Raw genomic sequence first — 56,911 nt, forward strand, 5'->3', positions numbered from 1 at the left:
GGCGGCCTCGCGGGCGGAAACTCCGCGGCAGGCGTCACCGGCCGCCCCGGCGCAGACGGCTTCGCCCGCCTGACCTGGTAGCCCGGGAGCGGGCCCGGCGCGGACGGCCGCCGGGAAGATCGTCGTTCGTGTCATGATCTGCGGTCCGACCGCAGATCATGACACGAAACAGCGATCATGGCCCGTAGCCGGCCGACCGGCCGACCGGCCGACCGACCGACCAGCCGGGAAGGCGGCTGCGGCGGGGGAGGTGGCGGGGTCAGACGGCGCGCAGGTGGCGGCGGGGGGTGGCGTTCGCGGTATCACCGAGGGCGGCGGCGAGGTCGTCGCGGGCTCGGGCGACCCGGGACCGGATGGTGCCGACCGGGCAGCCGATCACCTCGGCGGCCTCGACATACGACAGGCCCAGCACCTGCGTGGCGACGAACGCCTCGCGCCGGTCGGGGTCCAGCCCGGCGATCAGACGGTTCAGCAGGATCTGCTCGTCGAAGCGACCGGCGGTGCCGGCCGAGACGGAGTCGGCCACGGCGGCCCAGTCGGCCAGGTCCGCCGAACGCGGGCGGCGGGCCAGCACGCGCAGGTGGTCGACGACGGTGTGCCGGGCGATGGCCAGCAGCCAGGTGCGGGCCGAGGAGCGGCCCTCGAACCCGGGCAGGGCGCGCATCGCCCGCAGGTAGGTGTCCTGCGCGAGGTCGTCGGCGTCGGCGGGGCCGGCCAGGTGCGCCACGAAGCGGATCACGTCGCGCTGGGTCGCCGCCACGAACGCCTCGACGGCGGCGCGGTCGCCGCCACGGGCCGTCAGGGCCAGCGCCGTGATGCGCTCGTCGTCACCGCCGTAGGACATGCCCGGTAGCGTATCGTTCGCCGCCCGTCGATGCGATCCCCCCGGTGTGCGACAGCGCCGCAGGTCACAGCAAGGTCCGGGAACCAATCCGGGAGTACGCGCGACAATGTGTCTCATGGGAGTGGGCATGGGGTGCAACGAGGCGCGTGAACTGCTGTCGGCCCGCCTGGACGGGGCTGATGAGCCGGGCGAGCGCGACGCGGTCGACGCGCACGTGGCAGGCTGCGCCGATTGCGCAGACTGGTGGCAGCGGGCGGAGTCGGTGACCCGGCTGGCGCGTACCGCCGCGGCGCTGCCGGTGCCGGGGCTCAGTGCGCAGGCGCTGGCCGCCGTGCTGGCCGCCGCGCCCGCGCCACCCGCCCGGCGGGCCCGCTTCGACGTCGCCGCCTGGCTGCGGCGGGCGCTGCTGGCCGTCGGGGTGGGCCAGTTCCTGCTGGGCGTGGCGCAGATCAGCAGCCTCGCCGCGGCGGAGCGGCACGCGCACAGCGCGGTCGGGTCGGTGTCGTCGGGGCACCTGTGGCACGAGTCGGCTGCCTGGAACGTGGCGATCGGCGCGGCCCTGGCCTGGCTGGCCTGGCGGCGTACCCGGCCGGCGGCGCTGCTGCCGGTGATGACCGCGTTCGTGATCGTGCTCAGCCTGCTCACCGCCAACGACGCGCTGGCCGACCGGGTCGAGGCGGGCCGGGTCATGTCCCACGGCCTGGTGCTGCTCGGGTACGGCCTGCTGCTGGCGCTCAACCATCCGCGCCTGCGCGGCGACGGACCGTCCGACCGTGCCGCCCGCCCCGGCGGAACCTGGTCGATCCGCCGCGGCGACGACGGGGACGGCCCGCTCGCGCCGGTGTACCCGTTCCCCGTGCGGGTCGCCGTCACCCGGAAGGTGACCGTCGAGCAGCGCCGCGCAGCCTGATTGTCGGACCCGTCCGGTAGACGTCGGGTTGACGTCAACCTCGCTTGAGGTTCTACGGTGACGACGGCGGCGCACCCCGCCCGCACCGGTCCGTACGGGAAGGCACAGCTCGATGAGCATGGAAATGGCGGCGTGGAATTCTCTCTACCACGCCATGAACGCCCAGGACGAGCGCCGTCCGTTCTCGCGCGTGACGCTGCGGCGCATCCTCGGGTTCGCCCGGCCGCACCGGCGGCAACTGCTGGCCTTCCTCGCGCTGAGCGTGGTCGGCGCGGTGCTCGCGGTCGCCACGCCCGTGCTGGCCGGCCGGGTTATCGACACGATCACGAACGGCGGCCCGGAGTCCACCGTGGTGTGGCTCGCAGTGATCATCGCCGGGCTGGCGCTGGCCGAGGCCGGACTGGGCCTGGCCACCCGCTGGCTGTCGGCGACCATCGGGGAGGGGCTGATCCTCGACCTGCGCACCGCGGTCTTCGACCACGTGCAGCGGATGCCGGTCGCCTTCTTCACCCGCACCCGCACCGGCGCGCTGGTGAGCCGATTGAACAACGACGTGATCGGCGCGCAGCGGGCGTTCAGCGACACCCTGTCCGGGGTGGTGTCGAACCTGGTCATGCTGGTGCTGACGCTGGTCGTCATGATCCAGCTGTCCTGGCAGATCACGCTGCTGGCGCTGGTGCTGCTGCCGGTGTTCGTGCTGCCCGCCCGGCGCATGGGCAACAAGCTGGCCCGTCTGGAGCGTGAGGCCGCCGAGCACAACGCCACCATGAGCACGAACATGACCGAGCGCTTCTCCGCGCCCGGCGCGACGTTGATCAAGCTGTTCGGGCAGCCCGAACGCGAGTCGGCCGAGTTCGCGGCGCGGGCCCGGCGGGTACGCGACATCGGTGTGCGTACCGCGATGGTGCAGTGGGTCTTCTTCACCGCCCTGATGCTGGTCTCGTCGCTCGCGCTCGCGCTCGTCTACGGCCTGGGCGGGGTGTTCGCGCTGCGCGGCACGCTGGACGAGGGCTCGGTGGTGGCGCTGGCGCTGCTGCTGGCCCGCCTATACGCCCCGCTGACCTCGCTGGCCAGCGCCCGGGTCGAGGTGATGAGCGCCCTGGTCAGCTTCGAGCGGGTGTTCGAGATCCTGGACCTCAAGCCGCTGATCGCCGAGCCCGAGCAGCCGCAACGCATCCCGGACGGCCCGGTGTCGGTGCAGTTCGACGGTGTGGGCTTCGGCTACCCGTCGGCGGACAAGGTGTCGCTGGCCTCGCTGGAGGAGGTCGCCGTGCTCGACACCCGCGGCGGCGCACAGGTGCTGCACGACGTGTCGTTCACCGCGGAGCCGGGCCAGCTCGTGGCGCTGGTCGGCTCGTCCGGGGCGGGCAAGTCGACCATCGCGCAGCTGCTGCCCCGGCTGTACGACACCGACAGCGGCACGGTCCGGCTGGCCGGGGTCGACGTGCGCGACCTGGACGCCAAGACGATCCGGCAGACGCTGGGCATGGTCACCCAGGACGGCCACCTGTTCCACGAGTCGGTGCGCGCCAACCTGCTGCTGGCCCGCCCGGAGGCGACCGAGGAGGAGCTGTGGGACGCGCTGCGCCGGGCCCGGCTCGCCGACCTGGTCTCCGAGCTGCCCGACGGGCTGGACACGGTCGTCGGCGAGCGCGGCTACCGGCTGTCCGGCGGGGAGCGGCAGCGGCTGACCATCGCCCGGGTGCTGCTGGCCCGGCCGAAGGTCGTCGTGCTGGACGAGGCGACGGCGCACCTGGACTCGACGTCGGAGGCGGCGGTGCAGGAGGCGCTGGGTGAGGCGCTGGCCGGGCGCACCTCGGTGGTCATCGCGCACCGGCTGTCGACGGTCCGCCAGGCCGACCAGATCCTGGTGATCGAGGCCGGGCGGGTCGTCGAGCGCGGCACGCACCCCGACCTGCTGGCCCGCGACGGGCGTTACGCCGAGCTGTACCGCACCCAGTTCGACCAGCCGGTCGGCAGCGCGGCCTGAGCGCACGGAACCGGGCGCCCCGCGAGGGTGCCCGGTTCCGGGTGTATTCCGTTCCTGTAGCGAACCTGGAGGAAATCTCTGGTCCCCGCCGTAATGTAGCGTCAAACGTCGATGTATGACGTGACGACGCGGTGGCCTGGTGGAGGGATTCCCATGCGGTACACAGGAGCGTGGCTGGTTCGTGGCGCGGGCGTGCTCGCCGGTGCGGTCGCATTGGTGGCGGGCCTGCTGCCGGCGGTTCCGGCGGCAGCGGCGAACGTGGGCTTCAAGGCGGGCACGCTCAACATCTACAACGGACTCACGCAGGCCCAGTTCACGCAGGACCTCAACCTGATCGCGGGCAAGGCCGACCTGATCGGCCTCAACGAGGTCGGCAACCGCAAGGACTTCCTGCAGGGCTGGGCCGCCGACAACGGCTGGTGGCTGTACTCGCCGGGCAGCGTCAACCAGGCAGGCGAGGCGCTGATCGCGAAGAAGAGCATGTTCGACGTGCTGGACAAGGGTTCGATCTTCATCTGCGACACCAACGGTGCGGGGGAGGTTCCGCCCGCGCGGTACAACAACTGGGTCAAGTACCGGCACAAGGCGAGCGGGCGCAGCGTGATCCACATCAACGCGCACGCCGTGGCCGGGATCGACGACAACGGACGGCCGGAGGACCTGCCCCGCACCGACTGTGCGGAGAAGCAGTTCCAGGCGCTCAAGAACCTCGCCACCCAGAAGAAGGACGAGGGCCAGGTCATCGTCAGCGGCGACCTTAACGTCGACTTCAGCGCCGACCGGGCGTACGGGTACGCCAAGTTCCCGTGGAAGGTGTTCGAGGCCAATGAGCTGCCGAACCTGCGCTCCAACTTCAACCTGTACGGGGAGAAGGGCACCGGCACGCACGGCAACCGGCACATCGACTACATCTACTTCTGGAAGCGGCTGCCGGACTACCAGCTCATGTGGATGACCGGCTACGACATCGTGACCGGCACGAACTCCGACCACAACGGCGTCGTCGCGACCTTCTCCATCGAGCTGTAGCCGAGACAACGCCGGGCTGCGTCAGGAAGGGCACCTTCACATCGCATAGCGATGTGAAGGTGCCCTTCCTTTCATTCGCGGAGGGCGCGGAGGAGGCCGTGGCGGTGGAGGGACCAGGTCAGGCGGCGGGCGGTGCGGTGGCGGGCGAGCAGCACCAGGACCTGGCGGGCCAGTGACCAGCGGCGGTTCTCGGCGCCGTCCTCGGCCGCGCGCAGGACGAGCTCGCGTACCTGCGGGGTCTCCAGGGCGTCGCGGAGCTGGGTGCGTACGCGGGGGTCGTTGAGGGCCGAGGCGATCGCGACGGCCAGGGCGGGGCGCTCGGGCAGGCCCTCGGCGACGGCCGCGGCGAGCTGGAGGCGGATGTCGTCCGACTCGACGAGCAGCAGCACCGCCCGGCGGATCTCGGGGGAGTCCAGCGCGGAGCGCAGCAGCTCCATGGCGCGGCGTTCCTGCTCGTGGTCGCGGTCCTCGGTGGACAGTGCCGCCAGCAGTGCGGTCACCTGGTCGAGGTCGATCAGGTGCTGCAGGCCGGCCCGGAACTCCGGCCGCTCCCAGGCGTACAGCAGCGCCCGGATCAGATTGCGGTTCATGCCGACTGATACCCGCCGGTGCCTGGCCCCGAAACCGGTGCCCTGACCAGCGGCGTAACTCCACTTTCGATCGTGGCGACAAAACTTTCTGTTGTCGCATCGGAAAGTATGGACACCTCGATGAAAAGTCCTTAGTGTGTCCGTCACAGCTCCACAATGTTTCGTCGATGTAACCGGCGGCGCGGTTACCCCCCAAACCCACCCCGGCACCAGGCACGACGGCACGCGCCCTGCCTGGCATACCCCCAGTCAGGAAGGGTTGGACGGCAATGTCCAGAATGCATCCACGTAGGCACATGACTCTATGGCGCGCGGCCGCTGCCGCGCTGCTGATGACCGGGCCGGCCCTGACGGCCGTGGTCACCACCGCCGCCCCCGCGGCCGCGCACACCATCGACCCGACCAAGTTCCAGCAGGTCGAGATGGCCCGCGGTGTCGCCGAGATGGGCGAGCCGATGTCGCTGGCCGTGCTGCCGGACCTGTCCGTGCTGCACACCGCCCGCAACGGCACGCTGCGCCGCACCAACGCCGCCGGAACCACGTCCGTGATCGGCACCATCCCCGTGTACCAGCACGACGAGGAGGGCCTGCAGGGCGTCGGCGTCGACCCGGGCTTCGCCACGAACCGCTACATCTACCTCTACTTCGCGCCGCCGCTGTCGACCCCGACCGGCGACGCACCCGCGACCGGCACCAGCTGGACCCAGTGGCAGGGCGTCAACCGGCTGGCCCGGTTCACCCTCAACGCCGACTTCACGGTGAACATGGGCAGCCAGGTCAACGTGCTGGACGTGCCCGCCGACCGGGGCCTGTGCTGCCACGTCGGCGGTGACATCGACTTCGACGCCGCGGGCAACCTCTACCTGTCCACCGGCGACGACTCGAACCCGTTCTCCTCCGACGGGTACGCGCCGCTGGACGAGCGCACCGACCGCAACCCGGCCTACGACGCGCAGCGCTCGGCGGGCAACACCAACGACCTGCGCGGCAAGATCCTGCGGATCAAGGTGAACGCCAACGGGTCGTACTCGATCCCGTCGGGCAACCTGTTCGCGCCCGGCACGGCGCAGACCCGGTCCGAGATCTACGCGATGGGCTTCCGCAACCCGTTCCGGATGAGTGTCGACAAGGCTACCGGCGTCGTGTACGTCGGCGACTACGGTCCGGACGCGGGCACCACCAACGCCAACCGGGGCCCCAGCGGCCAGGTCGAGTTCAACCGGATCACCTCGGCCGGCAACTACGGCTGGCCGTACTGCACCGGTGCGAACACCAGCACCGAGACCTACAACGAGTGGAACTTCGCGACCGCGTCCACCGGGCCGAAGTTCAACTGCACCGGCGGCCCGACGAACAACTCGTTCCGCAACACGGGCCTGTCCACGCTGCCCCCGGCCCGCGCGGCCTGGATCAAGTACGGCGGTGACAGCGGCACGCCGACCGAGTTCGGCGGCGGCTCCGAGTCCCCGATGGGCGGCCCGGTCTACCGGTACAACGCCTCGTCGACCTCGACCGTGAAGTTCCCGCAGGACATGGACGGGCAGTTCTTCGCCACCGAGTTCGGCCGCGGCTGGATCAAGCCGATCCACGTCAACGCCGACGGCTCCCGCGGCACGATCGACGCGTTCCCGTGGACCGGCAAGCAGGTCATGGACTCGGCGTTCGGGCCCGACGGCGCGCTGTACGTGCTCGACTACGGCACCGGCTACTTCAACGGCGACGCCAACTCGGCGCTGTACCGCTTCGAGTACATCGGCACCGGCAACCGCGCCCCGATCGCCAACGCCGGCGCCACCCCGACGGCGGGGGCTGCCCCGCTGGTGGTGCAGTTCTCGTCGGCCGGGTCGTCCGATCCGGAGGGCGGCGCGCTGACCTACTCGTGGGCGTTCGGCGACGGCACGACCTCGACGGCGGCCAACCCGAGCAAGACGTACACGACCAACGGCACGTACACCGCGACGCTGACGGTGCGCGACCCGCAGGGCGCCACCGGCGGCGACTCGGTCGTCATCACGGTCGGCAACACCCCGCCCGCGGTGACCATCAACAGCCCCGGCAACGGCCAGCTGTTCGCCTTCGGCGACACGGTCAGCTACTCGCTGACGGTGACCGACCCGGGCGACGGCACGATCGACTGCGCGCGGGTGAAGCTGACCTACGTGCTCGGCCACGACCAGCACGGACACCAGATCACCTCGAAGAACGGCTGCTCGGGCACCATCACCATCCCGGTCGACGGCGAGCACGACGACGCCGCCAACATCTTCGCGATCTTCGACGCGGAGTACACCGACAACCAGGGCCTGACCACGCACACGCAGCACACGCTGCAGCCCCGGCACCGGCAGGCCGAGCACTTCGGCACCTCGTCGGGCATCAACACGTTCACCAAGGCCACCGCCGAGGGCGGCAAGACCGTCGGTGACATCAACAACGGGGACTGGATCTCGTTCACGCCGTACCGGCTGAGCAACGCCACCAACTTCACTGCCCGGGTGTCTTCCGGCGGCGTCGGCGGCACGCTGCAGATCCGGTCCGGGTCGGCCACCGGCGCCGTGCTCGGCTCGGCCACCGTCCCGGTGACCGGCGGCTGGGAGACGTTCGCGACGGTCAGCGGCACCATCACCGGTGCGCCGAACAGCACCACGCCGCTGTTCCTGACCTTCAGCGGCGGCGCCGGGGCGCTGTTCGACCTGGACTCGTTCACGTTCACCACGGCCGCGGGCGTCGGCCCGATCAAGGGCCTGGCGGGCAAGTGCCTGGATGTGCGCAGCGGGGCCACGGCCGACGGCACGCAGATCCAGATCTACACCTGCAACGGCACCGGTTCGCAGACCTGGACGCGTAACGGCCAGACCCTGCGGGCATTCGGCAAGTGCCTGGACATCGCCGGTGGCGCGAGCGCCGACGGCACCAAGATCCAGCTCTACACCTGCAACGGCTCGGGCGCGCAGAACTGGACCTACCAGGCGTCCGACCAGACGCTGCGCAACCCGCAGACGGCCAAGTGCCTGGACGTGTCGGGCAACAACTCCGCCGACAGCACCATCGTCCACCTGTGGACGTGCACCGCGAACGCCGCGAACCAGAAGTGGACCCTGCCCTGATCGACCAGGTCCGGGCGGGCAGCCCCGCCCGCCCGGACCGTTTCCGTCCGTGAAAGGAGCACCACCGTGCGAATCCTCCGACCCGTGCTCGGTGCGGCAGCCGCCGCGCTGACCGTGGTGGCCATGACCGCCTGCCCGGCGGCGGCCGCCGACGCCCCGTACGACGTGCTGGTCTTCTCCAAGACCGCCGGCTTCCGGCACGACTCCATCGCCGTGGGCACCCAGGCCATCCGTGACCTGGGCGCGGCCAACAACTTCACCGTCACCGCCACCGAGGACGCGGCCCAGTTCAACGCCGCCAACCTGGCCCAGTACGAGGCCGTGGTGTTCCTCAACACCACCGGTGACGTGCTCGACGCCACCCAGCAGACGGCGTTCGAGAACTACATCCGCTCCGGCAAGGGCTACGTCGGCGTGCACGCCGCCTCCGACACCGAGTACTCCTGGCCCTGGTACGGCAACCTGGTCGGCGCGTGGTTCGCCTCGCACCCGGCGATCCAGCAGGCCAATGTCAAGGTCGAGGACCGCGGTCACGCCGCGACCGGGCACCTGCCGCAGACCTGGACCCGCACCGACGAGTGGTACAACTACCAGACCAACGCCCGGTCCACCGCGAAGGTGCTGGCCACCCTGGACGAGTCGTCGTACAGCGGCGGCGGCATGGGCGCCGACCACCCGCACGCCTGGTGCAAGGCGTACGACGGCGGCCGGTCCTTCTACACCGGCGGCGGCCACACCCAGGCCTCCTACAGCGAGGCCAACTTCCGCAACCACCTGCTCGGCGGCATCCGGTACGCGTCCGGGCGCAGCAAGGCCGACTGCCGCCCCGAGACCGGCTACTCGCCGATCTTCAACGGCTCGACCACGGGCTGGTCGCAGGCCGGTCCCGGCAGCCTAACCAACGCCGACGCCACGCTGACCACGGTCGGCGGCATGGGCCTGTACTGGTACAGCGCCAAGCAGTACACCTCGTACTCGCTCAAGCTGGACTGGAAGCTCACCGGCGACTCCAACTCGGGCGTGTTCATCGGCTTCCCGCCGTCGACCGACCCGTGGTCGGCGGTCAACAACGGCTACGAGATCCAGATCGACGCCACCGACAGCGCCGACCGCACCACCGGCTCGGTGTACACGTTCCAGTCGGCCAACATCGCCGCCCGCGACGCGGCGCTCAACGCGGCAGGCGAGTGGAACACCTACGAGCTGCTGGTCGAGGGCGAGCGGCTGCGCATCTACCTCAACGGCGTGCTGATCAACGACTTCACCAACACCAACCCGGTGCGCAGCCTGGCCGGGCACATCGGCATCCAGAACCACGGGGCGGGCGACACCGCCGCGTTCCGCAACATCCGGATCAAGGAACTGGGCACGCCGCCGGTCGGCGACGTGACCGTGCAGGCCGAGTCGTTCAGCAGCCAGAGCGGCGTGCAGGCGTTCACCAAGGCGGGCGCGAACAACGGCCAGACGCTGGGCTACATCGAGCCGGGCGACTGGGCGGCGTACAACGGCGTCAACGTCGGCGGCGCGACCACCTTCCGGGCGCGCGTCGTGTCCGGCGGGGCCGGTGGCGGCATCCAGGTGCGCACCGGGTCCACCACCGGGCCGATCCTCGGCACGGTCGCGGTGCCCAACACGGGCAGCTGGAGCACGTACGCCAACGTGCAGACCACGCTGACCGGGGTGCCCGCGGGCAACCAGAACGTGTACCTGACCTTCACCGGGACCGGCACCGGCCTGTTCGACGTCGACGACTTCACCTTCGTGAAGACGGCCACGCCGGGCGTCGGGCCGATCAAGGGCCTGGCGGGCAAGTGCCTGGACGTGCGCAGCAGCGGCACCGCCGACGGCACGCAGATCCAGATCTACACCTGCAACAGCTCCACGGCCCAGACCTGGACCCGCAACGGCCAGACGCTGCGGGCGCTGGGCAAGTGCCTGGACATCTCCGGCGGCGGCAGCGCCGACGGGACCAAGATCCAGCTGTGGACCTGCAACGGCTCCGGCGCCCAGAACTGGACTTACCAGTCCTCGGACCAGACGCTGCGCAACCCGCAGTCAGGCAAGTGCCTGGACGTGTCGGGCAACAACTCCGCCGACAGCACCATCGTCCACCTGTGGACGTGCGTCGCGAACGCCGCCAACCAGAAGTGGATCCTGCCGTAACGAGCGGAGCGGCGGGCCGTCACCATGCCTGGCGGCCCGCCGCTCATATCCCGTTGCGGCACCGCGGCTCCGGTGCGATCATCAGCGCCATGATCTCCTTCGTACGAAAGGGCGCGCACGCCCTCGCGGCATGACCGCCCCGCGGCACGAACGTGCCGCCGACTGGAACCGCGCCGCCGCTGTCCGCGATGAATGGCTGGGCTTCGGCACCGCCTGCGGATCGACCGGCCACGCAGCCGCCGAGCAGGCCGTCACGGATCTCTACCGGAGGCTCGGCCGTCCCCGACCCGAGTTCGTGTGGGTCCGTTCTCCGCGGGAAGCCCAACCGCTGGTCCAGCACCTGCCGACGTTGCAGGACCTGCACACCTGGGTGACCCAACCTCCGCCCGGCCGCCGCCCGCCGCTGGCCAGTGACCTGGCCGCGTCGCTGGCCAGGATGCGCGGAGCCATGGACGACAGGATCATCCCGCCGCTGTCCGACCCCAAGCCGCCCAAGCGCGAAAAGGGCCGGCCCTGGCCGAACCAGACCGTGGAAGCAGCGCTGGCGTACGGCATCCCGTTCGTCGACATCGTGCGCCGCCACGTGCGCGACGCCCTCTTCACCTCGCTCGCCGACGGGTTCTACCTGCCCGGCAAGCGGCTGCTGGGCACACCGGGGCCGGTCTGCTGGTACGGCCAGCAGGAGGCGCACTGGATCGCCTACTACGAGGTATGGCGGCGACTCGGTCTGGCGGCCTACGGCTCCGCATTGGACGCCGAACTCGACACCTGGCAGGCGCTCGCCCGCTCGGCCGGCTGGTTCTGGCCCGACGAGACGCGCTGCGTCATCTCCGCCCGCCCGGTCCGCGGCGCCACCTTCGCCGACGGCTGGTCCATCACCCCGTCCCCCGCCACCACAGGCTGACCCGCGCACCCCGACGCGTCCGCCGCCACGGGGGCAGGCGGTCGCGTCCTCCGCGCGGCAGTTTCGGGGAAACTGCGGGAATCGCCGGGTCGGCGGCTGCAGTTTCCCCGAAACTGCAGCCTTCCGGCTACCAGGGTTGGCGGGTCACGCCGGGCAGGTCGGGTACGGCGGAGCGGTTCTCGGCGGCGAGGATGGTCAGCACCTGCACGGCCTCGTCGAGGGTGGCGTATTTGCCGGTCGACGTGGCGTCCTCGGGGTGCGGGGTCTCCAGCCAGAGACCGCCCTGCTCGCGCCGCATCTGCACGACGGACTCCGACGCGCTGACCGCGCACAGCCAGGAATTCGTCCGCGTCGGCAGGCGGCGCAGCGTGTCCAGGACCTCGGGCAGCACCATAGGCACGGCAGGGAACGCCCTCGGGCCGCTCGGCATGCTCTCGAAGGTCACTTCGAGCTGTCCCGGCTCGTCGGGCGTCTGCGGGTCGTCGCCGCCGCGCAGCAGCCGCAGCCCGTCGAAACGGCCCACGCTGCGGCCGTCGTCGCTGACCAGCCGGGATCGCTCCCGGCGCAGTTCCACCGACCGCCCGTTCTGCTCGACGCGCACCGTCACGTCGGCGGGCAGCCAGGGCAGTTCGAGCAGGGCGAGCGCCGTGGCGGTCATCGTCGGCGGGAGATTCAGCCGCCCCTTCGTCACCTGCACCGCGACCTCGGGCTCGGCCGGGTCGTACGGGGCGTACGCGGCCATCCGGCCGTGGCGGCGGCGCGCCCAGCCGACCCGCACGTGGATGCGCTGACCGGCCGACCCGCTCCAGTCGACCTGGAGGCCTTCGGCGCGCAGCGCGGCGGCGACCTCCTCGCCGATCTCCGCGGTCGGCGGCTGCCCGAGCGGGCCGTACGCCAGGTACAGCCCGCCGCCCTCGGCGCAGCGTTCGGCGTCCTGCTGGTGGTAGAACACGTAGCCGCGGGCCGGCATGGCGTCGAGCACCTCGTCGCCGATCTCGGCGACGCCGCAGTTCTGGCAGCAGGCGAAGTCTTCCCGCGCCACGATCCCAGCGGCGTCGAGCGCCCGGAACGCGTCGGTGAGCCGGTCGCTGTCGGTGCGCGCGGGCCAGGTCTGCTGTGCGTCGAGGTGCGCGGCGAAGGCCGGTCCGACGAGCTCCCACGCCAGGGCCTGCAACGCGGCGGGGTCGGCCTCGCCTTCCAGGCATTCCACGGTGTCCTCGACGATCGCGGCGCACGCGCGGTCGCCTCGTGCCACCAGCTTGTTCACGTTGTCGGACGCGATCCGCCGAACTTGCTCACTCTGCACGGGTGGCACCGTAGCAGCGCCTTCCGCCCGCGCGGACCGGCGTCCGGACGGGGTCTTGTCTACACCGTAGACTTAGGTCTACGGTGTAGACATGAGCGCGACTGCAGAACGTCTGGTGGGGATCGCCCGGGAGATCCTGCTCGCCGAAGGCGCTGCCGCCGTGAGCATGCGGCGGGTGGCGACGGCGGCCGGAGTCACCCCGATGACCATCTACCGGCACTTCGCCAACCGCGAGGCACTCCTGTCGACCATCGCCGACGCCAGCTTCGCCGAGATCGCCGCGCGCTGGGCCGCCCGGCCCCCGGCGGCCGGGTTCGACGCGCGGGTGGCCGAACTGCTCGACGACCATCTCGACTTCGCACTCGGCCAGCCGCACCTGTACGACTTCGTGTTCACCGACCCGCGCGAGGGCGCACGCCGCTGGCCGGAGGACTTCCGTGCCGGCGGGTCGCCGTCCATGAACCTCGTCGCCGCAGCCCTGACCACGGGCATCGGCCAGGGCGTGCTGCGGGACCAGGACGTGTGGCCGCTGGCGCTGACCGTCGCCGCTCTGATCCACGGCCTGGTCCAGCTGTTCCGGGGCAGCCGGATCGACCTGCCGGAGCAGGACTTCCGTTCACTGGTACATCAACTCGTCGGAAAGGTGCTCGATGGCAACCGCGCTTGAGATCGTGCCGGAACAGGCTGACAGCGCCCCGGCGAAGGCCGTACGCCGAAGAGGTCTGCTGGTCGCCGCCGCCGTCGCGGTGTCGGCGGCGCTCGTGTGGTTCGGCACCGGGCTCTCCCCGATACCGTGGCTGACCTGGCTGGCCCCGCTGCCGGTGTTCGCCGTCGCGGCCCGGGTGTCGGGGCGGACCGCGCTCGCGGCCGCGTTCCTGGCGTGGACGGCCGGCAGCCTGAACATGTGGACCTACTACGTGGGGACCCTGGAGGTTCCCGCCGGGGTGGTGGGCGGCTTCCTCGTCCTGCAGGCGCTCTCCTTCGCCGCGGTCGTCGGGCTGTTCCGCCTGCTGCTGCGGCAGGGCAGGCCGGTCCTGGCGGCGCTCGCCGCCCCCGCCGCGTGGGCCGGTGCGGAATACGTCGTGTCGCTGTTCTCCCCCGGAGGCTCGTTCTCCGCCATCGGCTACACCCAGGTCGAGGTGCTGCCGGTGATCCAGGTGGTCTCGGTGACGGGCGTCTGGGGCGTCGGCTTCCTGCTGACGGCCCTGCCCGCGCTGGTCGCCGCCGCGCTGGCCGACCGCCCGGCATGGCGTCGCCTGCTGGCGGTGGCCGCAGTGCTCATCGTCGGCACCGCCGGATACGGGCTCGCGCGCCTGGCGCAGACGCCGACCGGACCGGACACGACGGCCGCGCTCGCGGACGTGCGGCAGTCCGAGGACGCGCTGCCGATCGCGTCGGCCGAGGCCCGCCAGGTGCTCCAGACCTATCTGGACCAGGCGCCCCGGGCCGCGGCCGGCGGGGCGTCGGTGCTGGTGCTGCCGGAGAAGGTGTTCAAGGTGACCGAACCGGAACTCGCCGACCTGGGCCGGCGGATCGGCGGCGTGGCCGCGGCCAACCGGATCACGATCGTCGTCGGGCTCACCCTCAAGGACCAGTCCGGCGTGCACAACATCGCGCTGGCGTACGCGGCCGGCAGCGAGGTGCGGTACGACAAGCAGCACCTGGTCACCGGGTGGGAGGACCACATGACCGCGGGGGACCGGCTCGCGTGGCTGCCCGGCTCGCACACGGGCCTGGCGATCTGCAAGGACCTCGACCATCCCGAACTCGGCCGGGCATACGGCAGCCACGGGACGACGGTGCTGCTGGCCCCTGCCCTCGACTTCGAGCGCGACGGTCGGCTGCACAGCCGGATCGCGGTGGTGCGCGGCGTCGAGAACGGCATCAGCGTCATCCGCCCGGCCGGACGCGGCCGCCTGGTCGCCGCGGACTCCCGCGGCCGCCTCGCCGCCGACACGGTCACCGGAACGGGCGTCACCAGCGCGACGGTGTCGGTGCGGTCCGGTTCCGGTGGCACGCCGTACACCCGGTTCGGCGACTGGTTCGCGTGGCTCTGCCTGCTGCTCGTCGCCGGTTGCCTGGTCCGGCTCGCCATCGTGCGTCGCTGACGACAGCCGAAATGGCGCTGTCCGCCTACGCTGCGTCCATGGGGGAAGGGCTGCCGGCGCACAGGTCGCCGATGCGGGAGGTCGTGCTGTCGCTGCCGTTCACGGGGTTGTGGCTGGCCAGGAACAGTCCCGCCCGGCGGGTGCCGAGCCATGGCACGGACCTGATGGGCGAGCGGTACGCCATCGACTTCGTCGGGGTGGACGAGCGCGGCCGCCCCGCCGGACATCGTGACTGGCGGACGCTGCTGGCGACCGAGCCGCCGGAGCGGTTCTTCGGCTACGACCGCCCGATCCTGGCCCCCGCCGACGGGGTCGTCGTGGCGGTCCACGACGGCGAATCCGATCACGAGGCGCGACGGTCGCAGCTGGCGCTGGTGCCGTACCTGCTCGGCCAGGCGGGGCGGCTCCGGCAGGGCGCGGCGGCGATCGCGGGCAACCACGTGGTCATCGAGCTGCGGGGGAGCGGGGCGTTCGCGGCTCTCGTACACCTGCGGTCCGGGTCGCTGCGGGTCGCCGCCGGGGCGCGGGTGACCGCCGGGCAGCAGATCGCGGCCTGCGGCAACTCCGGCAACTCGACCCAGCCGCACGTGCACCTGCAGGTCATGGACAGCGCGGACCTGTCCGTCGCCCGCGGCGTGCCGATGGTGTTCCGGCACTTCCGGGAGCGGCCCGCCGGCGCGGCGCGGTTCCTGATCAGGGAGAGCGGCATGCCGGGCGAGAGCGCGGTCGTCGAACCGCTGCCCGCGGCCTATGTGAATCACTGACGCGGCACCGCAGGAAAGTCAGTGCCATCGATGCGATGACGGGCAACCTGTCGCTCGACGTGTCCATTCTGGTTGCCGCGCAACTACTCATCCTGCTGATCCCGTGGCTGACACTGCAGGTGGTGTACATCGGGCGCATCGACCCGTGCTCTACGGCGAGCAGGCCGTCACCGAGATACGCGCCCGGTTCCTCCTCGCGTTCCTGGCCACGGTCGCGCTGGTGGGGCCACCTGCCCTGGTCGTGGTGGCGGGCCGGTTCGCCGGTCAGGGCCCCGTGCCGGTTCATGGACAGGCGTTCGCCGCTGCCGGGACGGGTGGTCCCGGCAGCGGCTCCCAGGTCACTGCCAGCTGATGTCGCTCGCGCTGTAGAAGCAGTTCACGCCGTCCGCGCCGCTGCCGACGTGGGTGGGTTCGCTGCCCTTCGGGACCCCGTTGAACTTGTCGCAGATGACGGTGCTGTGGCTGGAGTCACCGATGACGGTGATCCGGGTGAACCGGGCGGTGTCACCCCAGTTGATGTTGATGCCGGCGATGACGTCGCCGCTCTTGACCCGCACGTTGTCGATGACCACGTGCCGCTGGTACGACGAGCTGCAGTTGCCGCAGGCCCGGTAGAGCTTGCCGAAGTTCTCCGCGTAGAACCCGCTGATGTGCAGCGTGCCGGGTCCGTTGTGCTGGAAGATCTTGTCCGACGCCGCGCGGGCGCCGCCGCCGATCACGTAGTAGTTCGTGCCGCCGAGGAACGTCGCCGCGTCCTCGCCCACGTCCTCCCACCAGACGTTCTCGATGGTGCAGTTGCCCAGGCAGTGGATGCCGTCACCGGCGGGCGCGCCCAGGATCACGTTCTTGATGGTCGCGCCGGCCGCGAGCTCGAACACGGGGTCCTGGCTCTCGCCCTGGCCGCCGTCGCCGATGCAGCAGTAGCGCTTCATGCCGCCGTCGAAGACACCGCTGACCGGAATGGTGCCGTTGCTGACCGGGGCGCTCCCGCTCGGCGTGGGCCAACCGGTCGGCGGGGGGCTCACGGTCGGCGACGCCGTCGGCGAGGCCGGAGCCGACGGTGAAGCCGACGGCCGCGGGCTGGCCGTCGCCGACGGGGCCGGGGTCGTCGGGGCCGGCGTGCCGCCGGTGGTGACCGCGATGTCGTCGAAGGACCCGCTGCTGTACGAGGTCTGCAGCCCGATGCGCCCGCCGGCGATCGCGGTGCTGGTGGCCGACGCGATCACGGTGCCGTCGACGAGGCCGCGGATGGTGCTGCCGTTGGCCTCGATGCCGAGGGTGTACCAGGTGCCGGTGGCCACGGTGCGGGTGACGCTGCCCAGCACGGTGACCGAGCTGCCGTTGACCGCCTGCAGCTGCACGGAGTTGCCCGGCCGCAGGGACAGCCGGTAGTAGACGGTCGCGCCGGTCGAACGGGCCAGCAGGGAGACGTGGCCGTTGCTGCCGAAGCTCAGCGGCTTGACCCGGGCGGTGACCGTGTAGGCGGTCCAGCTGGTGGAACCGGCGAACTGGCGGGCGTTGTCGGTGCTGGTGTTGCTCTGCTGCACGGCCTTGGTGCCGTCGGTGACGACCGTCCAGGTCCCGCCGGACTTGGACCAGCCGTCGGCCGCGCCGTCCTCGAAGTTGTCGCTGAAGACGGTGGCGGCGAAGGCGTTCTGGCTGAGCGCGACCGCGCCGGTGGTGAGGGCGAGGACGAGCCCCGCGATGAGAGACCACGTTCGTGGTCGGGAACGGGGGAGCGGGCGAGTTGCCACGGGTGCCTCCGGGTCGGGGGACCATGCCGTTGGGCGACGGCACGGGACGTGCGCGGTCCGATGGCGACAGTGCTGATCAGGCACTGGTGGACCGGTGTTTCCAACATTGGAAAGCGCTTCCCGAGTGCTGACCGTAGACCCGAAGTGATCCGCCGTCAACAGGCGGGTTTCCATGTCGCGATGCCGTGCGTCGCTCATCGCGATCCGGGCCGACGGCGCACCGATACGGTGGGCCTGTGACTGATCAAGATCTCAAGCCGTTGTTCGCCGCGGCCGCCGCCAACCTCGTCCACAACGCGCCGCTGGGCGAGGACCGGGTGGTCGACCTCGTCCGGCGGCTGGCCCCGGCGGGTTCCGGCCGGCGGGCACTGGACCTGGGCTGCGGCGGCGGTGAGCTGCTCCTGCGCCTGTGCCAGGCGCACGGCATCGCGGGCGACGGGGTGGAGCGCGATGCCGCGGTCGCCGACCGTGCCCGCTCCCGGGCCGCGGACCTGGGCCTCGACCAGGTCACCATCCACACCGCCGACGCGACCGCCTGGACGCAGCCCGCCGACGTCGTCGTCAACGTCGGCGGCAGCCACATCTGGGGCGGGACCGAGCAGGCGCTCGCCGCGCTGCACACGCTCACCGCTCCCGGTGGACGGCTGCTGTTCGGGGAGGGTTTCTACCGGGTCGAGCCCACGGCTGAGGTCCGCGAGGCGTTCGGGGACCTGCCCGATCTCGCCGGGCTCGCCCGTGCGGCGGTGGCCGCCGGGTTCCGGCCGCTGCACGTCGCCGCGTCGACCGTCGCCGAGTGGGACGACTTCGAGTCCGACTGGCGGGCCGGGATCGAGCACGTCGGCACGCCGCAGGCCCGTGCCTTCGCCGACCGGCGGCGCGAGGAGTATCTCGGCGGCTACCGGGACGTGCTGGGCTTCGGCTGGCTGATCCTCATGCCCGCCTGAGCTCGGGCTGCGGTCGGCGACCGGCCTGGCCCGCCGAGCCGGCGCGTTCGCGCAGGTAGGTGTCGAGTTCGCCGGCGCCGGCCAGCATCGCGCGGCCGCGTCCGGCGAGCCGGTCCCGCCAGTCCTGCAGGGTCGCCTCGAGCGGGGCCACGCCACCGGCCGCGCGTACCTGCGCCAGCACGGCGGCGATCTGCTCCAGCAGGTATCCCCCGCGCCGGAGCTGGTGCGCCAGCCGGGCGTCGCGTACGTCGGCGGGGGTGTAGACGCGGTAGCCGGTCGCCGGGTCGCGCGGCGGGCGGACCAGCCCGGCCCGCTCCCACTTGCGCAGCGTCGCGGGCTTGACGCCGAGCTGCCGGGCGAGCGGGCCGACGAACACGCCGGTGGACCGGGACCCGGCGGGACCGGTGCCGGCCAGGTCCCGCAGCGCCTGCTCGACGGCGGTGAGGGTGCGCCGGTCCGCGCGCAGTTGCAGGTGGCTCTCGTCGACCAGGGCGAGCGCGTCCTCGACGGCGTCGTCGTTGACCGCGCGCATGATCGCTGTCGCGGTCTGGTGGCCGTGCCCCGGCACCAGGGCCGCGAACGTGCGCAGGGCCTGAGCGTGCAGTCCGGTGTAGACGCGGTATCCGGACGGGGTGCGTGCCGCGGGCGGCAGGATGCCCGCCTGCTCGTAGTTGCGGACCGCCTGGGTGGACAGCCCCTGCCCGCGGGCGAGGTCGACGGGCCGCAGCCGTGCTTCGGTCATGGGGTGCCCGACGTTTGAAGGTTTTGCGCACCGAGATGCGCGTCTACGCGCGCAAAGTTTACACCGTCGGTTCAAAGATAGGGTAGAAGGGACAAACCATCGAAGGGATCAGGCCTGATGACCACCCGTTCCGCCCTGTCCGACGCCGGTTGGGCCTTCACCGAAGACACCGGGCCGGGGCCCGCGATGTCGCGCCTGCTCGCCACGCTGCCCGCCCGGCCGCGGCTGCTCGGCCTCGGCGAGCCCACCCACGGCGAGGAGCTCTTTCTGCGGGTACGCAATCAGCTGTTGCGCCACCTGGTGGAGCACGAGGGCTACCGGTCGGTCGCGTTGGAGAGCGACTGCCTGGCCGGGCTGGCCGTCGACGCGTACGTCGCGGGCGGGCCGGGCTCGCTCGACGACGTGATGGCGCACGGCATCAGCCACGGCTGGGGGGCGTCCGCGGCCAACCGGGAGCTGGTCTCCTGGATGCGGGAGTACAACCAGGGCCGCCCGGACGGCGAGCGGCTGCGCTTCTTCGGGTTCGACGCCCCGACGGAGACGATGTACGCCGCCAGCCCGCGCCGGGCCCTGACCGTGGTGCGCGACCATCTCGCGAGCTGCGTCGATCCGGGGCTGCTGCCCGACGACGCGGCCCTGATCGACGACCTGGTCGGCGACGACGAACGGTGGACCGACCCGGCGGCGGCCATGGACCCGTCCCGGTCGGTCGGTGCGTCACCGGAGGCGGTGCGCCTGCGGCTGCTCGCCGACGACCTGCTCGGCCTGCTGCTGGCACAGACACCGAGTCTGCGTGCCGCCACGTCCGCCGACGACCGGTGGCTGGCGTGGTTGCACGGGCGCACCGCCGCGGGGCTGATGCGCTACCACGCCGGTATGGCCGCCGGCGGCCCGTCGCGGGTCGCCCGGCTCATGATCATGCGCGACGCGATGATGGCCGAGAACCTGCTGGCGATCGTGGCGCGGGAGTCGGATCGGGGCCCGACGCTGGCGTTCGCGCACAACGGGCACCTGCAGCGCGAGGCGGGCCACTGGCAGCTCGGCGAGCACGCCCTGACGTGGTGGAGTGGCGCCGCCATCGCCGAGGCCGAGCTGGGCGACCGGTACGCCTTCGTGGCCACCGCCCTGGGCGCCATTCACCACCGCGGGCTGGGCACACCGGCGGCCGACACGGTCGAGGGCCTGCTGTCGGCCCTGCCGGAGGACCGCCACCTGTTCGCGGGCGGCCGCCTGGCAGCCGCCCTGCGCGACGCCGCACCGGTGGCGCGCACCGACAACACGGTCGAGCACGGCTACTTCCCGCTGAACCCGGCGCACCTGGCCGACGCCGACGGCATCCTCTTCCTCAGGGACGTCCCCGCGGACCAGGGCTGACCGGGCCGGCCGGCGCGGGAGCACGTCCCGCGCCGGCCGGGGCTCACCGCCAGTCCACCGCCGACTCCGCCGCTCGACCACGGCCACGGCGCAGCGCGAGCCCCAGCGCCAGCGCGGTGAACGCGCCGGTCACCGCCAGCCCGGCCCACCACGGCAGCGGGAAATACCCGGCGTACGGCGCGTAATGCATGGTGACCTGCGGGTATTCCGCCAGCGTCTGCAACACGGCGAACCCGGCGGCCGGGGTGATCCGCAGCAGCCAGTCCGCGACGGCGTCGGGCAGCAACGGCACCACCACCAGCAGGTACGGCACCAGGAGCCCGGCCGTCAGCACGGTGACCGCGAGCCAGGCCCGCCGCAGCAGCGCGCCGAGCGCCAAGGCGAGCACGGCCACGAGCGCGAGCAGCACAGCCGTGCCGACGATGACGCGCAGTTCGGCCGGCGGGCCGGCCGAGATGACAGTGGTGCCGCCGTCGCGCAGCATCATCGTGCCGAGCGGCACCGCCACCCCCACGGCGACGAGCGCGCTCGCGAAGACGGCCGCGCCGAGCACCAGCGCCCTGGCCGCCAGCCGCCGTCCGCCGGGCGCAGGTTCGCCGGACGGGCGGGCCGCCGCATACCGGGCTCCCGTCACGATCAGGATGAGCACCGCCACGAACAGGCCGATCAGGGTGTCCTTGGCGGTGCGGCCGCCCTCGGTGCCGACCGGCCCGATATCGCCGGAGCCGGTGACCGTCAGCGTGCCGCCGTCGGTGACCAGCCCGGGTGCGCGGTGGAACTTCTCCCAGTCGGTGTGGCCGAGTTCGCCGACGGTGTCGGCGCTCCACGCGCCGGGTGATACGCCGCCGTCCACGGTGACGTTGTCGAAGGACCCGACGGCCTGGGTGAAGCGCACCTGGCCGATGCTGCCGCCGAGGCCGACGGGCACCAGGGTCAGGTCGCCGGGCGAGGTGGCGAACAGGCCGATCTGCACGGTGGCGGGCAGCCCGCCGAGCCGGGCGGCGCCGACCTGCGACCACTCCGCCCCGTCGGCCGACTCGTAGCCGGTGATCGTGTCGCCGGAGCGGGTCAGCCGCAGCCAGCGCGGCGACTGCGGGGACACCCCGCCGGGGCGGCCGGCCGTGTCGTGGGTGTAGTCGTGCTGCATCCGTACGCCGTGTTTGCCGGTCATCATGAGCGCCGCGTAGGAGGAGCCCTGCCCGAGGCCGTCCTTGATGATGATCCCGGTCTTCGCCCACGGCACCACGCCGGGGACGATCTCGTCGTGGTCCGGCGGCGGGTAGGTGATGGTCCCGGTCATCGAGGTCAGCCGTACCGTGATGGTGCCGTCGCCGGTCAGCGGCCGGTGCGCGAAGGCGAACAGGTCCGACACGGGCGAGCCGTCGGGGCCCAGCGGATCGGTCGGGCAGGGCACCTCCACCGGGCCGTTGCTGCACGAGCTGCGGATGCTCAGCGCGGGCAGGGTGGCCAGGGCGATGACGGCCAGCACCGCCACGAGGAGGGCGGCCATCCGGCCGCGGCCGGACCGGAAACCGGACCACTCGGCCCGCACCAGGGCCCGCAGGCCGGGAGTCGTGCTTTCGTCAGGGGTAAGCATGGTTCCGGTTCTACGGAGCACGCCGTAACACCGGCCGAACCGGCGCTGTCATGCCGCTGTTAGGCCGGCCGGGGCATCCTGGAGATCGGCACACGGCGGGGAGGCGCGGATGAGCAGGTGGCGACGGCCGGGCAGGACGGTGCGGCTGCGGTTCACGCTGCTCTACGCGTCGGTCTTCCTGGCGTCCGGAATCGGGCTGCTGGTCCTCACCAACCTGCTGGCCTCCGCCAAGAACACCCAGGTCGCCCCCGGCCAGTTCCCACCCGCACCGCAGCCCGATCTCACCGCGGCCCAGGAGCAGATCCACGACCTGCAGGCGCGTCTGGCGGACGTCGAGGCGGTGCAGTCGCGGCGGCTGCTGGTCGGATCGCTGATCGCGCTGGTGGTGATGGGCCTGGTCTCGCTGCTGCTGGGCAGGCTGATCTCCGGCCGGGTGCTGCGCCCGCTGCGCACGATCACCGCCGCGACCCGCCGGATCTCCGCGGAGAACCTGCACGAGCGTCTCGCCGTGGACGGGCCCGCCGACGAGGTCAAAGATCTCGCGGACACCGTCGACGGGCTGCTGGCCAGGCTTGAGGCGTCGTTCGCCGCGCAGCGCCGGTTCGTCGCCAACGCCTCGCACGAGCTGCGCACACCGCTGGCCACCATGCGCGCCTCGCTGGATGTCGCCGAGGCCAAGCCCGAACCGGTGCCCGCGCAGACGGCCGTGCTGGCCGGGCGCGTACGCACCGAACTCGACCGGGTGGACCGCCTGCTCGACGGCCTGCTGGCGCTGGCCCGCGCGCAGCACGGCGCGCTTGCCGACCAGGCCCCGGTGGCGCTCGGTGACCTGGCCGGCCAGGCGCTGGCCGCCCGCGCCGCCGACATCCAGGCCAGGCGACTGACCGCCGTCGCCGCCGGCATCGCGCAGCGCGCCTGGACCGAGGGCAACGTGACGCTGCTGGCCCGCATGGCGCAGAACCTCGTCGACAACGCGGTGCTGCACAACCAGGACGGCGGCTGGCTGCGCGTCGCGGTGGCCGCCACCGACGGCATGGTCGAGCTGGTCGTCGAGTCCGGCGGGCCGGCGCTGGAGCAGGCGCAGGTCGATCGGCTCGCGTCGCCGTTCCAGCGCCTCGGCGCGGACCGCGTCGGCTCCGACGACGGCTCCGGTCTCGGGTTGTCGATCGTCGCGGCCGTCGCCGAGGCGCACGGCGGCCGGCTGGAGCTGCGGGCCCGTCCGGCGGGCGGCCTGCGCGCCACGGTGACGCTGCCCCGGGCGCGGCAGGAGGCCGCCGCGTGAGGGTGCTGGTGGTCGAGGACGCCCGCGCGCTCGCCGAGATCGTGGCCGAAGGGCTGCGCGATCAGGGCATGGCCGTGGACGTGGCGCACGACGGGCTGGCCGCCGCGGTCAAGCTCGACGTCAACGTGTACGAGGTGGTCGTCCTCGACCGCGACCTGCCGGGCATCCACGGCGACACGCTCTGCCAGATGATCACCGAGCGGGACGACCGGCCGATGGTGCTGATGCTGACCGCCGCCGTCTCACCCGGGGACCGGGTCAGCGGCCTCACCCTGGGTGCGGACGACTACCTCGGCAAGCCGTTCCACTTCCCGGAGCTGGTGCTGCGCGTACGTGCGCTGGCCCGGAGGCGGCCCGCGGCACGGGCCCGGACCTTGCGCGCGGCGGGCGTCGAACTCGACCCGGTGCGCCGCACCGCCACCCGCGACGGTCGGCGGCTCGACCTGTCGGTGAAAGAGTTCGCCCTGCTGGAAGCACTACTGAAGGCGAGTCCGGCGTTCTTGAGCACCGAAGACCTGCTGGAGCGGGTCTGGGACGAGCACGCCGACCCGTTCACCAACACGGTCACGGTCACGGTGGGCCGCCTGCGCCGCAAGCTCGGCAGCCCACCGGTCATCACGACCACGCCAGGCGTCGGCTACCGCATCGCGGACTCCGTGACCTGAATCCGCGCCCGGTTTCGGACCGCGTCAGAGCCGCAGCTCGCGGCCGGGCCAGCGGGAGCGCAGCCAGCGGTCGTGGCTGGCGACCACGATCGCGCCGGGCCCGGTCCCCAACGCCTCCTCCAGCTCGTCGGCGAGGCGCGGCGACAGGTGGTTCGTCGGCTCGTCGAGCAGCAGGAGTTCCGGCGGGTTTGCCACCAGTAGTGCCAGGGCGAGCCGACGGCGCTGGCCGACGGACAGGTCCCCGACCCGGGTGCCCTGGTCGCGGGGGGCGAGCAGGCCGAGGTCGCCCAGCGGCACGGCCTCCGCGCGGGCGGTGCCCAGCGTCAGCTCGTAGGTCTCGCGGGCGGTGCGGTCGGGCCGCTCGAACACGGTGTCCTGAGCCAGCAGCCCCACGGTCAGCCCGCGTCGCCGGTGCACCTCGCCCGCGGCGTCCAGCCGTCCGGCCAGTACCGCGAGCAGCGTGGACTTGCCCGCGCCGTTGGCTCCGGTGACCAGCAGCCGGTCCGTGGAGGCCAGGTCGAGGCGGTCCAGAGCCAGCCGACCCGGCACCTGCACGTCCCGCAGCGACAGCAGGGTGCCTTCGGCCGTCGTGCCGGCGAGCCGGGCGGCCCGGAACCGCAGCGGCTCCGGGGGCCGCCGCACCTGCTCGCGCTGCAGTTCGTCGAGCCGCCGGGAGGCGTTGCGCACCCGCCGTGAGATCTGGTTCTGCACCCGGCCGGTGGTATGGCCGTAGCCCATCTTCTCGCTGTCGCGTTTGGCGCGTCCCGGCGCGACCTGGTGAGCGGTCACCGAAACGGCCTGGCGCAGCTCGTCGAGCTCCTCCTGTTCCTGCTCGAACCGGCGCTGCCAGCGGGCCCGCTCCGCCTGCTTCTCGGCCTGGTACGCGGTGTAGCCGCCGCCGTAGCGGGTCGGGCCGTCCACCGCCGGGTCGAGGTCGATCAGGTCGGTGCACACGGCGTCGAGGAACGCCCGGTCGTGGCTGGCCACCACGACCACCCCGGGCAGGCCGCGCAGCTGCTCCTCCAGGAACGCCGCCGCGACGTCGTCGAGGTGGTTGGTCGGTTCGTCGAGCAGCAGCGCCGAGGGACGCCGGGCCAGCAGCGCAGCCAGCGCCAGCCGTCCGCGCTGCCCGCCGGACAGCGACCCCAGCACCCGCTCGTGCGGGAGGCCGCCCAGGCCGAGCCCGGCCAGGACGATCTCCGCGCGCCGGTCGGCGTCCCAGGCCTCGTGCTCCTGGGCGCGGTCCAGCCGCTCGCCGTACGCGGCGAGCAGGGCCGGGTAGCCGTCGGAGTCCGGGTCGACGGCGGCGAGCTCCGCGGTGAGCCGGTCGAGTTCGGCCAGGTCCGTGCGGGCCTCGCGCAGGGCGTCGTCGATCACGTCGGCGATCGTCGCGGCGGCGTCGAACGGCATCTCCTGGTGCAGGTAGCCCAGGTCGCCGGGGCGGATGACGGTGCCGGAGTCGGGCTCGTCGGCACCGGCCAGCAGCCGCAGCAGGGTGGATTTGCCGACGCCGTTCTCCCCGATCAGCCCGATCCGGTGACCGGGGGACGCGGTGAGGGAGACGCCGTCGAGCACCCGGCGCGTGCCGAGGGTGCGGACGAGATCATGGGCAAGCAGGGCGGAATAGGACATGGAACACCACCGACAAGATCGACTCTTCCGCCCGCCGGGCAGTGCCTCGGTCGCGGGCGCGGGAAGGTGTCAGTGGCTCACATCGCCGTCGACGTTACGTCGGAGCGTGGGCGACCCGCAACCGGTATAGGAAGCGGTCGCAGATGACCGCAGGTCGCGGGCGGTGACGCCAGCGGGAGAGCCATGAGGGCGGTGACTGCCCTAGACTGCGCTGCCATGGACGCTCAGCTCGCCGACCCCCTGCTCGGCTCGCTCGTCGACGGGCGCTTGCGCATCCGCGGCCTCGTGGCCCGCGGTGGCATGACGTCGGTCTATGCCGCGGTGGACGAGCGGCTGGGCAGGACCGTCGCGGTCAAGATGATCCACCCGCCGCAGCCGCGCCGGGGCCAGGCCGCGGCCTTCCACACGGGCCGGTTCGCCGAGGAGGCGACAGGGCTGGCCCGGCTGACGCACCCGAACGTGGCCGCGTTCTACGGCCAGGGCGTGCACGACGGCGTGCCATATCTGGTGACCGAGTTCGTGCGCGGTCGCACGCTGCGCGACATCCTCGACGAGCGGCGCCGGCTCGCCCCCGCCGAGGCGCTCGCGGTGATCGAGCAGGTGCTGGCCGCGCTGGCCGCCGCGCACCGCACCGGGCTGGTGCACCGCTCGGTCAAGCCGGAGAACATCATGGTGGCCGAGGCCCCCGGCGGCGGCCACGACCTGGCCGAAGCGGTGGTCAAGGTGACCGACCTCGGGCTCGCCGACGCCGTCGAGGCAGGTGGGGCGGAGCCGTCGATCAGCGCAGCCTACGTCGCGCCGGAGTTCGTGTCCGACGGCCACGTCGATCCGCGCGGGGATGTGTACGGCGCCGGGATCGTGCTTTTCGAGCTGCTCACCGGCCGCGCGCCGTTCCAGGGCGAGCGGCCCGTCGAGGTGGCCTGGCAGCACGTCGAGCGCGACGTGCCGCCGCCCTCGCAGGTCGTGGGCGGGCTGCCACCGGTGCTCGACGACCTCGTCGCGTCCGCGACCCGCCGCGCCCCCGGCGCCCGGTTCATGGACGCCGGCGCGATGCTGACCGCGGTGCAGTCGGCCCGCCACGGCCTGTCCTCCGCGACCACGCGGATGCGTCAGGTGGGGCAGGAGACCATGATCGTCAGCCAGGTGCCGGCTGCCACGGACCGCCCGTCCTGGGCCCGGCTGCGTGACGAGCCGGCCGAGCCGCGCACCCGCACCGCGGCGGCGTCGGCTCCCTCGCTCGCGGGTCTGCTGGAGCAGGCCAAGCAGCAGTACACGCGGCTGATGGGCGATCCGCGCGGGCGGATCGCGCTGATGGCGGGCGCGGCCGTGCTGGCGCTGCTCGTGGTGTTCGGCGGCTACTACCTGGCCTTCGGCCGCTACGACACGACGCCGCAGCTGGTGAACCTCACCAAGGAGGAGGCCGAGGCCACGCTGCGTGGCGCGGGCCTGCAGGTCGTCTACGCCGAGCCGCTGTTCCGCGAGGAGGTCCCCAAGGACGTGGTCCTGGTGCAGGACCCGGCGGCGGGCGCCGACGTGGTGAGCGGCGGCACGGTGACGCTGACGCTGTCCGCGGGCCCCGAGCGTTACCTGGTGCCGGACGTGTCCGGCAAGCCATGGGACCAGGCCGTCGCGGACCTGCAGGCCGAGCCGCTGAAGCTGAAGCCGGTGAAGGCCGCCGACAAGTACAGCGACCTCGTGCCGAAGGGCTCGGTCCTGGACACCGTGCCCAAGGCGGGCGAGGAGGTCAAGATCGGCGCTGAGATCAAGGTGACGCTGAGCAAAGGCCGTGCGCCGGTGACCGTGCCGTCGGTCGAGGGCAAGTTGCTGACCGAGGCGAGGTCGATCCTGGAGGGCCTGGGGCTGCGGGTCGAAGTCGAGCAGGTCGACTCGGACAAGCCGTTCGACACCGTGGTCAAGCAGAACCCGGGGCTGGGCACCGGGGTCGAGCGCAACGCCGTGGTCAAACTGCAGGTGAGCAAGAACCCGCAGGGCGGTGTCATGCCCGAGGTGGGCAACTGGAACTGCCAGGACGCGGAGAACCACCTCACCGCGATGGGCCTGCGGGTCGACGTGCGCGGGGTCCGCGGGGACAAGAGCCAGTACCGGGTGGAACGGCAGTTCCCGGGGGCGGGCTTCCCGCTCCAGCCGAACCAGCGCGTCGTGATCCGCTGCGAGGAGCGGCGCTGACCGCGGTTCGGGCCTGAGCCCGTCAAGAAGGGCACCTTCTGCTACGCCTGGCGTGGAGAAGGTGCCCTTTGTCTTGTGTGCTGGGTGCGGTGCGGCGCAGGTCACACGGTTGTCAAGGGGCCGTCAAGAAAGCCGGGGCGGCCGTAGCGACGGCGTCAAGAGCGCGTACGCGAGGTGTTTTCGGGGTTTGGATGGAGCCCGTTCCGCCTCCCGGTGGTTCGCCGGGCGGAAACAATAACGGCAAATCCCCGCAAACAACGCACTGATGAAGGAGGCAGACGGTGGCTGACCTGGCTTACGTGCTGCTCACGGTGGGTCTGTTCGCAGCGCTCGCGCTCGTCGTACGAGGAGTGGAGCGACTGTGACCGCCAACCTGGTCGGCTTGGTGCTCGCCGTAGTCCTGGCGATCTTCCTGGTCTTCGCCCTGCTGTTCCCCGAGAAGTTCTGACGATCGAAGAGAGCTGTCCTCAGATGAGCACGACAACCGCGGGAGCGATCTTCGTTCTCTCGCTCATCGCCGCGCTGGCGGTCGCGTACCGCTACCTCGGTGACTACATGTTCCGCGTGGTCGACGGGGAGCGCCACAGCCGCGTCGAGCGCGGCGTCTACCGGGTGCTCGGCGTCGACCCGGGCGCGGAGCAGTCCTGGGGGGTGTACGCCCGCAGCGTCCTGGCGTTCTCGCTGATCTCGATCCTGGGCCTGTTCGCCTTCCTGCGCCTGCAGGACCTGATCTTCAAGGTGCCGGACTTCGCGACCCCGATCAACGAGCGCGTCTTCCCGCACCTGGCCTGGAACACCGCGGTCAGCTTCGTGACCAACACGAACTGGCAGGCCTACTCCGGCGAGGCTGCGATGACGCACTTCGTGCAGATGGCCGGTCTGGCGGTGCAGAACTTCGTCTCCGCGGCGGTCGGCATCGCGGTGGCGGTGGCCCTGGTCCGCGGCTTCGCCCGGCGCAAAAGCGAGCAGCTCGGCAACTTCTGGGTCGACCTGACCCGGATCACGCTGCGCATCCTGCTGCCGCTAGCGGTCGTGGCGGCGGTCGTGCTGGTCGCCGGCGGTGTGGTGCAGAACCTGACCGACGGCACCACGCTGTCCACCCTGACCGGCGCGCAGCAGCACATCACCGGCGGCCCCGTGGCGAGCCAGGAGGCGATCAAGGAGCTCGGCACCAACGGCGGCGGCTTCTACAACGTCAACTCCGCGCACCCGTTCGAGAACCCGACCGCGTGGACGGACTGGCTTGAGGTCTTCCTGCTGCTGGTCATCCCGTTCTCGCTGCCCCGGGTCTTCGGCCGGATGGTCAAGGACAACCGGCAGGGCTACGCGATCCTGGCCGTGATGGGCATCATCGCCGTCGCGAGCATCGTGCTGACCAATGTGTTCGAACTGGGCCACGCCGGCACGGTGCCGCAGGCGCTCGGAGCGGCGCTGGAGGGCAAGGACGTCCGGTTCGGCGTCTCGAACTCGGCGACCTTCGCCGCGGCGACGACCCTGACGTCGACCGGGGCGGTGAACTCGTTCCACGACTCGTACACCGCGCTCGGCGGCATGATGCCGATCGTCAACATGATGCTCGGCGAGGTCGCGCCCGGCGGTGTCGGCTCCGGCCTCTACGGCATGCTCGTCATCGCCGTGATCACGGTGTTCGTCGCCGGTCTCATGGTCGGGCGCACCCCCGAGTACATCGGCAAGAAGATCGGCGCCCGTGAGATCAAGTTCGCGTCGATGTACTTCCTGATCACCCCGGCGCTGGTGCTGATCGGCGTCGCGGCCGCGATGGCCACGGGCAACTGGCAGACCCAGGCCAACGTGGGGCCGCACGGTTTCTCCGAGGTCGTGTACGCGTTCACCTCGGCGGCCAACAACAACGGCTCGGCATTCGCGGGCATCACGGTCAACACGCCGTGGTGGGACACCGCGCTCGGCCTGGCCATGCTGCTCGGCCGCTTCCTGCCGCTCATCTTCGTGCTCGGTCTGGCCGGTTCGCTGGCGCGCCAGAAGGCCGTCCCGGCGTCGGCGGGCACGCTGCCGACCCACCGGCCGCTGTTCGTCGGCATGGTCGTCGGCGTCGTCGTGATCCTGGTGGCCCTGACCTTCCTGCCCGCACTCGCCCTCGGCCCGCTGGCCGAGGGCCTGTGACCCGGCCCGCGAAGAAAACAGACAAGGACAAGAAATGACTGTCACATCAGTGGCAACCCCGAACCCGCGCCGCGAGGCGCGCAAGGTCGGCGGCGGGCTGCTCGACCCGCAGCAGCTGTGGAAGTCGCTGCCCGACGCCGTGCGCAAGCTCAACCCGGCGACGCTGTGGCGCAACCCGGTCATGCTGATCGTCGAGGTCGGCGCGGTGTTCACCACGCTGCTGGCGATCACGCAGCCGTCCTGGTTCTCCTGGGCGATCACGGTCTGGCTCTGGCTGACGGTGGTCTTCGCCAACCTGGCCGAGGCGGTGGCCGAGGGCCGGGGCAAGGCGCAGGCGGCGACGCTGCGCAGCGCGAAGAAGGACACCATGGCCCGGCGGCTCGTCGGCTGGTCCGAGGGCGCCGCGGCGGCGCGGTACCGCGAGGAGTCGGTCGCGGCGTCGGCGCTGGCCCAGGGCGACCTCGTGGTCGTCGAGGCGGGCCAGGTCATCCCGGGTGACGGCGACGTGGTCGAGGGCATCGCCAGCGTCGACGAGTCGGCGATCACCGGCGAGTCGGCCCCGGTCATCCGCGAGTCCGGCGGCGACCGCAGCGCGGTCACCGGCGGCACGAAGGTGCTGTCCGACCGGATCGTCGTGCGGATCACGCAGAAGCCGGGGGAGAGCTTCATCGACCGGATGATCGCGCTGGTCGAGGGCGCGAACCGGCAGAAGACCCCGAACGAGATCGCGCTCAACATCCTGCTCGCCGCGCTGACGATCATCTTTCTGCTGGCCGTGGTCACGCTGCAGCCGATGGCGATCTACGCCAAGAACTGGCAGGGCGCGGCTCCCGACACGGCCTCGTTCGGTCCCGACGGGATCAGTGGCATCGTGCTCGTCTCGCTGCTGGTCTGCCTCATCCCGACCACCATCGGGGCGCTGCTGTCCGCGATCGGCATCGCCGGCATGGACCGGCTGGTGCAACGCAACGTGCTGGCCATGAGCGGCCGTGCCGTCGAGGCCGCGGGTGACGTCAACACCCTGCTGCTGGACAAGACCGGCACGATCACTCTGGGCAACCGCCAGGCGTGGAAGTTCCTGCCCGCCGCAGGGGTCTCCGAGGAGGCGCTCGCCGACGCGGCGCAGCTGTCCAGCCTCGCCGACGAGACGCCCGAGGGGCGCTCGATCGTCGTGCTGGCCAAGGAGCAGTACGGCCTGCGCGCCCGGGAGGAGGGCGTGATGCCGCACGCCGTCTTCATCCCGTTCACCGCGCAGACCCGCATGTCGGGCGTGGACATGACGCAGGACGGTCGGACGAGGCAGGTTCGCAAGGGCGCGTCGTCGGCGGTCATGAAGTGGGTTCGCGACAACGGCGGGCACCCGTCCGACGACGTCGGCCCGGCCGTGGACGCCATCTCGGGTCAGGGCGGCACGCCGCTGGTGGTCGCCGAGCTGGTCACCGGGCAGTCGGCCCGTGCGCTCGGCGTGATCCACCTCAAGGACGTCGTCAAGTCGGGCATGCGCGAGCGGTTCGAGGAGATGCGCCGGATGGGCATCCGCACCGTCATGATCACCGGTGACAACCCGCTGACCGCGAAGGCGATCGCCGACGAGGCCGGGGTGGACGACTTCCTGGCCGAGGCGACGCCGGAGGACAAGCTCGCCCTGATCCGCAAGGAGCAGGAGGGCGGCCGGCTGGTCGCGATGACCGGCGACGGCACCAACGACGCCCCGGCACTGGCCCAGGCAGACGTCGGCGTGGCCATGAACACCGGCACGTCGGCCGCGAAAGAGGCCGGCAACATGGTGGACCTGGACTCCGACCCCACCAAGCTCATCGAGATCGTGGAGATCGGCAAGCAGCTGCTCATCACCCGCGGGGCGCTGACCACGTTCTCCATCGCCAACGACATCGCGAAGTACTTCGCGATCATCCCGGCGATGTTCGCGGTGGTGTACCCGAGCCTGGACGCGCTGAACATCATGCGGCTGTCCAGCCCCGAGTCCGCCATCCTCAGCGCCGTCATCTTCAACGCGCTGGTCATCATCGCGCTGATCCCCCTCGCACTGCGCGGCGTGCGCTACACGCCCAGCAGCGCGAGCAAGCTGCTGACCCGCAACCTGTGGGTCTACGGCCTCGGCGGCATCATCGCGCCCTTCATCGGAATCAAGATCATTGACATGATCATCTCGCTTATCCCAGGGATCTCGTGATGCGCACTCCCCGCTGGATCTCCCAGCACCTCGCCGCCGTCCGCGCGCTGCTCCTCTTCACGGTGCTGCTCGGCCTGCTCTACCCGCTGGCGATAACCGGCGTGGCCCGGATTCCCGGGCTGCGCGACCACGCGAACGGCTCACTGATCGAGGTCAACGGCCAGCCCGTGGGCAGCTCGCTCATCGGCCAGTCGTTCACCGACGCCGACGGCAACCCGGTGCCGAGGTACTTCCAGAGCCGCCCGTCGGCCTCCGGATACGACCCCGACGCCACCGCGGCGAGCAATCTCGGCCCGGAGAGCATCGAGGACACCCTCGGCGACCCGGCCCTCGACCCGGACTCCGCCGACGGCGACGGCAGCAAGCAGGCCCTGCTCACCCAGGTCTGCGCGCGCAGCAAGGCGGTCGGCGAGCTGGAGGGGGTGGACGGCAGCCGGCCGTACTGCACCGCCGACGGCGTCGGCGCGGTCCTGCGGGTCTTCCGCACCGACGGCCTGACCGGCAAGGTCACCCGCGCGGTCAGCGTCAACCAGGCCTGCCCGGCCACCCCGTTCATCGCCACCTACGAAGGCGTGACCGTGGAATGCGGCAGGTTCGGCGAGGACTACCGAAAGGGCGTGCTCGTCCCGGTCCGGGGCAGCGCTCCCGAGCGGTCCGCCGTACCCGCCGACGCGGTCACCGCCAGCGGCAGCTCACTCGACCCGCACATCAGCGTCGACTACGCCAACCTCCAGGCCAAGCGGGTCGCGACGATCCGAGGCGTGCCGCTCGACAGGGTCAACGCGCTGATCGACGAGCACACCGACGGGCGCGCGCTGGGTTTCATGGGCGAACCCGCCGTCAACGTCCTCACGCTGAACCTCGCTCTCGACCGTATGCAGTGAAAGGAAGGGCGCCTTCACCTCGCCATGCGTTGTGGAAGGCGCCCTTCCCGACCTCCGTTCCAGAAGGGAGTGGCGGAAGCGCATGTCGCGTGGGGAACTGCGGATCCATCTGGGCGCCGCACCGGGCGTCGGCAAGACGTACGCCATGCTCGAAGAGGCGCACCGCCGCCGCGAGCGCGGCACCGACGTGGTGGTCGGGTTCGTGGAGACGCACGGCCGCAAGCACACCCTGCACATGATCGGCGACCTGGAGCTGGTGGACCGGCGCACCATCGAGTACCGGGGCGCCACGTTCACCGAGCTGGACGTCGACGCGATCCTGGCCCGCCGGCCCGAGGTCGTCCTGGTCGACGAGCTGGCGCACACCAACGTGCCCGGCTGCCGCAACGCCAAACGCTGGCAGGACGTCGACGAGCTGCTCGACGCGGGCATCCACGTGCTGTCGACGCTGAACATCCAGCACCTGGAGTCGCTCAACGACGTGGTGCACGCCATCACCGGCGTGCCGCAGCGGGAGACCGTGCCCGACGAGGTCGTGCGCCGCGCCGAGCAGGTCGAGCTGATCGACATGACGCCGGAGGCGCTGCGCCGCCGGATGGCGCACGGCAACGTCTACCGGCCGGAGAAGATCGACGCCGCGCTGGGCAACTACTTCCGGGTCGGCAACCTCACCGCGCTGCGCGAGCTGGCCCTGCTGTGGCTGGCCGACAAGGTCGACGAGCAGCTCGACCGGTACCGCGACCAGCACCGGATCGACGCCACCTGGGAAGCGCGGGAGCGGGTCGTCGTCGCGCTGACCGGCGGCCCCGAGGGCGACACCCTGATCCGCCGCGCCGCCCGCATCGCCGACCGCGCTCGCGGCGCCGACCTGCTGGCCGTACACGTGGCCCGCAACGACGGCCTGGCCGGTGCCGACCCGGCGCTGCTGGCCAGGCAGCGCATCCTCGTCGAGAACATGGGCGGCACCTACCACCAGGTCATCGGCACCGACGTGCCCCGGGCGCTGCTGGACTTCGCCCGCGGGGTCAACGCCACCCAGCTGGTGCTCGGCGCCAGCAGGCGGGGCCGCCTCGCGCAGATCCTCGCCCAGGGTGTCGGCGTGTCCACCATCGTGGATTCCGGCACGATCGACGTCCACCTGGTCACCCACGGCGAAGCCGGGCGGGGCAGGTTCGGCCGACCGGTCGGCAGCGCGCTGTCCAGGCACCGCCGCCTGGCCGGGTACGCCCTGGCCGCACTGGGACTTCCCCTGCTCACCCTGGTGCTGCACGGGTTCGGCGACCTCGATCTGGGCACCGACATCGTGCTCTTCCTCGCCGCGGTGGTGGCGGTGGCGCTGGTCGGCGGCATGCGGCCCGCCATCGTCGCCGCGCTGGGCGGCTCGGCGCTGTTGAACTACTTCTTCGTCCCGCCCGTAGGGCGGTGGACCATCACCGACCGGGAGAACCTGCTGGCCCTGGCCGTGTTCACGGTCGTGGCGACCGCGGTGAGCGCGACCGTCGACACCGCCGCCCGGCGCACCCGCGAGGCGGCGCTGGCCGGTGCGGAGGCGCAGACCCTGGCCACCGTCGCGGGTTCGGTGCTGCGCGGCGACCGGCCGCTGACCGCGCTGCTGGAGCGGCTGAAGGAGACGTTCGGCCTGGAGTCGGTGACCCTGCTCGAGGCGCGCGACGGCGCCGGGCACGGCCCGGCGCGCCGCCACGAGGTGGGCTCGTGGCGGGTGGTCGCCACGGTCGGCGGGCAGCCGTGCTTCGCGCCCGGCGAGGCCGACACCGACGTGCCGGTCAGCGAGGACCTGACCCTGGTGCTGCGGGGGCAGCCGCTGGCCGCGGCCGACCGGCGCATCCTGGAGGCGTTCGCGTCGCAGGCGGCGCTGGCGCTGCGCCACGAGCGCCTCGCCGAGCAGGCCGCCGCGGCCCTGCCGCTGGCCGAGGCCGACCGCATGCGGACCGCGCTGCTCGCGGCGGTCAGCCACGATCTGCGTACGCCGCTCGCGTCGGCCAAGGCCGCGGTGGACAGCCTGGCCAGCGACGAGATCGACTTCGACGAGGACGACCGGGTGGAGCTGCTGAGCACCGCCGCCGAGTCGCTGGACCGGCTGCACCGGCTGGTCGAGAACCTGCTCGACATGAGCAGGTTGCAGGCCGGGGTGCTCGGTGTCGTCCCGCGGCCGATGGGTGTGGAGGAGGTCGTTCCGCACGCGCTGGACGAACTCGGCGACAGCGGCCGTGCGGTGCGCATGCGCATCCCCGCCGACCTGCCCGCGGTCGACGCCGACCCGGGGCTGCTGGAGCGGGTGCTGGTCAACGTGATCGGCAACGCGCTGCGCTACAGCCCGCCCGACCGGCCGCCCCTGGTGAAGGCCAGCGCGCACGCGGGTCGGGTGGAGCTGCGCATCGTCGATCACGGTCCGGGTATCCCCGAGGCCGAGTGGGACCGGGTGTTCCTGCCGTTCCAGCGCGCAGGCGACCGCAGCAACGACACCGGGGTCGGGTTGGGGCTGGCGCTGGCCCGCGGCCTGAGCGAGGCCATGGACGGTACGCTCGTGCCGGAGACCACCCTCGGTGGCGGCCTGACCATGGTGCTGTCGCTGCCCGTCGCGCATGCCGGTGCGGCCGCGCCGGCGGTCTCGGCGGGGGAGGGGACCGGAGCGGCATGACGAAGATCCTCATCGTGGACGACGAGCCGCAGATCCTGCGGGCGCTGCGGATCAACCTGCGCGCCCGGGGGTACGACGTGGAGCTGGCCCCCGACGGCGCGAACGCGTTGCGCGCGGCGGGCGCGTACCACCCTGACGTGGTCGTGCTCGACCTCGGCCTGCCCGACATGGACGGCGTCGAGGTGATCCGCGGCCTGCGGGGCTGGTCGGCGGCGCCGATCATCGTGCTGTCCGGGCGCACCGGCAGCGAGGACAAGGTCGAGGCGCTCGACGCCGGCGCCGACGACTATGTCACCAAGCCGTTCGGGGTCGACGAGCTGCTGGCCCGCATCCGTGCGGTGACCCGCAGGCACTCGGCGTCGCCGGACGCGCAGAGTGTCGTGCGTATCGGCCGGCACTCCGTCGACGTCGGCGACCACCAGGTCCGCCCGCTTACCGGCGGTGGTGAGGTGCGGCTGACGCCGACCGAGTGGCACCTGCTCAGCGTGCTGGTGCGCAACCCGGGCAAGCTGGTCAGCCAGCGGCAGCTGCTGCAGGAGGTGTGGGGTCCGCAGTACGCCACCGAGACGAACTACCTGCGCCAGTACATGGCCCAGCTGCGCCGCAAGCTGGAGGACGACGCCGCACACCCGCGCCAGCTGCTCACCGAGCCCGGCATGGGCTACCGGTTCGTGCCGCACGACGAACCGCTGCCGTAGCGCCGTTCCCGGCCCGGAGGCGGGTGCCGGTCGTGATCGGCCGGTGCGTGATCGCGGTAGGGTGCCCACGCCACGACCGCGAAGGGGACACAGTGCTGCATCTACGGGTGATCACACCGCAACGCCAGGCGGCGGCCGTCATCGAGGCGCTGCAGGCCGACGTGGCGGTGACCCACCTCGTCGTGCTGCCGGGGGCGGCCCGGGAACCGGCGGGCGACCTGGTGCTGTGCGACGTGGCCCGGGAGGGCGCCAACGCCGTGCTGGAACGGCTGCGGGAGCTCGGCGTCGAACACGAGGGCGCGATCACCATCGAGGAAGCCGGGGTCACCCTGTCGGACTCGGCGGATCGCGCGGCCGCGCGGACCCCGGGCAAGGGCGTCGACGCGGTGGTGTGGGAGGAGATCGAGCACCGCACCGGCCAGGAGACCCGGCTGTCCATGACGTACCTGGTGCTGCTGGCCGTGGCGACGGTCATCGCGGCCGTGGGCGTGCTGCTCGACCAGCCGATCCTCATCGTCGGCGCGATGGTGGTGGGCCCGGAGTTCGGCCCGCTCGCGGGCCTGTGCGTGGGGCTGGTGCAGGGCCGGTGGACGATGGTCCGCCGCTCGTCGGTGGCGCTGGCCGTCGGCTTCCCGGTGGCCGTGGCGCTGACGGTGCTGGCTACCTGGGCGATGACCGCCGCGGGGCTGGTGGACCGCTCGATGCTGCTGGCCGAGCGGCCGCTGACCGATTTCATCTGGCGGCCCGACGCGCTGTCGTGGGTGGTCGGCTTCCTCGCCGGCATCGCCGGGATGGTGTCGATCACGTCCGCGCGCTCCGGCGCCCTGATCGGGGTGCTGATCTCGGTCACCACGGTGCCCGCCGCGGCCAACGCCGCGGTCGCGGCCGCCTACCGGGTGCCCGACGAGGCATGGGGTTCGGCGCTGCAACTGCTCGTCAACCTGGCCGCGATCATCGTGGCGGGCGTCCTCACGCTAACCGTGCAGCGGCTGTGGTGGCGGGGCGTGCGGCCGCCGGCGCGTCCGGTCGCCGTGGCCCGGCCGCGCCGCCCGGTCCGGCAGGGCGTCAGGACGCCGTAACGCAGGCTTGGCGGTCACCGCCGACACACCGCCGCGGATGCGGGATGATCGCCCTTATGGCACGGGGACAGCTGCGCATCTACCTGGGCGCCGCGCCGGGCGTCGGCAAGACGTACGCCATGCTGGAGGAGGCGCAGCGCCGCCGGGGGCGGGGCACCGACGTCGTCGTGGGCTTCGTGGAGACGCACGGGCGGCAGCACACCGCCGACCTGGTCGGCGGCCTCGAAGTGGTGCCGCGCCGGCAGGTGGAGTATCGCGGGGCCGCCTTCACCGAGCTGGACGTCGACGCCGTGATCGCCCGTGCGCCGCAGGTGGTGCTGGTCGACGAGCTGGCCCACACCAACGTGCCCGGCGGCCGCAACGTCAAACGCTGGCAGGACATCGCCGAGCTGCTCGACGCCGGGATCACCGTGCTGTCCACGGTGAACATCCAGCACCTGGAGTCGCTCAACGACGTGGTCGAGCAGATCACCGGCGTGGCCCAGCGGGAGACCGTGCCCGACCAGGTCGTGCGCCAGGCCGACCAGGTCGAGCTGGTCGACATGACTCCGGAGGCGCTGCGCCGGCGCATGGCCCACGGCAACGTCTACGGCGCGGAGAAGATCGACGCCGCGCTCGGCAACTACTTCCGCGTCGGCAACCTCACCGCGCTGCGCGAGCTGGCGTTGCTCTGGCTGGCCGACAAAGTGGACGACCAGCTGGACCGCTACCGCGCCGACCACGACATCGCCAGGACCTGGGAGACCCGCGAGCGGGTGGTCGTCGCCGTCACCGGCGGCCCCGAGGGCGAGACCCTGATCCGGCGGGCGGCCCGGATCGCGGGCCGCAGCAAGGGCGCCGACCTGCTCGCCCTGCACGTGGCGCGCTCCGACGGGCTGGCCGGGGCCGACCCGGCGCTGCTGGCCAGGCACCGCCTGCTCGTGGAGAGCCTCGGCGGGACGTACCACCAGGTCACCGGCAGTGACATCCCGCGCGCACTGCTCGACTTCGCCCGCGGCGTCAACGCGACCCAGCTCGTGCTCGGCGCGAGCCGCCGCGGCCGGATCGCGCAGCTGTTCTCGCCCGGGGTGGGGGTGACCGCGACCGCGCTGTCCGGTCCGATCGACGTGCACCTGGTGTCGCATGAGCGCAGCGGCCGAGGGAAGCGGCCCGCCTTCGGCGGCGGGATGTCGGCGCTGTCCCCGCGCCGCCGGATGGCGGGGTTCGCGCTGGCCGTGGCCGGGCTGCCGCTGCTGACGCTGGTGCTCTACGCGCTGCGCGACGACCTCACCCTGGCCAGCGACATCCTGCTGTATCTCGCGATGGTGATCGCCGTCGCTCTGGTGGGCGGGCTGTGGCCGGCGCTGCTGGCCGCGGTGGCCGCCTCGGTGCTGCTGAACTTCTTCTTCACCCCGCCCGTGCACACGTTCACCATCTCCGAACAGGAGAACGTGCTGGCCCTGGTCGTGTTCGCCGTGGTCGGCGCGGCGGTCAGCGCCGTGGTCGACCTGGCGGCGCGGCGTACCAGGGAGGCCGCCCGCGCCTCGGCCGACGCGAGCACGCTGGCCACCGTCGCGGGCAGCGTGCTGCGCGGCGCCAGCCCGCTGCGGGCGCTGCTGGACAACCTGCGCGAGACCTTCCAGCTCGACGCGGTCACCGTGCTCGAACGCCGCGGCGACGGGCCGCCCGGCCCCGACTGCCAGGGCGATCCCACCGCGTGGCGGGTCGCCGCGACCGTGGGCGGCGAGCCCTGCTTCACCCCGGCCCAGGGCGACACCGCCGTGCCCGTCGACGAGGAGCTCACCCTGGTGCTGCGCGGCCCGGCCCCGGCGGCGGCCGACCGGCGGATCATCGAGGCCTTCGCGGCCCAGGCGGCGGTGGCGCTGCGCCAGGAACGCCTGGCCGAGGAGGCGGCCCGGGCCAAGCCTCTCGAAGAGGCCGACAAGCTGCGTACGGCGCTGCTCGCCGCGGTCAGCCACGACCTGCGCACCCCGCTGGCCTCGGCGGTCGCCGCGGTGGCCGGGCTGCGCAGCCAGGACGTGGAGTTCAGCGCGGAGGACAAGCGGGAGCTGCTGGCGACCGCGGCCGAGTCGCTGGACCGGCTCACCGGCCTGGTCAGCAACCTGCTGGACATGAGCCGGCTGCAGGCGGGCGTGCTGGGGATGACGGCCGTCGACGTCTGGCTGGACGAGGCCGTCCCGTCGGCACTGGACGAACTGGGTGTGCCCGGGCGGGACGTCCGGGTCCGGATACCCGACGATTTGCCGGCGGTACGGGCCGATCCGGGGCTGCTGCAGCGGGTGGTGGTGAACGTCGTCGGCAACGCGCTGCGGTTCAGCCCGCCGGACCGCCCGCCGCTGGTCACCGCCAGCGAGCACGGTGACCTGGTCGAGCTGCGGGTGATCGACCACGGCCCCGGCATCCCCGAGGGCCAGCGCGACCAGGTGTTCCTGCCGTTCCAGCGGCTCGGCGACCGGGACAACGCGACGGGCGTGGGGCTGGGGCTGGCCCTGTCCCGGGGCCTGGCCGAGGCGATGGGCGGGACGCTGCTGCCGGAGACGACCCCCGGCGGCGGCCTGACCATGGTGCTCAACCTGCCCGCGGTGCCCCCGCCGCCGGGCCTGACCGCGCCGGAGGCCGCAGCCGCGGAGCGCGCGTTCACCGAAGGGCTGCACCGCCCCGTACCGGACGGCGACGACCAGCGCTGAGCAGGGCCGCCCGCCGCTGCGATGGAAACTACAAAATCCTGACGCTCCAGAATCTTCACGAAGTTGTGAAAAGAGCGTACGTTCCGAACTATGACTCACGCGATCTCCGCGACCGGTCTGACCAAGGCGTTCGGGCGCAGCCGCGCCCTTGACGGCTTGGACCTGACCGTCGCCACCGGCGAGGTGCACGGCCTGCTCGGGCCGAACGGCGCCGGGAAATCGACCACCATCCGGGTCCTGCTCGGTTTGCTGCGCGCCGACGCGGGCCAGGTCCAGGTGCTCGGCGGCGACCCCTGGCGCGACGCCGTCGCCCTGCACCGCCGCCTGGCCTACGTGCCGGGCGACGTCAACCTGTGGCCCAACCTCACCGGCGGCGAGGCCGTCGACCTGTTCGGCGACCTGCGCGGCGGCCTCGACCCCGCCCGCCGCAAGGAGCTGGAGGAGCGCTTCCAGCTCGACCCCACCAAACGCTGCCGCACCTACTCCAAGGGCAACCGGCAGAAGGTCGCGCTGGTCGCCGCGTTCTCCTCCGACGTCGAGCTGTTCATCCTCGACGAGCCGACCTCGGGCCTGGACCCGCTGATGGAGGCGGCGTTCCAGCAGACCGTGCGCGAGGTCACCGCCAAGGGCGCCACCGTGCTGCTGTCCAGCCACATCTTCTCCGAGGTCGAGGCGCTGTGCTCGCGGGTGAGCATCATCCGCGAGGGCGTCACCGTCGAGTCCGGCACCCTGTCCGAGCTGCGCCACCTGACCCGGACCACGATCACCGTGGAGGCCGGCGAGCCGCTGACCGGTCTGGACGGGCTGCCCGGCGTGCACGACCTGGAGGCCGACACCACCCGGGCCCGCTTCGACGTCGACGCGACCGCGCTGCCGGCCGTGCTGGCCCACCTCGCCACGTTCGACGTGCGGGCGCTGACCAGCCAGCCGCCGACGCTGGAGGAGCTGTTCATGCGCCACTACGGCAAGGAACCGGCCCCGGCCGAGGTGTCGCGGTGAGCGCGTACGCGGGCACCGGCCGGCTGGTCCGCCTCGCCGCCCGGCGGGACCGGATCCAGCTGCCCATCTGGATCCTCGCCTCCGCCGCGATGATGTCGGCCGGCACCAGCGCCGTGGCCAGTGAGTTCCCGACGGAGGAGTCGCGTATCACCGCGCTGCAGGGCGCGGGGTCCAGCCCGGCCGTGCTGGTGATGCGCGGCGTGCCGGTCGGCTCCGACCTGGGCGCGCTGGTCAACTTCCGCAACCTCGCCTCGATCCTGGTGGTCGTCGCGCTGATGAGCACCTTCGCGGTGGTCCGGCATACCCGGCAGAACGAGGAGAACGGCCGTGCCGAGCTGATCGGGGCCGGGGCGGTGGGCCGGCATGCCCCGCTCACCGCCGCGCTGGTCCTGGTCTTCGCCGCCAACGTGCTGTTCGGCGCGGCGATGACCGGCACCATCCTCGCGGGCGGCCTGGCGGCCGAGGGCGCGCTCGCGTTCGGTGCCGCGTGCACCGTCACGGGGCTGGCCTTCGCCGGGATCGCGGGCATCGCCGCGCAGCTCTTCCAGGGCGCGCGCGCCGCCAACGGCTTCGCGGCCTCCGCGGTCGGCGTCTTCTACCTGATCCGCGGCATCGGCGACGCGCTCGGCGAGCGCTCGGCCGACGGACTCACGGTCACCCCGTCCTGGCTGTCCTGGCTGTCGCCACTGGGCTGGGGCGCGCTGGTCCGCCCGTACGGGCAGGAGCGCTGGTGGGCGCTGGCCCTGCCGCTGGCTCTGTTCGCGGTGTGCGTGGCCGTCGCGTTCGCCCTGGTCGACCGCCGGGACCTGGGCGCAGGCCTGATCCCGGACCGGCCCGGACCGGCCCACGCCTCGCGTGGCCTGCGCAGCCCGCTGGGCCTGGCCTGGCGGCTCAACAAGGGCTCCACCATCGGCTGGGTCGTCGGCGGAGCGGTGTTCGGCCTGGGCATCGGCTCGCTGGGCAAGACCGTGAAGGACGCCCTGGGCACGAACGCGGGTGTGGTCGAGATGATGGAAGGGCTCGCCGGGGGCGGCGGTCCCGACCTGGTCAGCATCTTCTTCGCCGCGATGATGAACACCTACGGGGCGCTCGCGGCGGGCTTCGTCATCCAGGCGCTGCTGCGGCTGCGCTCGGAGGAGGTCGGCGGCACCGCGGAGGCGGTGCTGTCCACAGCGGTCGGCCGGGTCCGCTGGGTGGGCGCGCACGTGGCCTGCGCGGTCGTCGGGGCGGCAGTGATGCTCGCGCTGGCCGGGGCGTTCACCGGGCTCGCCGACGCCGCGTCCGGCGGTGACGTGGGCGTGCTGACGCTGGCCGGGGCCGGGCTCGCCCAGCTGCCGGCGGCGCTGGTCGTGGCCGGTGTGGTGGTGCTGGCGTTCGGTGGCCTGCCGCGGCTCGTGGTCGGCGCGGCCTGGGGGATGCTCGTGCTGAGCATCGCCTGTGGCCTGCTCGGCGACCTGTTCGGGCTGCCCCAGATCGTCCGCGACCTGTCTCCGTTCACGCACGTGCCGGCGATCCCGGCGGTGGACCTGTCGGCGACGCCGCTGCTCGCGCTGACGGCGGTCGCGGTCGCGCTCACGGCGGCCGGCATGGCGCTGTTCCGGCGGCGGGACCTGGCCACCTGAGCCTCGGGCGGCGGCGGTGATGGAGGATGTGCGGATGGCAGAACGTGACGAGGAAGCCGTACGGCGGTTCGTCGAGCACCTGGCGATGACGCTGAACGACCTCGGTTTCCCCCGGATGCCTGCGCGGGTGCTCGGCGCGCTGACGGTCGCCGAGGACGGCGTGCTGACCGCCGCCCAGCTCGGCGAATGGCTCGGGGTCAGTCCTGCCGCCGCCTCCGAGGCCGTGCGCTACCTGGTCCAGATCGGACTGGTGCTGCGGGAGCCGGTGCCCGGTTCCCGCAGCACCCGCTACCGCTCGGTCGGTAACTCCTGGTACATGGCCAGCGTGGCCAAGGGTGGCGTCTACAAGCAGGTTGCCGACGTGATGAGCGAGGGTGTCTCCGCGGTCGGCGCGGACACCGCCGCCGGTGCCCGCATCACCGAGATGACCGAGTTCTTCCTGTTCCTGCAGGAGGAGATCGCCGCCCTCGTCGAGAAGTGGCAGGCGACCCGCACCACCCGCACCTCCTGAGCCCACCCGGGCGCCCGGCAGCTCGCCCGGGTGCCGGTTCGGCCGAGCCGGCCGAAGATCGCCGTCTGTCGGAAGCTGCGGGTGAACCCGGATGCCGACCCGAAACAGCGGTCATTACACGGCCGTCCCCGCCTCAGGCCGGACGGCGCAGCACCGTCACCGCGAAATCGGCGTCCGGCCGCCACGGGCGCAGGTCCCAGGTGGCGAAACGGTGCTCCACCACGAGTCCGGCCCCGGCGGCGTGGGCGTCGAAGTCGGCCAGGTCGTACCCGCGTCCGGTGCCGAAGCCGACCACCACCGGACCGTCGGGGCGCACATGTGCGCCGACCCGGCGCAGCACCTCGGCCTCGGTGTCCGGCGCGAGGTAGAGCATCACGTTGCCGGCCAGGATCGCGGCGTCGAACAACCGCGAGTGGCCGCCCGAGCGCAGGTCGAGCTCGGTGAGGTCGCCGACGGCCCACTCGACGTCCGGGAAGTCATGGCGGGCCGCCTCGATCAGGGTCTCGTCGGCGTCGACGCCGAGCACGGCGTGCCCACGTGCCGCGAGGGCCGCGCCCACCCGGCCGCTGCCGCAACCCGCGTCGAGCACGGTCGACCCGGGCGCGATGACCGCGTCGAGCATCCGCGCCTCCCCGGCCAGGTCACGCCCCTCGGCCGCCATCTGCCGGAAGCGGTCGACGAGCCGCTGGGAGTGGCCCTGCGTGGTGTCGGTCACCCATCGGGTCTGCTGTGCCATGGTCACCTCTCTCGGTTCCGTCCCGTCCACCCTGCCAGGTGGCGGCCGCCGGTCAGCCGAAGGCCCGGTCGGCCAGCGGAGAGGACCGCAGCGTGTCCGTCAGGGCGGTGGCGAGCCGTGGCGCGAGCGAACGGGCGTACGTCGCGGTCAGGTGGTTGTCGTCGCGGTAGATGAGCACGTTGCCGAGCACCGCCGGGCACCGGTCGCCGGGGCAGATCGACTCGGTCAGGTCGATCACGGCGAGCCCGGCCGCGCTCGCCGCGCGCTGCTGCATCACGCTGGAGGCCTCGGCCTCCTGGCGCGGAAAGGCGCACCGGGTCAGCTGCTCGCGGTTCTTCGCCACGCACTCGGGGATGTCCAGGTCGGGACGGGGCACGTCGCGCAGTACGACCACGAGGGGGCCGGCCGCGGACAGGCCGCTCCAGCTGGTGCGCATGGCCTGCTCGGCGGCCTGGATACCCTCAGGGCTGAGGTGGGACAGCTGCTTGCCCTTGCTGGTGACGACGTAGCGCGCGCTGTTGGACACGATCACCAGGTCGGGCCGCTCCGGACCGGCCAGCCGGGACTTGACCTCGGCGTTCCACTCGGTGCAGTCCTTGAACGGCTTGCCCTTGTAGAGCACCTCGGCATCGAGCAGCGGGCAGGCGGACTTCAGGTAGGTGACCAGCTTCCAGCCCTGCTCGCGGGCGACGGTCTCGACGGCCGGGAACCAGTGCGCGGCGTGCGAGTCGCCCACGAGCGCGACCGTGAACACCCCGTCCGGGGCGCCGAAGACGCAGGTGCGGACAGGTTCGCCCAGCGAGGAGATGCACGTGGAGCCGTTGCCGTACGCGCCGCCGAGGTCGTCGCGGGCCGCCGCGGGGTCGGGGCTGATGTGGTCCACCTGGTCGACGAGCACCGGGGGCGCCTGCGACGCCGACGGCGCGGGCAGGGCGGCCGCACCCGCGCTCACCACGTCGGGGTCCACCCGGGTCGCGGCCGGCAGGACCACGAACTGGAAGGTCAGCGCCGCGGCCAGCGGGATGACCGTGCAGGCCAGGCCGAGCTGGAGGGCGCGCGCCGGCCGGACGGAGAACCTGGCGCCGAACCGGACCGGGTTCTCCACGAACCGGTGGGTGAGCACGGCCGGGACGGCGCTGAAGGCCACCACGCCCAGCCCCTGCAGCGGGCTCAGCGGCCCGAACTGCGAGTCGGCCACCATCAGCAGCGGCCAGTGCCACAGGTAGAGCGAGTACGACACCGCTCCGATCGCGCGCACCGGGCGCAGGCCGAGCACGAGTTCGGGTCCGCGCCGCCCGGCCGTCATGCCACCGGCGATGATCGCCGCCGTGCCCAGCGTCGGCAGCAGCGCGGCGTACCCGGGAAACGGGGTCGCCTTGTCGGTGACCAGCGCTGCGACGACCACCGCGACCAGGCCGACCCAGCCCAGCACCGCGCCTGCGCTGCGCGGCATCCTGGCGAGCCGTCCGCCGAGGATGGCCACGCCCGCGCCGAGCGCGAGTTCCCACAGCCGGGTCGTGGTGACGAAGTAGGCGCGGGCGGGGTCGGTCTCGGTGAGCTGGATCGACCACACCAGCGACGGGATGCCGATCAGGGCGAGCCCGGCCAGGAACAGCGGGCGCGTCCGGCGCGGGCCGCCGCGCCGGGCGGCCAGCCAGCTGACCGCGATCAGCAGCAGCGGCCAGACCAGGTAGAACTGCTCCTCGACGGCCAGCGACCAGAAGTGCTGCAGGATGCTGGGGGCGTCCGTGGCGGCGAGGTAGTCCACGGCCTGATCGGCCAGGCGCCAGTTCATCACGTACAGCCCGCTGGCGATCACGTCCCAGCCGATGCCGCGCCACCGCGTGGTCGGCAGGAGCGTGTAGGTCAACACCAGGGACGCGGCCAGCACCACGGCCGCCGCCGGCAGCAGGCGCTTGGCACGCCGTGCGTAGAAGCCGGTCAGCGAGATGCGGCCGGTCCGCTCGATCTCGGACACCAGCAGGCCGGTGATGAGGAATCCGGAGATCACGAAGAAGACGTCCACGCCGACGAACCCGCCGGACACCGCGCTCACCCCGGCGTGGCCCACCATCACCAGCACCACGGCCAGAGCCCGGATGCCCTCGATGTCCCGGCGGAACCCCGCGTGGGCCGGTTTCGGCTGCGCCGGGGTTGCTGCCGGGGCAGGATCAGCCGGTGCTGGCGGTACGAGCGGCTCCGCCGGTGCCGCTGGGACCTGCTGCTCCGTACGCGGAGCGGGCACGGCCGGTGTCTGCGGCTCCGGCCGCGCGGTCCGTTTGGCCTCTAAGCTGTGCAGCTCCACCGGTACGTCTGGTGCTGGCTGGGCACTCCGCTCCGCCATCGGTGATTCTCCCGGTGTGAAGCCCCCGCAACACGACCGCACCAGTGGATCAAGGCTGGTGCGCCGCCGACTCTAGCAGCGGCCGCGCCGGTCGGGGCATCGTGGGCGGTCAGTAGCGGGGCTGCTCGCGGTAGGGCTTGACGGAGGCGGGGACCGGCGCGGCGTCGGTGTCCACGTAGCGAACGGTGAAGGCGCCGGTGTAGCCGAACACGGGCCCGAACCACGGGTTGACCACCCGCACGTCGATGCGGAAGACGCCGGCCGCGTCGTCGTAGCGTTCGTGGACGTCGGCGACCGCGGTCGCGGCGGCCGGCAGCCTGGTGTCCACACCGGGTCCGCGGAAGCGCATCTGCCCGCTGCGCAGGTGCAGACCGCCCTGCTCGTCGACGCGAAGGTGCAGGTCGGCGGCGATGTGCTGGTGCGTGCCGAGGTAGTCGACGATCACCTCGCGGTGCGGGTCCCAGACCATCGTGGCGTCGAACCGGCGCCGCCGCCGGGGCAGTTCGAAGGTGCGTACGAAGGTGAGCGTCTCGCGGCCGTAGGAGTCGGGGTAGGCATAGTTCTCGATGGTGAACGGCACGTTGCGGCCCTGCTCGGGGAACAGGATGTTGCGCATGGTGCCCAGCGCGAGAAACGGCCGGGTGTACGCGGGCCCGCGCCAGATGCGGTCCATGACACCGTGGCCGACGCAGCCGCGCCCGTCGGTGCTGGTGAAGCCGAAGCGCTCCCGCAGGCGCGGGTGCAGGCGGTCGAAGTCATCGCCGAGCGCGGTGTGGAACAGCGAGTTCACAGTGCCTCCAGCAGGGATGGGGCGCGGCCGGCGGTCCGGTCCGGCGGGACGCGCAGGCAGCGGCCGGCAGACGGCGCACCCCAGCGGGGCAGCAGCCGCAGCGGCGAACGCCGGGGGGCGACGCCGTCCTCCAGCCAGATGCGCAGGCGGTCGAAGGACCAGGCGGTCGCCCAGCCCATGAGCGGGCGCATGACCAGGTCGAGCAGCGGCCAGCGCGGCGTGTAGTCGTACCCGGTCAGGAAGCGCACCCCGGTGGGTGTCGGCACGTACCGCCAGTAACCGGAGCCGGTCATCAGCCGGGAGTGGAAGCGCAGCGCGGAGGTGCGGGTGCCGTCGGGGCGCAAGCGCTCGCCCGCGGTGACGCCCTCGCCCGCCACGGTGAGGCCGGGCAGGAGCCGGGTCGCGTACCGGAAGCGCTGCGGGCTGGTGCCGGGCAGGTACTCGATGGTGGTGAACCGGGCGTCCCAGCGCTGGTGCAGCGCCGGGTCCTGGGTGAACTCCCAGACTCTGTCGAGCTCGGCCCGGATGTGGACCTCGATGTACAACGGGCGTGCCACCGGTCTCCGCCTCTCCCGAACCGAGTGTTGAGCGATCGCTCAAACAGACTGTACGACTGTTTGAGCGATCGCTCAAGTGTCATTTTCGAGGGGCGGTCAGCGCAGCGAGGCCGCGTACGCGGCAGGCGGCAGCCCGATCGTGGCGGTGACCTCGCGAACCAGGTGCGCCTGGTCGCTGTAGCCCAGCTCCCCGGCGACCGCCGCCCAGTCCACCTCGCCCTCGGCGCGCTCGATCGCCCCGTGCACCCGGTAGCGCAGGATCACCTGCTTGGGGCCGATGCCCACGTACTGCGTGAACAGGCGCTGCAAGGAGCGCACCGACAAACCCGCCTGCTGCGCCAGCTGCTCGACCCGGCGCAGCTCCCGGTCGTGCCGGATCCGGTGCACCAGCCGCATCGCCAGGCGCACCGGCTCGTCGGCCTCCGGCCGCAGGCTCAGCAGCAGCTCGTCGAGCACCGCGGCCGCCGCCGGGTCCGTCGCCGCGGCCGCCAGCCGCTCACCGGGGTCGGCCACCGGCAGGACCTGCGCCAGCGGCACCCGCCGGCCGGTCAGCTCCGCGGCCGTTCGGCCCGAGAACGCCCGGAACGCGCCCGGCCGGAACCGCACCCCGCGCACCCAGCCCTGCTCGGCCAGCTTGACGGAGAACAGCTCCCGGTCGACGCCGGACACCTCGCAGGTCACCGGGTCGTCCGCGGTCGGTCGTTGCACGAAGAGGTTCACCGCCGGATGCCCGACGACGTGCTGCTCGAACGGCCGGTCCAGATCCCAGTCGAGGAACCAGTAGTGCTCGACCAGCTCCGCCAGCTCGGCCGCGGGGGCCAGCCGCCGGAACCGCACCTGCCGCAGCAGCTCGGCGGGGTCGACGATGCCCCGGGTGTCCCGGCGTGGCTGTCGCAATTGTTCAAGACCTCCCGCGGCCCGCTGATTAGCGTTCGGCGCATGACCGCGATCTCGAACCTACTACGCGCATCCGCAGACCGGGCCGTGCCCGTTCTCGATGCCGTCACCGACGACCAGCTCGACGCCGCGACCCCGTGCGCCGGGTTCCGGGTCGGTGACCTGGTCAACCACCTGTTCCAGGTCGTCGTGAACTTCCAGAGCCTGGCCCGCCGCGAGGTCGCCGACTTCTCCGGCACCCCCGACGTGCTCGGCACGGACTGGCGTGCCCGCTTCGCCGCCGAGACCGACGCCCTCGTACAGGCCTGGACACCCGAGTCGGTGCTGGCGGGCGTCTCGCCCGGGATGGGCCTGCCCCAGCCGGCCGTCGGCCGCATGGCGCTGCTGGACCTCACCCTGCACCCGTGGGACCTCGCCGTCGCCACCGGCCTGCCGTACGCGCCGGACCCGGCCGCCGTCGCCGAGCTGCTCACCATGGTCGACGAGATGGGGCCCAGGGCCAGGGAGTGGAAGGTCTTCGGCGAACAGGTGCCGGTGGCCGCCGATGCCGACCCGTTCACCCGGCTGCTCGGCGGGACCGGTCGCGACCCGCACTGGCGGCGCCCGTCCGCATGAAGAACCGGTGAAGAAACGGTCCGGCGGTGATGAAGCGCCCCGCCGGGCCGGTGCCACCGCGTTGACCGGCGGCTAAGGTCGGACCTTCCAGACCAGGAGGGCCGCAGTGAGCGCGCGCGTGCTGATCGCCGAGGACGACCCCAAGCAGGCCCACCTGCTGCGCGTCTACCTCGAACGCGAGGGCCACAGCGTCCAGGTCGTCGGCGACGGCCTCGCGGCGCTGGAACGCTGCCGCGCGTACCGGCCGGACCTGGTCGTGCTCGACGTGATGATGCCGACCCTCGGCGGCCTGGACGTGTGCCGGATCCTGCGGGCCGAGTCCGACGTGGCGATCCTGCTGCTCACCGCCCGCAGCACCGAGGAGGACATTCTCGTCGGCCTCGACCTCGGCGCCGACGACTACGTCACCAAGCCGTTCAGCCCGCGGCAGCTCGCCGCCCGGGTGCGGGCGCTGCTGCGCCGGGCCCGCCCCGGCACCGCCAAGGAGGAGGTCCTGCGGGTCGGCGACCTGGAGATCGACGAAGGACGCTTCGAGGTACGGGCCGCCGGCCGGCTCGTCGCCCTCACCGCCAAGGAGTTCGGCATCCTCGCCGCCCTGGCCGCCGCACCGGGCCGGGTCTTCACCCGGGCGCAGATCATCGACCGGGCGTTCGGGTTCGACAACCACGTCGAGGAGCGCACCGTCGACGCGCACGTGATGAACCTGCGTCGCAAGATCGAGGACGACCCGGCCGAGCCCCGCTACGTGCAGACCGTCTACGGCCGCGGCTACCGGCTGGCCGAGCAGCCGTGAACGGCTCACCCCGGCGGGTGCCCGCATGAGCTTCCGGCTGCGGGTCGTCGCGCTGATCATGTTCATCGCGGTGACGGCCACCGCGGCGACCGCCTGGCTCACCCTCCAGCAGGCCTCGCGCGAGTTCGACCGCACCGCCAGCGCCAGCGCCGAGCAGCAGGCGCTGATCACAGCCGAGCTGGCCGACTTCGCGCGCGGCCACGGCGGCTGGGACGGCGTCGCCGACCGGGTACGCGAGCTGTCCCTGCAGACCGGGCAGCGCATCCAGGTGACCACCGTCTCCGGCACGGTCGTGGCCGACTCCGACCTGCTGTCCGGCACCGCGGCACGCGGCGTCACCGGGCCGGCGCTGCTCGTCGATCCGCGCCCGACCTGGCAGCCCTCGCCGAAATACGGCGCGCCGACCGGGGCCAAGGCCGTGCTGCTGGCCTCGTTCGAATACCGGGTCGGCCTGCGTCTGGCGGCCTGCCTCACCGGGGCGGGGATCGGTGTCCGCCTGACCGGCGGCGACCTGGGCATCCCCACGCCGCAGCCCGTCGTGTACAGCGCGCAGTCCAAAGCGTGCGAGGTCGCGGCGCGAGCACAGGTCCCCGGCGAGATCGACCGGGCATTCGAGGCCGAACTGCGGGCCTGCCAGGGCCAGGCCGTGCAGGCGCTGCCGTGCCTGCAGGACGCGTTCTCGCGGGCCGTCGGCGCGTACGCACCCGCGCAGATGCGGGTCCACCTCGGCGCGGCCGAGCAGCCACGGCCACCGCTGCCGGTGCGATCCGTCGTGCTGACCGCGGCCGTCGTCGCGCTCACCGCCGTGGGTGCGTCCTGGCTGCTCAGCCGCAGGGTGCTGCGCCCCATCGGCGCGCTGACCGCGGCCTCGGCCCGGGTCGGCGAAGGCAAGCTCACCGAACGGGTCCCGGTACGCGGACACGACGAGCTGGCCGGGCTGGCCCGCTCGTTCAACCGCATGGCCGACTCCCTGCAGCGCAGCGAGGAACTGCAACGCCGCATGATCTCCGATGTGGCACACGAGCTGCGCACACCCCTGGCGAACCTGCGCGGCTACCTGGAGGCCCTCAAGGACGGGGTGCTGCCGCCCACGCCCGAGCTGTTCGACTCCCTGCACGACGAAGCCGTGCTGCAGCAGCGCATCGTCGACGACCTGCAGGACCTGGCGCTGGCCGAGGCGGGCGTGCTGACGTACCAGAAGACGCCCCTCGACCTGGGTGAACTCATCGCGACCTGCCGGACGGCACACGCGGCGCTGGCGTCCGCGGCCGGAGTCGCGCTGACCACCGAAGGCACCGGACATCGCCGGGTGCTCGCCGACCCGGACCGGCTGCGCCAGGTCATCGGCAACCTCATCCGCAACGCCCTCGCGGCCACCGCGGCCGGCGGATCCATCACCCTCACCGTCACGGGCGACGGTGACCGGCATGCCGTCCAGGTCGCCGACACCGGCAGCGGCATCGCCGAGGCGGACCTGCCGCACCTGTTCGACCGGCTCTGGCGCGCCGACCGCGCCCGCGGCAGGGGAGAGCGCTACACCACCGGCTCGGGTCTCGGCCTGGCCATCGCCCGGCAGATCATCGCCGACCACGGCGGGACCGTGGACGTCGTCAGCGTGCTGGGCGTGGGCACCACCTTCACCATCCGGCTGCCCGCCGCCTGAACAGTCAGAGCCCCAGGTGGACCGGCTGCTCCGGCAGGCCCTGCGCCAGCAGCGTCGCCAGGGCGGCAGGAAGTGCCCGTGGCGCGAACAGATCGGTCCCCCGGTACTGCGTCAGCTCCTGCTGCGTCCACCAGCGGAACTCGCTGATGTTCTCCTCGGCCAGCTCCGCGTCGGTCATCGCGCCACGCGGCGCGAACGACGCCGTGCGTACCAGGAAGACGTCGTTTATCACCCCGTCGTAGCCGACGATGTGACCCTCCCGGACGACCTCCTGATGCCACACGTGCGGCGGATCGGCGGGCACCGCCAGCCCGATCTCCTCGGCCAGCTCGCGCCGCAGCGCGTCCAGCAGGGACTCGCCGGGCTCGATCCCGCCACCGGGGGTCGCCCACACCACGACCGGTCCCTCCAGCCCGTCGAAGGCGAACCGGCAGAGCAGCACGCGGTCCTGTTCGTCCAGCACGATGGCGCGCACGCCGTGCCGGAGCCGGGGAGAGGTGGGCGGAAGCATGACGACGAACCTACCGCCCGCACGCGTCCGCGTGGGGATGCGCGGCCGCGTGCCGGGCCGGCCGGTGGCGGTAGGGTCGACGTCTCGGCCAGGGGGAGGCGACATGCAGGTGGCGATGACCAGCGTCCCGGCCCGGACCGGGCGCGTGAACGAGGACTTCGCCGCCGCCACCGCGGCGGCCGCGGTGCTCCTCGACGGGGCCGGAATCCCCGGCGCGGACTCGGTCTGCCGGCATGGCGTCGCCTGGTACACCACGCGCCTCGGCGGCAGTCTGCTCGGGCTGCTGTCGCTGCTGCCGGACCAACCCCTGCCGGCGTTACTGGCCGAGGCGATCGAGCAGGTGACCGACGTCCACCGGGACACCTGCGAGGTGGCCGACCCGATCAGCCCGTCGGCGACGGTGGCCATGCTGCGGGTGTCGGGCGACCTCGCCGAATACCTGGTGCTCGGTGACTCGTTCCTGGTGCTCGACCGGGCAGGCGGTGCTCCGCTCGTCGTCGGTGATCCACGGGAGGTGACCGTCAGCCGGACCTACCTGCCCGCGTACGAGGCCACCGCCGAGGGCAGCGAGCAGCGTCGGCAGGTGCTGCGCGATCTGCGCGCCAGACGGAACCGGCCGGGCGGCTTCTGGCTGGCCAAAGACGATCCGCGAGCCGCCGACCAGGCGGTCGTCGGCAGCGTTCCGATCGCCGAGCTGACCTCGGCCGTCCTGCTCAGCAACGGCGCCAGCCGCATCGTGGACCGGTTCGGGCTCACCGACTGGCCGGGCTTGCTGACCCTGCTGGCGTCGAACGGGCCCGCCGAGATCGTCCGTCGGGTCCGGCAGGCGGAGGCGCGCGATGCGGTGGCGGCCGACGACGCGACCATCGTGCACTGCAAGTGCCTCGGCGAGGCCTGATCCGCCAACGGATCCCGTCGCCACCGGTTCTTCAACAGTTCTTGATCACCTGCTGCCTACCGTGCGCCGGTGCCGAACGCCACGCAGACCGAACCCGCTCGTCGCCGGTCCGTCCGACCGAAAAGGACGCCACGGCGGCCGCCGCACCGGATCGCGCTGCTGTGCCTGTCGGTGGGGGCCGCACTGGTCGGGCTGGCTATGCTGCGCGGAACAGACGAGCCAGCCGCGCCGCCGAGTCCCGTGTCCGGTGCCGTCCGGACGTCGCCCACTCCGGCCTTGCCGAGCCCGTCGGCGTCACCGTCGCCGGTGTACCAACTGCCCGGGGACTTCCCCGGGTCCGGGCCCGGCACCTGGAAATACGCGACCGGGCAGGGCGGTGTGCTCGGCCGGGCGGGCGGGCTGCGGCGGTTCCGCGTCGCGGCCGAGACCAACATCGCCGGGGCCGAACTCGCGGAGTTCACCCGCATGGTCGACCTGACCCTCGGCGACCCCCGCAGCTGGATCGGCGGCGGGCAGCGCCGGTTGCAGCGGGTGCCCGCGGGCTCGGCGTACGACTTCACGATCTACCTGGCCACCGGCGAGACCACCCGCAGGCTCTGTGCCACGGGCGGGATGGACACCAGGCTCGACGGGGTGTCGTACACGTCGTGCCGCCTGCCCGGCCGGGTGGTGATCAACCTCAACCGGTGGCGGCTGTCCGTGCCCGACTACGTCCGCGGCCGCATCGAACTGTCGGTGTACCGCAGCTATGTCGTCAACCACGAGGTCGGCCACGAACTCGGCCGCAACCACGAGCGCTGCCCCGGCCGGGGCAGGCCGGCTCCGACGATGCAGCAGCAGACGTACGGCCTGGGGGGCTGCCGTGCCAACCCCTGGCCCTACCTCGACGGCAGGCGTTACACCGGCCCGCCGCTGTGAAACAGGCCGGCAGTGGGACGTCAGGACTCGTGTCGCGAGTGCCGACCGCCACCGTCGGGCGCGGGCGGCAGCGCCTCGGCTGCCTCCGGCTCGCTGTAGCCGAAGGCCCGCTCGGCGAGCATCTGGCCGAATACGCCGTTGAGCCCGCCGCAGTCGCGGCACTGGAAGTTCTCGTCCAGCCGGGGACCGCCGCAGTGGTCGCAGAATCCCAGGTCGCGGGGGTCGTGGTAGTCCTGCAACGCCAGCCTGAGCGCCTGGGCGACGGGTTCGCTCAGCATGAGCCGCGTCTCGCGACCGTCGACCCGCACGGTCAGTTCGGTGCCCGCCGGGGCGTGCGGATCGAGCGCGTGAATCCGCGCCACGAACCCGCCGATCTCACCCAGGATGTCCGTCGGCTGCTCAGTCGCCATGGCTCCGACCGTACGACATCCATGGCCCTGAGTGGTTCCCACGTCGGTCGTCGGACGGGGCGATGGGCGACCTGCTCGGCTGGTAGCCTGCCGCGATGACCTTGGGAGAGCAGGCGCCGTCGCCGTTGCCACGCCGGCCGGCACGTACGCGCGGCATCGTCGTCGCCGGTGCTGTCGTCGCATGTCTGGCACTGGCGGCCGGGATCACCGCGTACGCGGGCGGCTTCTCTGCCGACACCACGTCACCTGCGGTGGAACCACCTGCTTTCGTCGCGGTGACGCAAAGCGCGCCCGCATCCGTCACTCCCGGCGCCTCCGCCGTGGCCAGCCCCAGCCCGGTGGTCCCGTCGCCGACGGCCAAGCCGAGTCCGTCGCGGGCTCCGAAACCGTCACCCAAGCCCAAGCTGGTGCTGAAGAAGATCACGGTGACCGCCGTGAAGTCCGGTGGCAACGTCGTGGCGACGATCAAGGTGACGGCCACGGGGTACGGCAGCGAGACCATCGAGGTGATCTTCTTCTTCGCGGGATCGGGCGACGTGCAGCGGAACTTCACGTTCACCGGCACCGGCGGCAACACCGTCACGAAGAAGATCACGGTGCCGGATCGCTGCAGTCCCGGCTACACCGGATCGGTGATCGCGAGCGTGCAGGGTGACACCTCCGTGCAGGACAGCGTCGACATCTGCTGATCGGGCGAATGCCTTCGGTGCGCCGCTCGTCGTGATGGTCGGCCCCGCCGACGCCGTGGCTCCGACCGTACGACTTCCGCGGTCCTGACTCGACGACGGCCGTGCTGCTGAAGGAACCCACTCCGGCTGGGAGGCGTCGAAGGCCGCATGCGACGACTGCTGCTCGTGGTGTTCGGTGTGCTGGGCGTGCTGCTGCTCGCGGTGCCGGCGGGAGCGTGTGCGCCGTGCGTGCCGCTCACCGACGCGGAGAAGCTCCAGCGGGCCGATCTTGTGGTGGTCGGGGTGGTCAGCGATCTCGACTCGATCTTCTCGGAGTCGGCGACCGTGCGAGTGGCGGAGGTCGTCAAAGGACAAGCCGGGAAGGAGATCTCGCTCGCCGATCCGCGTGGCAATCCGTGCCTGTCGCCGCTGAACGAAGGACATCGCTACCGCCTCTACCTGGTCCGGTCGGGTGACGGCTGGGCGAGGATGGCCTGCGCCGCCGCGGAGCGGCAGAGCACAGAGCCGGTCCTCGCCTGGTGGCGGATCCACGACGAGTGGGTCACCACGGCCGCCGTAGCCACCGGCGCCGTGTTCCTGGTGCTCGCGGCCGCCCGCATACGCCGCCGCCGAGCATCCGCCTGAACCGGGCGCCTCCGGTGCCTGTTGCAGTTTCAGGGAAACTGCACGGTCGGAGGCGAGGATTGGTGCAGTTTCCCTGAAGCTGCGGCGACGGGCGGTCGTCAGGCCTGTTGGGGGAGGGGGCCGGTGGATTCGCGCACGACGAGGCGGCAGGGCTGGCGGATGACGCCGGACGACGGGGTGCCGTCGAGGGCGGCGAACAGGTGCATGACGGCGGTCGCGCCGAGCTGCTCCAGGTTCAGGTCGACGGTGGTCAGCGGCGGCCGGCAGTCGGCGGCCATCTCCTCCCAGTTGTCGTAACCGATGATGGCGACGTCGTCGGGCACCCGGCAGCCGTGCTCCTGCAGCGCCTGGGCTGCCCCGGCGGCGATCTGGTCGTTGCCGCAGAAGATCGCGTCGATCTCGGGATGCGCGGTGATCAGCATCCGGGCGGCGTGCCGTCCCCAGCGCTGCGACCACTCGCCGTACAGCGGCTCGCCGCCGACCAGCGCCAACCCGGACTCGGCCAGCACGGCCTGAAGTCCGGTGACCCGATCCCGGGCGGCGCGGTAGCTCTGCGGCCCCGTGATGTGCGCGATGTTGCGCCGCCGCAGACTGACCAGGTGCTCCATGGCCAGCCGCCCACCGCCCTCGTCGTCGGCGAGCACGCTGAGGTCGGCCGGGTCGGTGGACTGGCCGTACACGTACACGACCGGCACCGGGATATCGCGGCTCAGTGACGGACGCAGATCGTTGCTGTCGCCGAGGATGATGAACCCGTCGACCTGCCGCGCGAGCAGGGTCCGGATGTAGTGCTGGCGGCGGATCGCGTCACCGCGGGCGTCGCACAGCAGCACCGACATCTGCTCGTTGCCGAGCGCGTTCTCGGCGCCGAGCAGGATCGGGATGGAGAACCGGCCGCCGAGTTCGTCGGTGAGCAGGCCGATGGTGCGGGTGCGCCCGGAGATCAGCCCACGGGCCAGCACGTTGGGCTGGAAGCTGAGCTGGTTGGCGGCCTGCAGCACGCGCAGCCGGGTGTCGGGTGCGACCTCGCCGCGCGCGTTGAGGGCCTTGGACGCGGTCGCCACGGACACCCCCGCCAGCCGTGCCACGTCGGTGAGGG

Annotated in this window: 48 protein-coding genes (1 of these 48 cut by a window edge); 33 read left to right on the forward strand and 15 right to left on the reverse strand. The window is 72.3% G+C overall.

Annotation, left to right across the window (positions count from 1 at the left end; translation table 11 throughout):
* Nucleotides 1-259: 259 nt before the first annotated feature.
* Nucleotides 260-844 carry a sigma-70 family RNA polymerase sigma factor gene (locus F6W97_RS16945; protein ID WP_155371323.1) on the reverse strand — a complete coding sequence of 195 codons (585 nt, stop codon included), beginning with the start codon at nucleotides 842-844 and terminating at the stop codon, nucleotides 260-262.
* Nucleotides 845-959: 115 nt separating this feature from the next.
* On the opposite strand from F6W97_RS16945, the gene F6W97_RS16950 reads away from it, so the two are divergent.
* From F6W97_RS16950 to F6W97_RS16960, 3 genes are all read left to right on the forward strand, one after another.
* A complete protein-coding gene (locus F6W97_RS16950) occupies nucleotides 960-1,754 on the forward strand; it encodes a zf-HC2 domain-containing protein (protein ID WP_196279189.1) in 795 nt (264 codons plus the stop codon).
* Nucleotides 1,755-1,866: 112 nt separating this feature from the next.
* A complete protein-coding gene (locus F6W97_RS16955) occupies nucleotides 1,867-3,744 on the forward strand; it encodes an ABC transporter ATP-binding protein (protein ID WP_155371325.1) in 1,878 nt (625 codons plus the stop codon).
* A 153-nt stretch (nucleotides 3,745-3,897) separates the two neighbouring features.
* Entirely contained in the window at nucleotides 3,898-4,773 is an 876-nt protein-coding gene (locus F6W97_RS16960) for an endonuclease/exonuclease/phosphatase family protein (protein WP_155371326.1), read from the forward strand.
* Between the two features lie 71 nt (nucleotides 4,774-4,844).
* Here the strand turns inward: F6W97_RS16960 and F6W97_RS16965 are convergent, their stop codons facing one another.
* Nucleotides 4,845-5,363, reverse strand: coding sequence for a hypothetical protein (locus F6W97_RS16965; RefSeq protein ID WP_155371327.1), 519 nt, complete (start codon nucleotides 5,361-5,363; stop codon nucleotides 4,845-4,847).
* Between the two features lie 296 nt (nucleotides 5,364-5,659).
* Between F6W97_RS16965 and F6W97_RS16970 the strand changes: the two genes are divergently transcribed.
* The 3 genes from F6W97_RS16970 to F6W97_RS16980 all read left to right on the forward strand — a co-directional run bounded on the left by F6W97_RS16970 (nucleotide 5,660) and on the right by F6W97_RS16980 (nucleotide 11,537).
* Complete coding sequence (locus tag F6W97_RS16970) at nucleotides 5,660-8,470, forward strand: PQQ-dependent sugar dehydrogenase (RefSeq protein WP_230686744.1); 2,811 nt, start codon at nucleotides 5,660-5,662, stop codon at nucleotides 8,468-8,470.
* A gap of 123 nt (nucleotides 8,471-8,593) precedes the next feature.
* Nucleotides 8,594-10,633, forward strand: coding sequence for a ThuA domain-containing protein (locus tag F6W97_RS16975; protein ID WP_196279197.1), 2,040 nt, complete (start codon nucleotides 8,594-8,596; stop codon nucleotides 10,631-10,633).
* A 130-nt stretch (nucleotides 10,634-10,763) separates the two neighbouring features.
* Entirely contained in the window at nucleotides 10,764-11,537 is a 774-nt protein-coding gene (locus F6W97_RS16980) for a hypothetical protein (RefSeq protein ID WP_155371330.1), read from the forward strand.
* 127 nt (nucleotides 11,538-11,664) lie between these two features.
* On the opposite strand, the gene F6W97_RS16985 is transcribed toward F6W97_RS16980, so the two are convergent.
* Nucleotides 11,665-12,843 carry a DUF6891 domain-containing protein gene (locus F6W97_RS16985; protein WP_155371331.1) on the reverse strand — a complete coding sequence of 393 codons (1,179 nt, stop codon included), beginning with the start codon at nucleotides 12,841-12,843 and terminating at the stop codon, nucleotides 11,665-11,667.
* A 91-nt stretch (nucleotides 12,844-12,934) separates the two neighbouring features.
* On the opposite strand from F6W97_RS16985, the gene F6W97_RS16990 reads away from it, so the two are divergent.
* The 4 genes from F6W97_RS16990 (at nucleotide 12,935) to F6W97_RS17005 (ending at nucleotide 16,067) form a co-directional block, all read left to right on the forward strand.
* Nucleotides 12,935-13,510: a TetR/AcrR family transcriptional regulator gene (locus tag F6W97_RS16990; protein WP_155371332.1), complete on the forward strand. Its 576-nt coding sequence runs from the start codon at nucleotides 12,935-12,937 to the stop codon at nucleotides 13,508-13,510.
* Nucleotides 13,494-14,951: a nitrilase-related carbon-nitrogen hydrolase gene (locus F6W97_RS16995; protein ID WP_155371333.1), complete on the forward strand. Its 1,458-nt coding sequence runs from the start codon at nucleotides 13,494-13,496 to the stop codon at nucleotides 14,949-14,951. Before F6W97_RS16990 ends, F6W97_RS16995 begins: the two co-directional genes overlap by 17 nt.
* A gap of 38 nt (nucleotides 14,952-14,989) precedes the next feature.
* Entirely contained in the window at nucleotides 14,990-15,715 is a 726-nt protein-coding gene (locus F6W97_RS41405) for a M23 family metallopeptidase (RefSeq protein ID WP_330164976.1), read from the forward strand.
* A gap of 103 nt (nucleotides 15,716-15,818) precedes the next feature.
* Nucleotides 15,819-16,067, forward strand: coding sequence for a hypothetical protein (locus tag F6W97_RS17005; protein ID WP_155371335.1), 249 nt, complete (start codon nucleotides 15,819-15,821; stop codon nucleotides 16,065-16,067).
* Here F6W97_RS17005 and F6W97_RS17010 read toward each other — a convergent pair.
* Nucleotides 16,054-17,469 (reverse strand): pectate lyase, encoded by a 1,416-nt coding sequence (locus tag F6W97_RS17010; RefSeq protein ID WP_230686745.1) that lies wholly within the window; start codon nucleotides 17,467-17,469, stop codon nucleotides 16,054-16,056. The genes F6W97_RS17005 and F6W97_RS17010 overlap by 14 nt on opposite strands.
* Nucleotides 17,470-17,705: 236 nt before the next feature.
* Here F6W97_RS17010 and F6W97_RS17015 point away from each other — a divergent pair, with 236 nt between their 5' ends.
* Nucleotides 17,706-18,413 carry a methyltransferase domain-containing protein gene (locus F6W97_RS17015; RefSeq protein WP_196279190.1) on the forward strand — a complete coding sequence of 236 codons (708 nt, stop codon included), beginning with the start codon at nucleotides 17,706-17,708 and terminating at the stop codon, nucleotides 18,411-18,413.
* On the opposite strand, the gene F6W97_RS17020 is transcribed toward F6W97_RS17015, so the two are convergent.
* The gene (locus tag F6W97_RS17020) at nucleotides 18,400-19,155 is read right to left on the reverse strand and encodes a TioE family transcriptional regulator (RefSeq protein ID WP_155371337.1); all 756 of its coding nucleotides are present in this window, start codon (nucleotides 19,153-19,155) and stop codon (nucleotides 18,400-18,402) included. The two genes, F6W97_RS17015 and F6W97_RS17020, sit on opposite strands and share 14 nt — an antisense overlap.
* Before the next feature lie 117 nt (nucleotides 19,156-19,272).
* Between F6W97_RS17020 and F6W97_RS17025 the strand changes: the two genes are divergently transcribed.
* Entirely contained in the window at nucleotides 19,273-20,529 is a 1,257-nt protein-coding gene (locus F6W97_RS17025) for an erythromycin esterase family protein (RefSeq protein ID WP_155371338.1), read from the forward strand.
* A gap of 43 nt (nucleotides 20,530-20,572) precedes the next feature.
* On the opposite strand, the gene F6W97_RS17030 is transcribed toward F6W97_RS17025, so the two are convergent.
* Complete coding sequence (locus F6W97_RS17030) at nucleotides 20,573-22,126, reverse strand: DUF1349 domain-containing protein (RefSeq protein ID WP_155371339.1); 1,554 nt, start codon at nucleotides 22,124-22,126, stop codon at nucleotides 20,573-20,575.
* A 109-nt stretch (nucleotides 22,127-22,235) separates the two neighbouring features.
* Here F6W97_RS17030 and F6W97_RS17035 point away from each other — a divergent pair, with 109 nt between their 5' ends.
* Nucleotides 22,236-23,408 carry a sensor histidine kinase gene (locus F6W97_RS17035; protein WP_155371340.1) on the forward strand — a complete coding sequence of 391 codons (1,173 nt, stop codon included), beginning with the start codon at nucleotides 22,236-22,238 and terminating at the stop codon, nucleotides 23,406-23,408.
* A complete protein-coding gene (locus F6W97_RS17040; RefSeq protein WP_196279191.1) occupies nucleotides 23,405-24,073 on the forward strand; it encodes a response regulator transcription factor in 669 nt (222 codons plus the stop codon). Before F6W97_RS17035 ends, F6W97_RS17040 begins: the two co-directional genes overlap by 4 nt.
* Before the next feature lie 24 nt (nucleotides 24,074-24,097).
* On the opposite strand, the gene F6W97_RS17045 is transcribed toward F6W97_RS17040, so the two are convergent.
* Nucleotides 24,098-25,705, reverse strand: coding sequence for an ABC-F family ATP-binding cassette domain-containing protein (locus F6W97_RS17045; RefSeq protein ID WP_155371341.1), 1,608 nt, complete (start codon nucleotides 25,703-25,705; stop codon nucleotides 24,098-24,100).
* Nucleotides 25,706-25,921: 216 nt separating this feature from the next.
* Between F6W97_RS17045 and F6W97_RS17050 the strand changes: the two genes are divergently transcribed.
* From F6W97_RS17050 to F6W97_RS17105, 12 genes are all read left to right on the forward strand, one after another.
* The gene (locus tag F6W97_RS17050; RefSeq protein WP_230686746.1) at nucleotides 25,922-27,892 is read left to right on the forward strand and encodes a PASTA domain-containing protein; all 1,971 of its coding nucleotides are present in this window, start codon (nucleotides 25,922-25,924) and stop codon (nucleotides 27,890-27,892) included.
* Nucleotides 27,893-28,253: 361 nt separating this feature from the next.
* Entirely contained in the window at nucleotides 28,254-28,340 is an 87-nt protein-coding gene (kdpF, locus tag F6W97_RS17055) for a K(+)-transporting ATPase subunit F (RefSeq protein ID WP_155371459.1), read from the forward strand.
* A 23-nt stretch (nucleotides 28,341-28,363) separates the two neighbouring features.
* Nucleotides 28,364-30,034 (forward strand): potassium-transporting ATPase subunit KdpA, encoded by a 1,671-nt coding sequence (gene kdpA / locus F6W97_RS17060; RefSeq protein ID WP_155371342.1) that lies wholly within the window; start codon nucleotides 28,364-28,366, stop codon nucleotides 30,032-30,034.
* Nucleotides 30,035-30,068: 34 nt separating this feature from the next.
* Nucleotides 30,069-32,228 carry a potassium-transporting ATPase subunit KdpB gene (gene kdpB, locus F6W97_RS17065; protein WP_155371343.1) on the forward strand — a complete coding sequence of 720 codons (2,160 nt, stop codon included), beginning with the start codon at nucleotides 30,069-30,071 and terminating at the stop codon, nucleotides 32,226-32,228.
* Nucleotides 32,228-33,112, forward strand: coding sequence for a potassium-transporting ATPase subunit C (locus F6W97_RS17070; protein ID WP_155371344.1), 885 nt, complete (start codon nucleotides 32,228-32,230; stop codon nucleotides 33,110-33,112). Before kdpB ends, F6W97_RS17070 begins: the two co-directional genes overlap by 1 nt.
* An 82-nt stretch (nucleotides 33,113-33,194) precedes the next feature.
* Complete coding sequence (locus tag F6W97_RS17075; RefSeq protein ID WP_155371345.1) at nucleotides 33,195-35,771, forward strand: sensor histidine kinase; 2,577 nt, start codon at nucleotides 33,195-33,197, stop codon at nucleotides 35,769-35,771.
* Nucleotides 35,768-36,469 (forward strand): response regulator, encoded by a 702-nt coding sequence (locus F6W97_RS17080; RefSeq protein WP_155371346.1) that lies wholly within the window; start codon nucleotides 35,768-35,770, stop codon nucleotides 36,467-36,469. Before F6W97_RS17075 ends, F6W97_RS17080 begins: the two co-directional genes overlap by 4 nt.
* Nucleotides 36,470-36,576: 107 nt before the next feature.
* Nucleotides 36,577-37,548 carry a DUF389 domain-containing protein gene (locus F6W97_RS17085; protein ID WP_230686747.1) on the forward strand — a complete coding sequence of 324 codons (972 nt, stop codon included), beginning with the start codon at nucleotides 36,577-36,579 and terminating at the stop codon, nucleotides 37,546-37,548.
* Between the two features lie 56 nt (nucleotides 37,549-37,604).
* Nucleotides 37,605-40,235 carry a DUF4118 domain-containing protein gene (locus tag F6W97_RS17090; RefSeq protein ID WP_155371348.1) on the forward strand — a complete coding sequence of 877 codons (2,631 nt, stop codon included), beginning with the start codon at nucleotides 37,605-37,607 and terminating at the stop codon, nucleotides 40,233-40,235.
* A gap of 90 nt (nucleotides 40,236-40,325) precedes the next feature.
* Entirely contained in the window at nucleotides 40,326-41,234 is a 909-nt protein-coding gene (locus tag F6W97_RS17095) for an ABC transporter ATP-binding protein (RefSeq protein ID WP_155371349.1), read from the forward strand.
* On the forward strand, nucleotides 41,231-42,856 hold the full coding sequence (locus F6W97_RS17100; RefSeq protein WP_155371350.1) for an ABC transporter permease: 1,626 nt from the start codon (nucleotides 41,231-41,233) through the stop codon (nucleotides 42,854-42,856). The genes F6W97_RS17095 and F6W97_RS17100 overlap by 4 nt, the downstream gene beginning before the upstream one ends.
* Nucleotides 42,857-42,890: 34 nt before the next feature.
* On the forward strand, nucleotides 42,891-43,367 hold the full coding sequence (locus tag F6W97_RS17105; RefSeq protein WP_155371351.1) for a GbsR/MarR family transcriptional regulator: 477 nt from the start codon (nucleotides 42,891-42,893) through the stop codon (nucleotides 43,365-43,367).
* A 133-nt stretch (nucleotides 43,368-43,500) separates the two neighbouring features.
* On the opposite strand, the gene F6W97_RS17110 is transcribed toward F6W97_RS17105, so the two are convergent.
* The 5 genes from F6W97_RS17110 to F6W97_RS17130 all read right to left on the reverse strand — a co-directional run bounded on the left by F6W97_RS17110 (nucleotide 43,501) and on the right by F6W97_RS17130 (nucleotide 48,691).
* Complete coding sequence (locus F6W97_RS17110) at nucleotides 43,501-44,103, reverse strand: class I SAM-dependent methyltransferase (RefSeq protein ID WP_155371352.1); 603 nt, start codon at nucleotides 44,101-44,103, stop codon at nucleotides 43,501-43,503.
* Between the two features lie 52 nt (nucleotides 44,104-44,155).
* Nucleotides 44,156-46,348: an acyltransferase family protein gene (locus F6W97_RS17115; RefSeq protein ID WP_407924582.1), complete on the reverse strand. Its 2,193-nt coding sequence runs from the start codon at nucleotides 46,346-46,348 to the stop codon at nucleotides 44,156-44,158.
* Between the two features lie 208 nt (nucleotides 46,349-46,556).
* Nucleotides 46,557-47,237 (reverse strand): DUF4166 domain-containing protein, encoded by a 681-nt coding sequence (locus F6W97_RS17120; protein WP_155371354.1) that lies wholly within the window; start codon nucleotides 47,235-47,237, stop codon nucleotides 46,557-46,559.
* Nucleotides 47,234-47,794, reverse strand: a complete 561-nt coding sequence (locus tag F6W97_RS17125; RefSeq protein ID WP_230686749.1) for an SRPBCC family protein — start codon at nucleotides 47,792-47,794, stop codon at nucleotides 47,234-47,236. Before F6W97_RS17125 ends, F6W97_RS17120 begins: the two co-directional genes overlap by 4 nt.
* 96 nt (nucleotides 47,795-47,890) lie before the next feature.
* Nucleotides 47,891-48,691 carry a helix-turn-helix domain-containing protein gene (locus F6W97_RS17130; RefSeq protein ID WP_155371355.1) on the reverse strand — a complete coding sequence of 267 codons (801 nt, stop codon included), beginning with the start codon at nucleotides 48,689-48,691 and terminating at the stop codon, nucleotides 47,891-47,893.
* 42 nt (nucleotides 48,692-48,733) lie between these two features.
* Between F6W97_RS17130 and F6W97_RS17135 the strand changes: the two genes are divergently transcribed.
* The 3 genes from F6W97_RS17135 (at nucleotide 48,734) to F6W97_RS17145 (ending at nucleotide 51,762) form a co-directional block, all read left to right on the forward strand.
* A complete protein-coding gene (locus F6W97_RS17135) occupies nucleotides 48,734-49,306 on the forward strand; it encodes a TIGR03086 family metal-binding protein (protein WP_155371356.1) in 573 nt (190 codons plus the stop codon).
* A gap of 106 nt (nucleotides 49,307-49,412) precedes the next feature.
* Nucleotides 49,413-50,099, forward strand: coding sequence for a response regulator transcription factor (locus tag F6W97_RS17140; RefSeq protein ID WP_155371357.1), 687 nt, complete (start codon nucleotides 49,413-49,415; stop codon nucleotides 50,097-50,099).
* Nucleotides 50,100-50,124: 25 nt separating this feature from the next.
* Nucleotides 50,125-51,762: a sensor histidine kinase gene (locus F6W97_RS17145; RefSeq protein ID WP_155371358.1), complete on the forward strand. Its 1,638-nt coding sequence runs from the start codon at nucleotides 50,125-50,127 to the stop codon at nucleotides 51,760-51,762.
* Between the two features lie 4 nt (nucleotides 51,763-51,766).
* Here F6W97_RS17145 and F6W97_RS17150 read toward each other — a convergent pair whose 3' ends face one another.
* Entirely contained in the window at nucleotides 51,767-52,273 is a 507-nt protein-coding gene (locus F6W97_RS17150) for an NUDIX domain-containing protein (RefSeq protein ID WP_155371359.1), read from the reverse strand.
* Between the two features lie 103 nt (nucleotides 52,274-52,376).
* Here F6W97_RS17150 and F6W97_RS17155 point away from each other — a divergent pair, with 103 nt between their 5' ends.
* Nucleotides 52,377-53,171, forward strand: a complete 795-nt coding sequence (locus F6W97_RS17155) for a protein phosphatase 2C domain-containing protein (RefSeq protein ID WP_155371360.1) — start codon at nucleotides 52,377-52,379, stop codon at nucleotides 53,169-53,171.
* A gap of 306 nt (nucleotides 53,172-53,477) precedes the next feature.
* Nucleotides 53,478-54,089, forward strand: a complete 612-nt coding sequence (locus tag F6W97_RS17160; protein ID WP_230686750.1) for a DUF3152 domain-containing protein — start codon at nucleotides 53,478-53,480, stop codon at nucleotides 54,087-54,089.
* 20 nt (nucleotides 54,090-54,109) lie between these two features.
* Here F6W97_RS17160 and F6W97_RS17165 read toward each other — a convergent pair whose 3' ends face one another.
* A complete protein-coding gene (locus tag F6W97_RS17165) occupies nucleotides 54,110-54,499 on the reverse strand; it encodes a hypothetical protein (protein WP_155371362.1) in 390 nt (129 codons plus the stop codon).
* A gap of 95 nt (nucleotides 54,500-54,594) precedes the next feature.
* Between F6W97_RS17165 and F6W97_RS17170 the strand changes: the two genes are divergently transcribed.
* Both F6W97_RS17170 and F6W97_RS17175 read left to right on the forward strand, forming a co-directional pair.
* Nucleotides 54,595-55,188: a hypothetical protein gene (locus F6W97_RS17170; protein WP_155371363.1), complete on the forward strand. Its 594-nt coding sequence runs from the start codon at nucleotides 54,595-54,597 to the stop codon at nucleotides 55,186-55,188.
* Nucleotides 55,189-55,335: 147 nt separating this feature from the next.
* A complete protein-coding gene (locus F6W97_RS17175; protein ID WP_155371364.1) occupies nucleotides 55,336-55,812 on the forward strand; it encodes a hypothetical protein in 477 nt (158 codons plus the stop codon).
* Between the two features lie 98 nt (nucleotides 55,813-55,910).
* Here the strand turns inward: F6W97_RS17175 and F6W97_RS17180 are convergent, their stop codons facing one another.
* Nucleotides 55,911-56,911, reverse strand: partial view of a LacI family DNA-binding transcriptional regulator gene (locus F6W97_RS17180; RefSeq protein WP_155371365.1) — the 3' portion only. The gene runs 28 nt beyond the window's last position; the window shows 1,001 of its 1,029 coding nt (coding positions 29-1,029); the start codon falls outside the window, past its right edge; its stop codon occupies nucleotides 55,911-55,913.

It is taken from the genome of Catellatospora vulcania, assembly GCF_009720385.1.
In the GTDB taxonomy this organism is placed as follows: Bacteria; Actinomycetota; Actinomycetes; order Mycobacteriales; family Micromonosporaceae; genus Catellatospora; species Catellatospora vulcania.

What these genes read in the sequence shown, in the direction of transcription:
- F6W97_RS16945 (WP_155371323.1), bottom strand. Translation starts at nt 844, where the DNA reads ATGTCCTACGGCGGTGACGACGAGCGCATCACGGCGCTGGCCCTGACG.
- F6W97_RS16950 (WP_196279189.1), top strand. Translation starts at nt 960, where the DNA reads ATGGGAGTGGGCATGGGGTGCAACGAGGCGCGTGAACTGCTGTCGGCC.
- F6W97_RS16955 (WP_155371325.1), top strand. Translation starts at nt 1,867, where the DNA reads ATGAGCATGGAAATGGCGGCGTGGAATTCTCTCTACCACGCCATGAAC.
- F6W97_RS16960 (WP_155371326.1), top strand. Translation starts at nt 3,898, where the DNA reads ATGCGGTACACAGGAGCGTGGCTGGTTCGTGGCGCGGGCGTGCTCGCC.
- F6W97_RS16965 (WP_155371327.1), bottom strand. Translation starts at nt 5,363, where the DNA reads ATGAACCGCAATCTGATCCGGGCGCTGCTGTACGCCTGGGAGCGGCCG.
- F6W97_RS16970 (WP_230686744.1), top strand. Translation starts at nt 5,660, where the DNA reads ATGACTCTATGGCGCGCGGCCGCTGCCGCGCTGCTGATGACCGGGCCG.
- F6W97_RS16975 (WP_196279197.1), top strand. Translation starts at nt 8,594, where the DNA reads ATGACCGCCTGCCCGGCGGCGGCCGCCGACGCCCCGTACGACGTGCTG.
- F6W97_RS16980 (WP_155371330.1), top strand. Translation starts at nt 10,764, where the DNA reads ATGACCGCCCCGCGGCACGAACGTGCCGCCGACTGGAACCGCGCCGCC.
- F6W97_RS16990 (WP_155371332.1), top strand. Translation starts at nt 12,935, where the DNA reads ATGAGCGCGACTGCAGAACGTCTGGTGGGGATCGCCCGGGAGATCCTG.
- F6W97_RS16995 (WP_155371333.1), top strand. Translation starts at nt 13,494, where the DNA reads ATGGCAACCGCGCTTGAGATCGTGCCGGAACAGGCTGACAGCGCCCCG.
- F6W97_RS41405 (WP_330164976.1), top strand. Translation starts at nt 14,990, where the DNA reads ATGGGGGAAGGGCTGCCGGCGCACAGGTCGCCGATGCGGGAGGTCGTG.
- F6W97_RS17020 (WP_155371337.1), bottom strand. Translation starts at nt 19,155, where the DNA reads ATGACCGAAGCACGGCTGCGGCCCGTCGACCTCGCCCGCGGGCAGGGG.
- F6W97_RS17025 (WP_155371338.1), top strand. Translation starts at nt 19,273, where the DNA reads ATGACCACCCGTTCCGCCCTGTCCGACGCCGGTTGGGCCTTCACCGAA.
- F6W97_RS17030 (WP_155371339.1), bottom strand. Translation starts at nt 22,126, where the DNA reads ATGCTTACCCCTGACGAAAGCACGACTCCCGGCCTGCGGGCCCTGGTG.
- F6W97_RS17035 (WP_155371340.1), top strand. Translation starts at nt 22,236, where the DNA reads ATGAGCAGGTGGCGACGGCCGGGCAGGACGGTGCGGCTGCGGTTCACG.
- F6W97_RS17045 (WP_155371341.1), bottom strand. Translation starts at nt 25,705, where the DNA reads ATGTCCTATTCCGCCCTGCTTGCCCATGATCTCGTCCGCACCCTCGGC.
- F6W97_RS17050 (WP_230686746.1), top strand. Translation starts at nt 25,922, where the DNA reads ATGGACGCTCAGCTCGCCGACCCCCTGCTCGGCTCGCTCGTCGACGGG.
- kdpA (WP_155371342.1), top strand. Translation starts at nt 28,364, where the DNA reads ATGAGCACGACAACCGCGGGAGCGATCTTCGTTCTCTCGCTCATCGCC.
- kdpB (WP_155371343.1), top strand. Translation starts at nt 30,069, where the DNA reads ATGACTGTCACATCAGTGGCAACCCCGAACCCGCGCCGCGAGGCGCGC.
- F6W97_RS17070 (WP_155371344.1), top strand. Translation starts at nt 32,228, where the DNA reads ATGCGCACTCCCCGCTGGATCTCCCAGCACCTCGCCGCCGTCCGCGCG.
- F6W97_RS17075 (WP_155371345.1), top strand. Translation starts at nt 33,195, where the DNA reads ATGTCGCGTGGGGAACTGCGGATCCATCTGGGCGCCGCACCGGGCGTC.
- F6W97_RS17080 (WP_155371346.1), top strand. Translation starts at nt 35,768, where the DNA reads ATGACGAAGATCCTCATCGTGGACGACGAGCCGCAGATCCTGCGGGCG.
- F6W97_RS17090 (WP_155371348.1), top strand. Translation starts at nt 37,605, where the DNA reads ATGGCACGGGGACAGCTGCGCATCTACCTGGGCGCCGCGCCGGGCGTC.
- F6W97_RS17095 (WP_155371349.1), top strand. Translation starts at nt 40,326, where the DNA reads ATGACTCACGCGATCTCCGCGACCGGTCTGACCAAGGCGTTCGGGCGC.
- F6W97_RS17105 (WP_155371351.1), top strand. Translation starts at nt 42,891, where the DNA reads ATGGCAGAACGTGACGAGGAAGCCGTACGGCGGTTCGTCGAGCACCTG.
- F6W97_RS17110 (WP_155371352.1), bottom strand. Translation starts at nt 44,103, where the DNA reads ATGGCACAGCAGACCCGATGGGTGACCGACACCACGCAGGGCCACTCC.
- F6W97_RS17135 (WP_155371356.1), top strand. Translation starts at nt 48,734, where the DNA reads ATGACCGCGATCTCGAACCTACTACGCGCATCCGCAGACCGGGCCGTG.
- F6W97_RS17145 (WP_155371358.1), top strand. Translation starts at nt 50,125, where the DNA reads ATGAGCTTCCGGCTGCGGGTCGTCGCGCTGATCATGTTCATCGCGGTG.
- F6W97_RS17150 (WP_155371359.1), bottom strand. Translation starts at nt 52,273, where the DNA reads ATGCTTCCGCCCACCTCTCCCCGGCTCCGGCACGGCGTGCGCGCCATC.
- F6W97_RS17155 (WP_155371360.1), top strand. Translation starts at nt 52,377, where the DNA reads ATGCAGGTGGCGATGACCAGCGTCCCGGCCCGGACCGGGCGCGTGAAC.
- F6W97_RS17165 (WP_155371362.1), bottom strand. Translation starts at nt 54,499, where the DNA reads ATGGCGACTGAGCAGCCGACGGACATCCTGGGTGAGATCGGCGGGTTC.
- F6W97_RS17170 (WP_155371363.1), top strand. Translation starts at nt 54,595, where the DNA reads ATGACCTTGGGAGAGCAGGCGCCGTCGCCGTTGCCACGCCGGCCGGCA.
- F6W97_RS17175 (WP_155371364.1), top strand. Translation starts at nt 55,336, where the DNA reads ATGCGACGACTGCTGCTCGTGGTGTTCGGTGTGCTGGGCGTGCTGCTG.